Source organism: Yersinia sp. J1, assembly GCF_050586585.1.
GTDB lineage: Bacteria > Pseudomonadota > Gammaproteobacteria > Enterobacterales > Enterobacteriaceae > Yersinia > Yersinia entomophaga.
This window is the reverse complement of record NZ_JBOBDP010000006.1, coordinates 1-57671: the sequence shown is the minus strand read 5'-3', so window position 1 is coordinate 57671 and position 57671 is coordinate 1. Positions and strand designations below refer to the sequence as shown.

The window sequence follows — 57671 nt, the reverse complement described above, 5'->3', positions numbered from 1 at the left end:
CACTGCTTTCTGGCTATGACACGCAGATTCTCGAACTGACCAAGCTGAAAGTCGCCAATAGTCAATTGGTTGATGCCCTGAATGAAATCCGCGAGGCGACCCACCGCTATCTGTTTTGGGTTGCGGACGTTAGCCCAATTTCCTTGTCTTATCCGATCGATGTCGCTCGTGACCTGACGCGCCTGCTTTCGCTGGATACCTTATCCCAGCTCAGCGGTGCCTTTGTGATGATGATGACCAGTCAGGAAACGCTGATTCCGATTATCGCCGCGCTGCTGTTTGTCAGCTTTAGCGTCAGCTCCCGTCGCCATTATCATGCGTTTTTGGAGCGAGCCAGCAGCCGGGTCGGCAAAGTTACGCAAGATCAGTTTTCATTAACGCTGCGCACCGTTTTCTGGTCGATTCTGGTGGCCTTGCCGCTTCCTGTGCTCTGGGCGGCGCTGGGTTACGGGTTGCAAAACGCGTGGTCCTACCCGATGGCGATTGCCATTGGCAACGCAGTGACCGCCACGGTTCCGGTACTGTGGGTGTTTATGATCAGCGCCGCTTTTGCTCATCCTCACGGCCTGTTTATCACCCATTTCCGCTGGGCGCCAGATCAGGTCGCGCGTGCGATGCGCTTTTACCGTATGTCGGTATGGCTGATTATTCCGTTGATGATGGCGTTGATAACCTTCGAGAATTATAACGACCGCGAATTCGCCGGCACATTAGGCCGACTGTGCTTTGTCCTGTTGTGTATCGCACTAAGTCTGGTCACCAACAGTCTGAAACGTGCCGGTATTCCGCTGTATCTGGATAAAAAAGGTTCGGGAGAGAATAAGATCAATCAGGCGCTGTGGGGGCTGCTGCTTTCCGCTCCGCTGATTGCCGCGCTTGCCTCGCTGATGGGGTATCTCACCACGTCTCAGGCGCTGCTGGCTCGTCTGGAAACCTCCGTCGCCATCTGGTTCTTCCTGCTGGTGATTTACCATATTATTCGCCGCTGGATGCTGATTCAGCGCCGCCGTATTGCCTTTGACCGTGCTAAACAGCGTCGGGCCGATATCCTGGCGCAGCGTGCCAGAGGTGAAGAAGATACGCCGCATACGAATAGTTCCGAGGGGTCGGTCGATGTTGATGAGCCGGTTATTGATCTGGACGTGATCAGCGCTCAATCGCTGCGTCTGGTTCGTTCCATACTCACTATGATCGCGCTGGTTTCAGTGATCTTCCTGTGGTCAGAGATCCATTCAGCCTTTGGTTTCCTGGAAAATATTCGCCTATGGGATGTTTCTTCGACTATCAACGGCGTCGAATCCATCCAGCCGATCACTATGGGATCGCTGATCATCGCCATTCTGGTCATAATCGTGACGACTCAGTTAGTGCGGAACCTGCCTGCCCTGCTGGAACTGGCGCTATTACAGCATCTGGACCTGACGCCCGGCACCGGTTATGCCATTTCGACAATAACCAAATATCTGGTGATTTTGTTCGGTGGCCTATTAGGCTTTTCACTACTGGGGATTGAATGGGCGAAATTTCAATGGCTGGTCGCCGCTCTCGGTTTAGGGTTAGGTTTTGGCTTACAGGAAATTTTTGCCAACTTCGTCTCTGGGCTGATCATTCTATTTGAAAAACCGATTCGTATTGGCGATACCGTAACTATTCGCGATTTAACCGGTAGCGTAACCAAAATCAATACCCGCGCCACCACCATTTCCGACTGGGATCGCAAAGAGATTATCGTGCCGAATAAGGCCTTTATCACCGAGCAGTTCATTAACTGGTCACTGTCCGATCCTATTACTCGCGTGGTCTTAACAGTACCGGCTCCGGCCGAAGCCAATAGCGAAGAAGTGACCGAACTGCTGCTTACCGCCGCCAGACGTTGTTCCATGGTCTTGGATAACCCTGGGCCAGAAGCATTCCTGATGGATCTACAGCAAGGCATTCAGATTTTCGAGTTGCGTATCTATGCCGCCGAAATGCTTCATCGCTTGCCAATGCGCCACGAAATACATCAACTGATTCTGGAAGGCTTCCGCGAGCATGGTATTGTTCTGCCGTTCCCACCGTTCCAGGTTCGAATGGAAACGCTGGGGCGCGCTGGCCGCAGCGTGAACACGCCAACTCGCAATAATACCCGCACGCCGGGCAGCCTGTAGTGATTCATTAACCTGATTTTGGGGTAAAAAAATGGCCTGATTCTTTGCGGAATCGGGCCATTTTTACAATCGGACAATCTCAGCGAACTTACACCAATTTATCATTGCGGTGAGTGAACGCAGCCAACACCGCTGCGCGTCAAGAATTCCACGACATTAACCACCGTCATTGCCGTTGCAGCAAGGCAGCCAGCGAACTCATCCCGATGAGCCGACACCCGTCAGTGATTCGGGGGAGTGAACGCAGCCAACACCGCTGCAGCGTCAAGAATTCCACGACATTAACCACAGTCATTGCCGTTGCAGCAAGGCAGCCAGCGAACTCATCCCGATGAGCCGACACCCGCCAGTGATTCGGGGGAGTGAACGCAGCCAACACCGCTGCGCGTCAAGAATTCCACGACATTAACCACAGTCATTGCCGTTGCAGCAAGGCAGCCAGCGAACTCATCCCGATGAGCTGACACCCGTCAGTGATTCGGGGGAGTGAACGCAGCCAACACCGCTGCAGCGTCAAGAATTCCACGACATTACCCACAGTCATTGCCGTTGCAGCAAGGCAGCCAGCGAACTCATCCCGATGAGCTGACACCCGTCAGTGATTCGGGGGAGTGAACGCAGCCAACACAGCTGCAGCGTCAAGGACGAAGGGTAATCAGGCACGATCGACCGGGAACGCCATAACCTCGCTCAATCGCTCCGCTCCCAGCGCCAGCATCACCAAACGATCGACACCCAGCGCAACACCGGAGCAATCGGGCATACCGTGCTGTAACGCTGCGATCAGATTGACATCGATTGGATTTTGCGGCAATCCCAGAACGGCGCGTCGACGATTATCCTGCTCGAAGCGTTTCAACTGCTCGTTGGCTTCGGTCAGCTCGCGGAAACCGTTGGCTAACTCCATACCTTTGAAGTAGACCTCGAAACGCTCGGCTACCCGATGGTCTTCGGTACTGATTTCAGCTAGTGACGCTTGAGAAGCAGGGAAATGATACACAAAGGCCGGTTTTTCACGGCCAATTTGCGGTTCTACGCCAACGGTGAACAGCAGCTGTAATAGCGTGTCGCGGTCATCTTCCGTATCGGCGATATTGCTCAAATCCAGCTTCGCCGCCGCTTCCCGCAGCTGGGTTTTGTCCGCTGACAGTGGATCGACATCCAAATGACGCAGGAAAGCCTGCTGATAAGACAGCGTTTCTGCGCTGTTACAATCCAGAATCTGCTGTAGCAGGTCGTCGACCTCATTCATTAAGCGATACATATCATAATGAGGACGATACCACTCGAGCATGGTGAACTCGGGATTATGGTGACGACCGGCCTCTTCATTGCGGAAACTACGACCCAATTGATAAATGGAGCCGCTGCCAGCCGCCAGTAGGCGCTTCATGTGATATTCCGGACTGGTCATCATGTACAGCGTCATGCCATCGGCAGCACCCGGGCCAACAAACCGGGTTTCAAAAGGAGACAGGTGGATATCTGTCACTGTCGCTTGGCTCATGGCTGGCGTTTCAACTTCCAATACGCCGCGATCGGCAAAGAACCGTCGTATTTCTGCCATTATTGCTGCGCGTTTCAACAAATTGGCGATGGGTGCACTTGGCTGCCAGCTTGCCGTTTCGCTCATGGTGGTTAACTCCGAAATCAAACAGGGGATGCAGTCTACTCGCATCCTATCAGGCAAACAAATTTGCGACAAAGATTGCCTATTTATGCCACGAATTCAGCATAACGCGTCGTCAAAAATCCTTATCAACAGCAGATCCTGTCTGCGATCACGTTTCTGCCAGTTAGCCCGCGCGCAGAGGTTCAAATAAAACAAAACAATCGATCACATCAAATTTCTACTACTTATGATTAGGTATACTCATTCCCATACAAATAGTAAGAAATTGCTATTCTTAATGAGTTCCCCCTTGCATCGGGTAATTGATTAGCAAGGCAATAATATTAAAAACCATATTAAGAATAGACATTCCTTTTATATAGCCGAGGTCATTGAAGTTACAGGTAGGCAACTGGCAAACCGATCCCGATCAACTGATTCAGGTTTTTGATTCGGTTGAGAAAGTACAGTTAACCCACCGCAGCCTCAGGTACCAAGGGTATAAGAATTTCACTTGAACAATGGAGAAGCGCAGTGCAAACCTTTAACGCCGACCTTGCCATTATCGGGGCCGGGGGCGCTGGTTTACGTGCAGCAATAGCCGCAGCGGAAGCCAACCCCCAACTGAAGATTGCTCTTATCTCGAAAGTTTACCCAATGCGTAGCCACACCGTGGCCGCCGAAGGGGGATCAGCCGCAGTCACTCAGGACCACGATTCTTTCGACTACCATTTCAACGATACGGTTGCCGGCGGCGACTGGCTCTGTGAACAGGATGTCGTTGACCACTTTGTTCACAGTTGCCCGGAAGAAATGGCGCAGCTGGAAATCTGGGGATGCCCGTGGAGCCGTAAACCCGACGGTTCTGTAAACGTGCGCCGCTTTGGCGGTATGAAGATTGAACGCACCTGGTTTGCCGCCGATAAAACCGGCTTCCATATGCTGCATACTCTGTTCCAAACTTCCCTGAAATATCCACAAATCCAACGCTTTGATGAACATTTTGTTCTCGATATTTTGGTGGATGATGGACAAGCGCGCGGCGTTGTTGCGCTGAATATGATGGAAGGCACCAAAATCCAGATTCGCGCCAATGCCGTTATCATGGCGACTGGCGGTGCCGGACGTGTCTATCGCTATAACACCAACGGCGGCATCGTCACCGGTGATGGCATGGGCATGGCTTTCCACCACGGTGTTCCGCTGCGGGATATGGAATTTGTACAATATCACCCAACCGGCTTGCCTGGCTCAGGCATCCTGATGACCGAAGGCTGTCGTGGCGAAGGCGGTATCCTGGTGAATAAAGATGGCTACCGCTATCTACAGGACTACGGCATGGGGCCAGAAACTCCGTTGGGTAAACCAGAAAACAAATATATGGAGTTGGGGCCGCGAGATAAAGTTTCTCAGGCTTTCTGGCACGAATGGCGCGCTGGCCGCACCATTGCGACACCGCGTGGCGATGTGGTTTATCTGGATTTACGTCACCTGGGTGAGAAAAAACTGCTGGAACGCCTGCCGTTCATCTGCGAGTTGGCCAAAGCCTATGTGGGTGTCGATCCGGTAAAAGATCCAATCCCAGTACGTCCAACCGCACATTACACCATGGGTGGCATCGAAACCAATCAGCAGTGTGAAACCCGTATTAAAGGGCTATTTGCCGTCGGTGAATGTTCTTCCGTTGGCCTGCATGGTGCAAACCGCCTCGGCTCTAACTCACTGGCCGAACTGGTGGTCTTTGGCCGCGTAGCCGGTGAACAAGCCGCACAGCGCGCCATGGAAAGTGGCCCGGCGAACGGCAACGCGCTGGATGCGCAAACCCGCGACGTAGAGGCTCGCCTGGCCAACCTGATGAAACAGGAAGGAACGGAAAACTGGGCTAAAATCCGCGATGAAATGGGTCTTTCCATGGAAGAAGGCTGTGGTATCTACCGTACGCCAGAACTCATGCAAAAAACCGTCGATAAGCTGGCCGAGCTGAAAGAGCGCTTTAAACGCGTGAAAATCACCGATAACTCCAGCGTATTCAATACCGACCTGCTGTACACCATCGAACTGGGCTACGGTCTGGATGTAGCTGAATGTATGGCGCACTCTGCACTTAACCGTAAAGAGTCTCGCGGTGCCCACCAGCGTCTGGATGAAGGCTGTACCGAACGCGATGACGTCAACTTCCTCAAACATACTCTGGCCTTCCACACACCGGGCGGCACGCCGCGCCTCGAGTATAGCGATGTGAAAATTACCAAACTGGCACCGGCTAAACGTGTCTACGGCGCCGAAGCCACCGCGCAAGATAAGAAGACGGCACAAGATAAAAAGGATAAGGAGCAGGCGAATGGCTGATATGAAAGTCCTGAAAATGGAGATCATGCGCTACAACCCTGAACAGGATAGCGAGCCTCACTTCGACACTTTCGAAGTGCCTTACGATGAGCAAACTTCATTGCTCGATGCCTTGGGTTATATCAAGGACAATCTGGCGCCAGATCTGTCTTACCGCTGGTCTTGCCGTATGGCGATCTGCGGTTCGTGCGGCATGATGGTCAACCGGGTACCTAAATTGGCCTGTAAAACCTTCCTGCGGGAATATACCGAGGGCATGAAAGTCGAAGCCTTAGGCAACTTCCCGATCGAACGCGATCTGGTCGTGGATATGACTCACTTTATCGAGAGTCTGGAAGCCATCAAGCCTTACATTATCGGCAATAAACAAGATCCAAAAGATGGCCCAACCCGCCAGACTCCGGCACAGATGGCGAAATACCATCAGTTCTCCGGCTGTATCAACTGTGGTCTGTGCTACGCCGCTTGCCCGCAATTCGGTCTGAACCCAGAGTTCATCGGTCCGGCAGCGATTACGCTGGCACACCGTTACAATCTGGATACCCGCGATCACGGCAAGAAACAGCGTATGCCTCAGCTCAACGGTAACAACGGCGTGTGGAGCTGTACCTTCGTCGGCTATTGCTCTGAAGTTTGTCCTAAGCACGTTGACCCAGCCGCCGCGATTCAGCAGGGCAAAGTTGAAAGTGCGAAAGACTTCATGATCGCCATGCTGAAGCCACAATAAGGGAGGGGAAACAGCAATGACAACTAAACGTAAACCTTATGTCCGCACCATGGCCCCGAACTGGTGGCAGAAGCTGGGTTTTTACCGCTTCTATATGCTGCGTGAAGGCACCTCCGTTCCGGCGGTCTGGTTCAGTATTATCCTGATTTACGGCGTTTTCGCCCTGAAAGGTGGCCCGGCAGGCTGGGAAGGATTTGTTAGCTTCCTGCAAAACCCGCTGGTGCTATTGATTAATATCATCACGCTATTGGCCGCGCTGCTTCATACCAAAACCTGGTTTGAGCTGGCACCTAAGGCCGCCAATATAGTGGTAAAAGACGACAAAATGGGACCAGAGCTGATCATTAAATCGCTTTGGGTGGTGACTATTGTTGCGACAGCGGTCATTTTGGCCGTCGCCTTAATCTAACCCGGAGGGAAATAAGATGAATCAAGTTCCTAAGCGCTCCGATGAACCGATTTTCTGGGGTCTTTTTGGTGCTGGCGGCATGTGGGGAGCCATTATTGCACCAGCGGTTATTCTGCTGGTTGCTATTTTGCTCCCCCTCGGCGCATATCCAGGCGACGCTTTAAGTTACGAGCGGGTTTTGGCTTTCAGCCAGAGCTTCATCGGCCGCGTATTCTTGCTGCTGATGATTATTCTGCCGCTGTGGTGTGGCCTGCATCGTATTCACCACGCTATGCATGACCTGAAAATTCATGTGCCAGCCGGCAAATGGGTTTTCTACGGTCTGGCAGCCATCCTCAGCGTAGTCGCTGCTATCGGCGTTCTCACTCTGTAATTCTGAACAAAACGGCCTGCCCCGCGCGGGCCGTCTTCCCTTTGCCCCACTTGTCATCCCCCTCAAAATTTGCATCACTGATAGATGAGAGTTATTTTCAATAAGAACTTATTACTAACAGGATGCCTCGCTATGTCTGTCCCACTGTGGTCAAAAATAACGGTACTTATGTCTGCCCTGCTCTCCGTGGCTTGCAGCGTAACGCCGCCAAAAGATGTCAAAATTGTCGATAACTTTCAGTTACCTCGCTATCTGGGCACCTGGTATGAGATTGCCCGTCTGGATCACTCCTTTGAGCGAGGTTTAGAGCAGGTGACGGCGAATTATTCACTACGCGGCGATGGCGGGATAAAAGTAATAAACCGCGGCTATAACCCACAAAAACAGCGTTGGCAGGAAAGTGAAGGCAAAGGTTATTTCATTGGCGAACCCAATCGGGCGGCGCTAAAAGTCTCCTTTTTCGGCCCATTCTATGGCGGTTACAACATTTTTGAGTTAGATGAAAACTATGGTTATGCTCTGGTATGCGGGCCTAACCGTGATTATCTGTGGATTCTATCCCGTACGCCAAACCTCAGCGCCGAAGTACGTGAAAAACTGCTATTAACGGCCAAAGGCTATGGTTTCCCAGTGGAAAAACTGATCTGGGTGAAGCAGGAATAAGCTAGAACTGAGATCGAAAAAGGGCCGAAGATCGGCCCTTTTCTATTCTGATATTTATCAATTCGCTAACGTTTAGCTTAACTAGCTAATTTCAAACCAACAATACCAGCGACAATCATGCCTAAGCTAAGCAAACGTGCCGCGCTGGCGGACTCACCAAGCAGCACAATACCTAAAATGGCCGTACCTACCGCGCCAATTCCCGTCCAAACCGCATAGGCGGTTCCCGCAGGCAGGCTTTTCATTGCATGAGCCAATAGCACCACGCTCACAACCATTGCCGCCAGCGTAATAATACTGGGCGCCAAACGAGTAAAACCCTGAGTATATTTTAAGCCAATAGCCCAAATAATCTCTAATAATCCGGCAATAACCAGAATAACCCAAGCCATAGTAATCATCCTAATGGGAGGGGTCGTCCCCAGATAGCAGCGGTTTTGCCGGGTCGTCCCGGGCTGCAAATAAAACCGCATTTAAATTAGCACGACGCCTAACGGCCATCAATAAGGTGGGAGGAACAATCTGGTGCCCAAGAATGGCTAAGGGATGCTAGGGAAAGATATAACAGGAATGACCTTCCGCCGTTAAGATTTAATAAAAATCATTAGAAGAATAAAAAACAAAAAATTAATGATTTAAAATTATTAATTAGCTATTGAAGTACATACAATCAACACTAGGAATAACCTTAAATTCTCGATTGAGAATAGTCCTAACATTGATATATTTCATTTCCATTATCTTAATCACAATTTATTGATTGATTTTAAAGAAACACGCAAAAGAAAATTTTATTAAATTCATTATTTAACACTAGTTCATGGCTATTTTTTTGCAAAATTCGATCTTATATTTCAATATTTACTTTAGAGACAAATAATTATCCCAAATTAGCTCAATCATCGATCGAATATAATGTAAAAAACAAAATTTGCAGTATATTAAGCCGAGAATTAAGCCGGGCAATTAAATTCATGATTTAACAAATCAGGGCTTCGCCTGCTTATTCCCCCACGCCAGTAATATGTGGAATTTAACAACATCATTTTTATCTCAAGGATTTGATAATGAAAAAGTTATTATTAACTGCTGTTATTGCAGCATCTTTCTCTGCGGCTGTTCATGCGGCGCCACCTGCTGCCGGTTCCCCTGGGACCATCCGTTTTGAAGGCGAAATCGTCACCGGCGCCTGCGGTATTGATTCTAATTCTTTAGATCAAACCGTTAATTTAGGTCAGGTTCCTTCCCATTTATTTACGGCAAAAGGCGACCGTTCGACGGCGGCTAAGTTCGATATCGTATTGACCGACTGCGATACCACTACGTCTAAAAATGCCACCGTAACCTTTACCGGTGCTGGCCACCAAGAAAATAGCGAACTGTTAGGCGTTACTGGTGCAGCAACTCATGTGGGTATCCGCCTACAGGCCGGCAATAATGAATATCTGGCATTAGGCACCGCCACTAAACCTATTATGTTGAGCAATGGGGATAACCGACTGCAATTTTCGGCCATGTATGAAGCCACTGATGCAGGCGTAACCGCAGGTGACGCAGATTCTACAGCGCAATTTACGGTTAATTATCTCTAATAATATTCAACGGCTTTAATATTAAGGGGGAATATATTCCCCCTAAACATACAGGGCAAGAATTGTGAAAACTTATAGCTTTTATAAGTGGGTACTCTGCGTACCTTTTTTTGCCTTCGAGGCTGTTGGCGTAGAGTTTAATACTGAATTTTTAAAAATTGGTGAACAGGGTCAGGCTGACCTTTCACAATTCTCCGCGCCCGATCGATTGGCCCCGGGAAATTATCTCGTCGATATAGTTGTAAATAATAACTACTACAAGCAACAAGAAATTAACTTTGTCGAAAATGCGAAACATCCGCAAACACAACCTTGTTTGCCTCGTAGTCTGATTAGCACTTTTGGTTTAAAACGAGAATATATCTCGTCGCTGCCTGAACACTCATGCTTAATGCCTACTGATTTACCCGGTATTACCGCACGTTATTATAAAAATAACGGACAGTTGAAAATTACCGTGCCGCAATCCCTACTGGAATATTATGACAAAAACTATACTCCACCAGAGCAATGGGATAGCGGTATTGCCGGCCTGATGCTGGATTACCGCATCATCGGAAATACCCGCCAGAATAAACATGAAGATAGAGTTAATTCCCTTTCTGCATTTGGCACGACCGGGGCTAATTTAGGTGCCTGGCGTTTTCGTGGCGACTATCAGTTTGCTAATTACAGTAATAAAGAAGGCAATCAATCTTTAGATTTTAATAACATCCATGCCTTTCGTCCGTTGCCCTCAATAAAATCGCAGCTCACTTTGGGGCAAACCTATTTAACCTCGGATATTTTCGACACGCTCAGTTACAGCGGCATCAAGCTCGCCAGCGACGAGCGTATGCTGCCGCCCAGCCTGCGCGGCTACGCGCCGCGGATCACCGGTATCGCTAAAACGAATGCCAAGGTAACCGTCAGCCAGCAGGGTAGAACCATTTATTTAACCACCGTGCCGCCCGGCCCGTTCAATATTCAGGATTTGAGCAGCGCAGTACAAGGCGAGCTGCAGGTCAGCGTTGAAGAAGAAGACGGTTCCACCAGCCAATTTACCGTAAATACCGCCTCAGTTCCCTTTCTAACGCGAGAGGGACAAATTCGCTATAACACCGCGATGGGTAAACCGACCAACGGCGGTAATCACGTACAAAACCCATTCTTTACCATGGGTGAAATCTCCTATGGCGTCAGCAGCACCTGGTCTGCCTACGGCGGCACTATTCTGGCTAACGATTACCACTCTGCCGCCGTTGGTCTGGGTAAAGATTTATATCAATTCGGCGCAGTTTCGCTCGATGTGACCCAAGCTCGCGCGACTTTGGAACATCAACAATATCTTGGTCATTCCTATCGTTTTAACTATGCCAAGCGTTTCGACAGCCTCGATGCCGATATCCGCTTCTTTGGCTATCGTTTTTCCGATAAGAAATTCATTTCCCTCAGCGAATTTACCAATGCCAGCAACGGGGTATTACAGCGAGATAATAAGCAACGCTACTCGGTAGTTACGGCTAAACAGTTCGATGGCTTTTCTACCTATCTTTCTTATACCCATGATGCGTACTGGAACGCTAAATCCAGCGAACGTTTCGATCTTTCTGCCAGCACGCTATTCGACATTGAGCAGTTTAAAAATGTCTCTCTCAATATTTCCCTGTCTTATAACAAAGATCAGGATCGTAACGATCTGGTGAGTTATTTGGGGATCAGCATACCTCTCGAAGGGCAGACCCGCGTGAGCTATAACCAGCAAACTGGCCGCGGTCGCTTTGACCAAACCGTGTCTCTGCGACAAAACCGAGGTAAGGACGATTATTACCAGCTAACTACCGGCGGCCAGCAAAATAACGCTCTGGTCAGCGGCTTCTATCAGCATAAATCAGATGCCTACCAGCTGGGATTAAGCGGCAGCTATGTGTCTGACAGCTATCATTCTGCTAGCGCTAATCTCAGCGGTTCTATGGTCAGTACTTTGTACGGCTCCGCGCTACATTCTTCCGGCAGTTCCGGCAACACACGCTTATTGGTTGATACCCACGGTGTTTCAGATGTGACCTTTAATAACGGTAAAAACCACACTAATTCATTCGGCTATTCCATTATCGATGGCGCTCCTCCCTATGAGAATTTCGAGGCGCGAGTCGATATGAATAACCTCCCCGCGAATGCCGAAGCCCATGCGCCGATCCGCAGTCTGGTGCTGACTGAAGGTGCCATCGGCTACCTGCCGTTTGAAATGAATCAGGGCAGCAAGCTGTTGGTATTACTGAAGGATTACCAAGGTGTTTCCGTGCCGTTCGGGGCCGAAGTCACCAATACCCAAACCGGTAAAGCTAACGCCATTGTCGGCGAAGACGGCCTGACCTACCTGATCGGCGTGAAACCAGAGAGTCAGCTTAAAGTTCGCTGGTCGGATAAAAGCTGCACCCTCGTCCTGCCACAGGTATTGCCTGATGCCGTTACGACGCCTCAACCCATGAGTTGCCGCTAACCCTTTTGTTAAAAATGACGCTTAGGAATTGAATATGAAGAGAACATTACATCGCTATTTCATCACCATTCTGACGCTGCTGTTATGCGGTGGACTCAGCTCCGCTCAGGCGGCTCTGGTATTGGATCGCACACGGATCATTTATCAGGAAGGCGCGCAGTCTATTAGCATCACGTTGACCAATAAAAGCACCTTGCCTTATGTGGCGCAGTCTTGGATCGAAGATAGCGAAGGGAAAAAGATCGCTTCGCCTTTTCTAGCATTACCTCCGCTACAACGAGTGGAACCCGGCGATCGCAACGTCGTTCGTGTCACTCTCCTACCGGATAACGCGATCCCTAAAGATCGAGAATCAGTTTTTTATTTAAATATTCGCGAAATACCGCCGAAAACTGATAAACCGAACGCATTGCAAATTGCCCTGCATTCTAAAATCAAATTATTTTACCGGCCTACCGCCGTTATTCCTCCGCGTGGGGAAAATAATGCCGCCAAACTGGCCATCACCACCCAAGGTAAGCAGCTAACCATTAAAAATACGACGCCGCTGCATGTCACCTTGGTGGCCATCGCCATAGGAGCCGGAAAGTCCCCGCTGGTATTTGAACCAAAAATGTTATCGCCGGGAGAAAGCATCGTAGTACCCACAAACCATCCTGTTAACGGCCGGATTTATATATCTCATATGAATGATTATGGTGGCCAGCAGGATACCGCCTACGATTGTTCAGCTTCTGAATGCTCCAGTAACGATAAGCAGAGGTCATAATGCGACGTTTAGCCTCTCTTTTATGCCTGGGCATGGCTTTGGCCTTTCTGTCACCCGCAGTTTGGGCCTTGGCCTGCGTTCGCACCGATGGCAGCGGTTTAATCCTGACCGAAAGTATCGGCTCAACGGTCAAAGTGCCCACCACTCTCCCCGATTACAGCGTGATTTGGCGCGGCCCCACCCGGAGTATTTCCGCTCGCTGTTATCGCGATAACAATATTCGCGAAATGGAGAACATTTACTTCTACGTCAATCCGAGAAACACCAATCCATTGAACTGGGGAATTGAATTCGGGATGCGTTTTAACGGCACTGACCAGTGGCCGCAGGGCGGTGGCAACGGTGCTGGAATCAATACCGGTAGCGTGATACCGGCCTGTAAAGCAGGAATTCCGCTGGCACAGTGTCCTGATGTCACCTTTGCCGTCACCTTTCAGCCGATTATCCGCAAACGTGGGCTGGATCCGTTCTCACCAACGCCGGATAGCACCTATGCCCTGTACCAACTGGACGGCAAATACGGCCTAAATAACGCTCGCGCCAACTTTACCTATGTTATTACCGATTTAAGTCTCATAACCGCAACCGATTGTACCGTGGATGTAGCCATCACACCTTCCCCCGGCGTCGTCGATTTCGGCACGGTGCAGAAGACTCCCTCCGGTTTTTCACCGGCGGTACCGAAACAGTTTTTTTCACTGGTTCTGGATAAAAGCGGCTGTAAAACACCGATTAAAATCAACGGCTATATCACGACTCCCAATGCTTATGGCGACTATCTGCTACCCAGCGCAGACAGTGGCTTTGGTATCAAACTAACCGATCTGGCAACCAATAGTCAGATTCCATTGGCCAAACCGTTCTTTTTAGCGGATTTCACCGCGTTAGATACACAGCACGAAGTGTTACTCAGCGCTGAGCTGGTTCCTCTCGGCGAGATTAAAGTCGGGCCATTTTCTGCGACTGCGACGGTGGAAATTCTCTATCTCTAAACTTCGGGACAGATGCGGTTGAACGTCCTTCATATGGATTTGTAGGGGATTGAAATGAAGAAAGTCGTTTTGATTGATCCATGCCGCTTTAGCCGAGTTGGTGTTGAATGGTTAATAAACTCGCGCATGCATTTGGCATCTAAAGTTGCACTGGCGCAAACCAGCAATCTGGTGGTCGCCAATGCACAAATTAAACTGTGGCAACCTCAATTGGTTATCGCCGATCTTTATTCTTACGTCTTTGAAACACATAACCTTAAAATTTTAGAGTCACTTTTGGCTACCTGTATCTCCAGCAAGTTACTGGTTTATCTGCACTCCCCTTTGCCTTGGCTCAGCCAATATCTTCTAGATCGTGGAGCGTGGAAAGTCATCACCAAAAAACATAACATCAGTCAATTGGAACAATTAGTAAGTGCTGCATTATGCAATCCGATGGGAAATTACTCTGAGCAACCATTACAACCCGCTCCGGCATTATTTAGTGATAGAGAGGAGTCGATATTAAATTACTGGCTGGAAGGCTGGGTTGATAAAAGAATAGCAAACACATTAGATATTCATATTAAAACAGTTTATACCCACAAGCGTAATATTCGCCTCAAATTAGGTGCGAGCAATCGGCTTTCTCTTTATCTGGATCTATCAACAAATCAAGGTCAATAACTCAAATTGGCGGCAGCAACCTGATCTGTTGCCGCTGATTTTAGTGGATACGTGATATGGATAGATTTATTCGGTGCTAGCGGTGTTATCAAATCAGGCCAGATCTATCTGAATATAAAGAAAAACCATTATTATTTTCCACATCACTTTAGCTTAACGGATGAGCAGTTCATAAAAATCATGTCATCAATAACCCCCCCATCAAAAAAAAATCACTGGAATTAATATTTATAGATATTTAATTATTTTATGAAATACATCACTCATATTAAGTCGTTGCGAAAACCATAGGTATCAGTGATTGTTACATGAAGAAAATAAAGAGTTAACGTCCTGCCAGCAATAGATGAAGAATATACCATAGAGAAAAATTGGAGTATTACACATAAAAAAGGAATGAATTATGAAAGATAACAAAACTATAGCATTCATATTATTTTCTATTTTCATGATATTCAGTCAATTTTCTTCATTTGCCCAAGCCCATGGATATATTCAATATCCAGCTAGTCGAGCCTATCTATGTCAATTAGGCAATAATACTCAATGTGGTTCTGTACAATATGAACCGCAAAGTGTGGAGGGTATAAAAAACTTCCCAGAACATGGTCCCACTGATGGAGCTATCGCGAGTGCAGGAGTCGGTATGTTTACACCGCTGGATATTCAAACGCCCACCCGTTGGTCTAAGTCAAGCATTTACTCTGGCCCCATTACATTCACTTGGAATATTACGGTAGAACATAGTACAACTCGCTGGCGTTATTTTATGACCAAACCAAATTGGAATAGATCAGCACCACTCTCTCGTGCATCATTTAATTTAATACCATTTTGTCAATATAATGATTATGGAAGTATTCCTGATAAATCCGTTACTCATCAATGTGTATTACCTAACAACCGCACTGGTTACAACATCATCCTTGGTGTATGGGATATTGCAGATACGAATAATGCGTTCTATCAAGTAATAGATGTCGATATAATTGGTTAATGTTATCAACAACCAGAGAAACAAATACACAGTGGAAAATACAGATCGGTTCCCGGATTGGTTTTGAAGTGGGAAAGATAAAGAACCCCAATATTCGAATATAACTCAATTATTGGGGTTCTTTATTTATTAACTGCCAGAGTTATCTGGATCAGTTAATAAATCATAACTATTTCAGGCACTAATTACTTAACACGAGAAACATATTCGCCAGAGCGGGTGTCAACTTTAATAACTTCACCAACCTGTACGAACAATGGCACTTTAACCACTGCGCCGGTGCTCAGGGTTGCCGGCTTGCCGCCGGTACCGGCAGTGTCACCTTTCAGACCTGGATCGGTATCAGTGATTTCCAGCTCTACAAAGTTTGGTGGAGTCACAACGATAGGCTGACCGTTCCACAGGGTAACGATACATTCAGCCTGATCGATCAGCCATTTGGCGTTTTCGCCTACGGCTTTAACATCTGCTGCCAGCTGTTCGAAAGTTTCGTTATTCATGAAATGCCAGAACTCACCGTCGTTGTACAGGTAAGTCAGGTTCATATCCATGACGTCTGCGCCTTCCAGAGAGTCGGTAGATTTAAAGGTTTTTTCCAACTGTTTGCCAGTCAGAAGGCGGCGCATTTTCACACGCGCAAAAGCCTGGCCTTTACCTGGCTTCACGAACTCACTTGATTCAACGGCGTAAGGTTCGCCTTCGAACATGATTTTAAGACCGGGACGGAAATCGTTGCTAGAATAAGTCGCCATAATGGCCCTCTGAATATTGAAACTGGTGTTAAGCCCAAAAAATGGCAAACATTGTAACCCGAAACATGCCAATTAGAGAAGATTGGTTGCAGCAACTCGCCGATGTAATTACCGATCCTGATGAATTACTCCGACTTTTAGCGCTAAATGATCATGCCGAGCTACAGCAAGGTAGGGACGCCCGTCGCCTGTTTCCGCTGCGCGTGCCCCGCGGCTTTGTTGCACGGATGCGCAGCGGCGATGCAAAAGATCCTTTATTGCTACAAGTCCTTACCGCACGCGAAGAGTTCGTCACCGCTCCCGGTTTTACTACCGACCCGCTGGATGAGCAACGCAGCGTTGTTCCAGGCTTGCTACACAAATACCGCAATCGCGCACTGCTGCTGGTAAAAGGCGGCTGCGCCGTTAACTGTCGTTACTGTTTCCGCCGTCATTTCCCTTATCAGGACAATCAAGGCAACAAGGCCAACTGGCAGCAAGCTTTGGACTATATTGCTCTCCACCCTGAACTGGATGAGATTATTTTCTCCGGCGGCGATCCGCTGATGGCCAAAGATCACGAACTGGATTGGCTGATCACCCAGTTAGAGGCCATTCCGCACCTGAAACGCCTGCGCATTCACACTCGTCTGCCGGTTGTTATTCCTGCGCGCATTACCTCTACCCTATGTCAGCGGTTTGCAGATTCTCGCTTACAGGTGCTGATGGTGACGCATATCAATCATCCGAATGAAATCGACCAACCGCTGCGTGACAGCATGACGCGCCTCAAACAGGCCGGCGTAACTCTACTGAATCAAAGTGTATTACTACGGGATGTAAATGACGATGCCGACGTGCTGGCAGCGTTAAGTAATGCGCTGTTTGACGCAGGAATTCTGCCGTATTACATCCATGTGCTGGATAAAGTGCAGGGCGCTGCGCATTTTATGGTGGATGATGATGAAGCAAGATTGCTAATGAAAGGGCTACTTAGTCGGGTTTCTGGTTATTTAGTGCCAAGGCTGGCGCGGGAAATTGGCGGGGAGCCGAGTAAAACACCTTTGGATTTACGCTTGACGCAAAGCTAGCCTGCAAAATAAATCAGGAGATACCTTGGCATCTCCTGATGATTTATTTCTTTTCGCTTAAACTCTGGCAAGCAAAGGTTATGGGCACTTATAAACCTGACCAACCATCTTGCTGTCTAACGGAGCGAAGCTGGACAAGAAGGTCTCGCTCGGGCTGGTTGCACCAAAAATCACGTTGCCGCCCATCGCTGCCGCTTTGTTACGCAGATCGTTGGCTGCACCGCGCATAGAACTGCTTTCACCGCCCTGGCCGGATAACCAGTTGCTTTGGCTGCCGCTGACTTCGCCAACTAACTGGCATTCGCTACCAGGCTTAGTATCAGAGAACTTAACCTGCTCGCCAGCCGCAGTTAACTGGGTGGTAGAGCTACAGCCAGCCAGCAACATTGCCGCTGAAAGACCAAGTAATACTTTAATCCGCATTTTTTTCCCCATCAGATATTGAGAATCACGCCAAAGTTTACCAGAAAGCAAAGTCGCCGCTTAGGCATCCGTTGCCACATTTATCTGGGCAATAATAGCTTACAGTTTACACGCTAACTCTGCGCTGTGGCTAAAAAAATCCCAGTGGGCATCACACGACTGAATTAAACCACATTTTAAATTCATTAAATAAATGTATAAGCCTAAAATCCGGTAACCAGCTTATATCTACGGAGAAATACGAATTTCATCAATTTGGCAACAGGTGAAGGAAAGGTGCGGGATTGTTGATTATGGCAAGGTTGACCGTGATAGCGCCGGAGCAGAGAGGGAGAAAAGAAAAAAGCGAGCAGGTTTCCCCGCTCGCTTTAGGTTTATAGCTTATTCGCAATCAATGAAGCTATAGGGTGTGGGGCATTACATCATGCCGCCCATACCGCCCATGCCACCCATGCCACCAGCGCCCATGTCAGCGCCTTTATCGTCGCGTGGCAGGTCGGTGATCATGCACTCGGTGGTGATCATCAGGCCAGCGATAGAAGCTGCGTATTGCAGAGCTGAACGGGTAACTTTGGTTGGATCCAGGATACCCATTGCGATCATATCGCCGTACTCTTCTGAGTAAGCGTTATAACCGTAGCTGCCTTCGCCTGCTTTCACGTTGTTCGCGATAACAGAAGCTTCTTCACCGGCGTTAACCACGATCTGACGCAGTGGAGATTCCATTGCGCGCAGCGCAACTTTGATACCCACGTTCTGATCTTCGTTGTCGCCTTTCAGGCCAGAGATAGCGTGAGCTGCACGAATCAGTGCAACACCACCACCCGCGACTACGCCTTCTTCTACCGCAGCACGAGTTGCGTGCAGAGCATCTTCAACGCGAGCTTTCTTCTCTTTCATTTCAACTTCGGTTGCTGCGCCAACTTTGATAACCGCAACGCCGCCAGCCAGTTTAGCCACGCGTTCTTGCAGTTTTTCTTTGTCGTATTCAGAAGTTGCTTCTTCGATCTGAGCACGGATCTGAGCAACACGGCCCTGGATCGCAGCTTCGTCACCTACACCGTCGATGATGATGGTGGTGTCTTTGTTGATCACAACGCGTTTTGCCTGACCCAGATCTTCCAGAGTGGTTTTTTCCAGTTCCAGACCGATCTCTTCAGAAATAACGGTACCTGAAGTCAGAGTCGCGATGTCTTGCAGCATAGCTTTACGACGGTCGCCGAAGCCAGGTGCTTTAACCGCAGCCACTTTCACGATGCCACGCATGGTGTTAACTACCAATGTTGCCAGCGCTTCGCCTTCAACATCTTCAGCGATGATCAGCAGTGGTTTACCGGCTTTAGCAACGGCTTCCAGAACTGGCAGCATTTCACGGATGTTAGAGATTTTCTTGTCAGCCAGCAGGATAAATGGGCTTTCAAGTTCAATAGAACCTGTTTCTGGTTTATTGATGAAATAAGGAGACAAATAGCCACGGTCGAACTGCATACCTTCTACAACGTCCAGCTCGTCTTGCAGGCCTGAGCCTTCTTCAACGGTGATAACGCCTTCTTTACCGACTTTTTCCATCGCTTCTGCAATCAGTTTACCCACGGTTTCGTCGGAGTTTGCAGAAATAGTACCTACCTGAGCGATAGCTTTAGAGTCAGAGCAAGGTACAGACAGTTTTTTCAGTTCTTCAACCGCAGCGATAACCGCTTTGTCGATACCGCGCTTCAGATCCATCGGGTTCATGCCAGCAGCAACAGCTTTCAGGCCTTCAGTGATGATGGATTGAGCCAGTACGGTTGCAGTGGTAGTACCGTCACCCGCAGCGTCGTTCGCTTTAGAGGCAACTTCTTTTACCATCTGAGCACCCATGTTCTCGAACTTGTCTTCCAGCTCGATTTCACGCGCTACAGAAACGCCGTCTTTAGTAATAGTTGGTGAACCGAAAGATTTGTCCAGAACGACGTTACGACCTTTAGGGCCCAGGGTGACTTTAACTGCGTCAGCAAGGATGTTTACGCCGCGAAGCATTTTAATGCGTGCGTCGTTACCGAATTTTACGTCTTTAGCTGCCATTGGTATTTTCCTTTAAACTCGTTCAGTTCAGAAGATAGTGAGAGCGCGATTACGCTTCAACAATTGCCAGAATGTCACTTTCGGACATGATCAACACTTCATCGTTGTCGATCTTCTCTGACTTCACGCCGTAGCCATCGTTGAAAATAACCACGTCACCTACTTTCACATCCAGTGGCTTGATTTCGCCGTTATCCAGGATGCGACCATTGCCGACGGCCAGAACTTCACCACGGGTAGATTTACCCGCCGCAGAGCCCGTCAGAACGATGCCGCCAGCAGATTTAGACTCAACTTCTTTGCGCTTGACGATAACGCGATCATGCAATGGACGAATTTTCATTGATAGCTCTCCTTTGAGAAGGTCCGTATCAGATTTAGGATTGATACCGGTCTGCCTTCATAACCAGTACCGTGGGTTTCTAAGTGGGGACGTTTACCCATCCCTTCAAGGGATAAGACAAAAAATTTTTAATTTTTTTGTCTTAAAAGGGCAAACTAAGCTAACTCAGCCCCACTGCGACCACGGTCATATTCACCATGTGATTTTATTTTTAAAAAACATAGCATTATAAAATTTCGTTGCGCTTATTTATCGTCTTTGAAACGGTCATCGCGAGAACGATCGCTTTCTTCGTCACGGTGTTCCACGTGGAAGCGGCCATCATCCTTACGCTGAAATTCGCCGTCAAAGGTATTCCCGTCCGCCGTCGGGCCGGTGCTCCTTGAACGATAAATATTCAAATGCGGCATCAGTTTCAAAGTCAGGGACTTTTGAATTGGCGGCAACAGCAATAATAAACCGAGGAAATCGGTAAAGAAGCCCGGTATCAACAGCAAGAAGCCAGCCAGTACCAGCGATACACTTTTCACCATTTCTGCAGCAGGGCTTTCACCCGCAGCCAGCTTTTGCTGCATTTGCATAAAAGTTTTCACCCCCTGATTGCGCACCAGAGACACGCCCACGCAGGAGGTAAAAATCACCAGCAGTAAAGTAACCAACACGCCTAAAGCGGCTGCCACCTTGATAAATATCGATATTTCTATGTAAGCCAATAAAAATATCAGCATGAACGGTAACCAACGCACCGTATTCTCCTTATTCAGCTCATCTAGCTTCCGTCGAGGGCCGAATCAGGGCACTTCAGACGAAAATCATGAGAATGGGGGCAACGCCGCCGCGGCGCATTATGCCTACTACACTAACGTGGTGGTGCCCATGACATTTTTCAAGCAGTCCACTCTCTTTTATTAAGGTTTTATCTAACTGTGAGAACAATCACAGATATCAAATCCTGTTGATTAATTACCACCATATAGTGATCTGAGTTCAAGGCATTTATCTATAAGCAGCATATGATCGTGGCAGCAATAAGTTGAACGGTTAATCCTTCCGCACTTGTTGCCCACGGCGACATAAATTATTCAACAAGCAAATAATTAGACAGCACAATAGAGAAGGTTCTCATGTCAAATAACATTCGTATCGAAGAAGACCTGTTAGGTACACGAGAAGTCCCCGCAGAGGCTTACTACGGTGTTCATACCCTGCGTGCGATTGAAAACTTCTACATCAGCAATAGCAAAATCAGTGACGTGCCTGAATTTGTCCGCGGTATGGTGATGGTAAAAAAAGCCGCCGCGATGGCTAACAAAGAATTACATACCATCCCGCACAAAATTGCTGACGTCATCATTCGGGCGTGTGACGAAGTTCTGGATAAAGGCAAATGCATGGACCAATTCCCGGTCGATGTATTCCAGGGCGGTGCAGGTACTTCATTAAATATGAATACCAACGAAGTTCTGGCCAACATTGGTCTGGAACTGATGGGGCATCAAAAGGGTGAATATCAGTACCTGAACCCTAACGACCATCTGAATAAGTGCCAGTCTACCAACGATGCCTACCCTACCGGTTTTCGCATCGCGGTTTACGCATCTATCATGAAATTGATCGATGCCATCAATCAGTTGGGTGAAGGCTTCGGTAAAAAATCCAAAGAATTCGAAACCATTCTGAAAATGGGTCGTACCCAATTACAGGATGCTGTACCCATGACTCTGGGTCAGGAATTCCGCGCATTCCAGGTATTACTAAACGAAGAAACCAAAAACCTGCAACGCACCGCCGAACTCCTGCTGGAAGTGAATCTGGGCGCGACCGCTATCGGTACCGCACTGAACACTCCTGAAGGTTATTCCGAACTGGCCGTGAAGAAATTGGCTGAAATCAGTAATCTGCCGGTAGTTCCAGCCGAAGATTTGATTGAAGCGACTTCTGACTGCGGCGCTTACGTAATGGTGCACAGCGCGCTGAAACGCCTGGCTGTTAAGATGTCAAAAATCTGTAACGACCTGCGCTTGTTGTCTTCCGGCCCACGTACCGGTTTGAATGAAATCAACCTGCCAGAATTGCAGGCGGGTTCTTCTATCATGCCAGCCAAAGTGAATCCGGTTATTCCTGAAGTTGTGAATCAGGTTTGCTTTAAGGTGATTGGAAACGACACTTGCGTTACTATGGCGGCCGAAGCGGGTCAGCTCCAGTTGAACGTTATGGAGCCGGTGATTGGTCAAGCGATGTTCGAATCTATCCACATCCTGACTAACGCTTGCTACAATTTGCTGGAGAAATGCATTAATGGCATTACGGCAAATAAAGAAGTTTGCGAAAGCTACGTATTTAATTCCATCGGTATCGTAACTTATCTGAACCCTTTCATTGGCCACCATAATGGTGACATCGTTGGGAAGATCTGTGCGGAAACCGGTAAAAATGTGCGGGAAGTCGTTCTTGAACGCGGCCTGCTAACTGAAGCCGAGCTGGATGATATCTTCTCTGTTGAGAACCTGATGCACCCAGCCTACAAAGCAAAACGCTATACCGATGAAAACGAACAATAAAATAACCATCCGGTAGCCCTTAAAGGCACGCTAGCTCCCCTGGACAGCGTGCCTTTTTACTTTCTGACAAACACAACTTTATAACTTTTTATTTTCATTTCATTCAAGGAGTAAACACTATGATAGCCGTAGAATTAGTCATTGTTCTGCTGGCCATTTTTTTAGGGGCCAGGCTGGGCGGTATCGGGATAGGGTTTGCAGGGGGCATTGGCGTATTGGTTTTAGCCATTATTGGTGTAAAACCCGGCAGTATTCCCTTTGACGTTATTTCAATCATTATGGCTGTAATTGCCGCTATCTCTGCAATGCAGGTCGCAGGCGGCATGGATTATCTGGTACAGCAAACTGAGAAGTTGCTGCGTAAAAACCCAAAACACATCACTATTCTGGCGCCTCTGGTCACCTATTTTTTGACCATTTTTGCCGGTACAGGGAACATCTCTCTTTCCGCATTACCAGTGATTGCTGAAGTGGCGAAGGAGCAAGGCATAAAGCCTTGCCGTCCGCTGTCTACGGCCGTGGTTTCAGCGCAAATCGCCATTACAGCATCTCCGATTTCTGCCGCCGTGGTCTATATGTCCTCGGTAATGGAAGGCCACGGAGTCAGCTATTTACATCTACTGATGATCGTTATTCCCTCCACGCTGTGCGCCGTATTCTTAATGTCGCTGATCGTGTCATGGTGCTTTAACTCCAAACTGTCCGATGACCCTGTTTATCTGAAACGCCTCGAAGAAGGTTTGGTCACGCTGCGCGGCGATCAGGTCAAAGTGATCAAGCCTCGGGCCAAAACCTCGGTATTACTGTTCCTGCTGGGCGTTATGTGCGTGGTGGCTTATGCCATTATCAACAGCCCAAGCGTCGGTCTGGTAGAAACGCCGCTGATGAACACCACCAACGCGATTCTGATTATCATGCTGAGCGTCGCGACGCTGACCACGCTGGTCTGCTCCGTGGATACAGATGCCATTCTCAACTCCAGCACGTTTAAAGCCGGTATGAGCGCCTGTATCTGTATTCTGGGCGTGGCATGGCTGGGCGATACCTTTGTACAGCACAATCTGGTATGGATTAAAGAAACGGCGGGTGGCCTGATTCAGGCTCATTCATGGTTGCTGGCAGTGATTTTCTTCTTCTGCTCTGCGCTGCTGTACTCTCAAGCTGCGACTGCCAAGGCACTGATGCCAATGGCGATGGCGCTGAACGTTTCTCCACTGGCGGCGATTGCTTCTTTCGCAGCGGTTTCCGGCCTGTTCATTTTACCAACCTACCCAACGCTGGTTGCGGCGGTTCAAATGGACGATACCGGCACCACCCGCATCGGTCGCTTCGTCTTTAACCATCCGTTCTTTATTCCCGGCACCATCGGGGTCGCGCTAGCCGTTGTATTCGGCTTCGTGATGGGCGGTCTGGTTCTCTAGTTCTCCCCGAGGGCGCCCCGTGCGCCCTCATCAATCCCCTCTTATCCCGCTGCATTAATCTCCATATTGGATAAATCATCTTCAGACCCGCCCCTCCTTCGGGGTATAGTGCATGACTGTCAGCTTTTCCTAGCGAGGTTAGAATGTCTGATTCTGATGTGATTGTCGTACTGTGCACCGCACCCGATGAAGCCAGTGCTCAAGATCTTGCAGGGCGAGTTCTGGGGGAACAACTGGCGGCCTGCGCTACGCTGCTGCCCGGCGCAACGTCTCTTTATTACTGGGAAGGACGTTTGCAGCAGGAATACGAAGTACAAATGCTATTCAAAAGCAATAGCACCCATCAGCAGGCATTACTGAGTTTTATCAAACAACATCACCCTTACCAGACGCCAGAATTGTTGGTCTTGCCGGTTCGGGATGGAGATAAAGATTACCTGTCATGGCTCAACGCTTCTTTACACTGATACTGCTGCTATGCAGCGCGCTACTGGCACCTCAAAGTGCTCAGGCATCTCTTTTTAGCCAAAACGGTCAGAGCCGCTTTTTGCCGGTCGATCAGGCATTTGCCTTTGATTTTAGACAACAGGGCGAGCAGCTCGATTTAAGCTGGCAAATTCACCCCGGCTATTATTTGTATCGCCAGCAGATCAAGATTGTTCCGCAACAGGCGACTCTTGGCGCGGTGAACATTCCCGCAGGCCTTGCTCATAGAGACGAGTTCTATGGCGAAGTCGCGATTTTCAAACAGCGGCTGGATTTACAGATCCCGATGATTCGGGCAGAGAAAGGAGCCAGCGTCAGCGTGACCTATCAAGGCTGCGCGGATGCGGGATTCTGTTATCCGCCGGAAACCCGAATTGTACCGCTGAGCGCCATTGTCGCCACACCGCACACCGCAGCGGAAACGCCTGTTACGCCGCCGGCACAAACCGAATCTGAACCGGCCTCATTGCCTTTCTCTCCACTCTGGGCACTGTTGATTGGCATCGGCATCGCTTTTACGCCGTGCGTTTTGCCAATGTATCCGTTGATTTCAGCCATTATTCTTGGAAGAGAAAAACCCCATAGCCAAGGACGAATATTTGTTTTAGCTATGGTTTACGTCCAGGGAATGGCGCTGACTTATACCTTATTAGGATTAGTGGTGGCCGCTGCCGGGCTACAGTTTCAGGCGGCGTTACAGCATCCTTACGTGCTGATTGGGCTGTCGGCGCTGTTTGTACTGCTGGCGTTATCGATGTTCGGCCTGTATTCCCTGCAATTACCGGCTTCCCTGCAAACCCGTTTAGTCGAGTGGAGCAACCATCAACGCGGCGGTTCCCTGTTCGGCGTCTTTGCCATGGGAGCGCTAGCCGGATTAATTTGCTCCCCCTGCACCACTGCGCCTCTCAGCGCCATTTTGTTGTATATCGCTCAAAGCGGAAACATGCTGGCTGGCGGCGGTACGCTTTACCTGTACGCGCTGGGGATGGGGATTCCACTGATTGCGGTCACGCTATTTGGCAACCGCCTGCTACCGCGCAGTGGGCCGTGGATGCAATACGTGAAAGAAGCGTTCGGCTTTGTGATTCTGGCACTGCCAGTCTTCCTACTGGAACGCATTATCGGCGATATTTGGGGCATTCGCCTGTGGAGCCTGCTGGCGGTGGCCTTCTTCGGTTGGGCCTTTATTATCAGCTTAAAAACGCATCAAGGCTGGGTTCGGGCGCTGCAACTTCTGCTGCTGGCAGGATTACTGATTGCAGCCCGACCATTGCAGGATTGGGCTTTTGGTCACAGCGCTACGCAGCAAACGACGATTAGCCATCTCAACTTCCAGCAGATTAATAACCTACCGGAATTACAGGAAGCGCTGGCAAAGGCGAAAGGTAAACCGGTGATGTTGGACTTGTACGCCGATTGGTGTGTAGCCTGTAAAGAGTTTGAAAAATACACCTTTAGCGATCCTAAGGTGCAGTCTCAATTAGCCAACACGGTGCTGCTACAGGCCGATGTGACAGCCAATAATGCGGAACACGCCGCAATGCTGAAAGCGCTCAAAGTGCTGGGATTGCCAACTATCCTGTTTTTCGACGAACAGGGAAATGAAATGACGCCGTCGCGGGTCACCGGTTATATGGATGCCGAAGCTTTTTTGCATCATTTGCAGAATAGCCAGCGGTAATCCACACTAGCAAAACACCGATGTGGAAGGAGAAGCAACGTGCAACGAGAAGACGTTTTGAGCAACGCCCTCAGCCTGTTAGAGCAACGAGGCCTCGCAACGACCAGTCTGGAAATGCTGGCAGAAAAATTATCCTTGCCCGTCAGCGACCTTCAACGTTTTTGGCCAGATAGGGAAGCGTTGCTATACGATTGCCTGCGCTACCACGGCCAGCAAATCGACACTTGGCGTCGGCAGCTACAGCTCGACGAAAGCCTGACGCCACAGCAAAAACTGCTGGCTCGCTACCAAACGCTGAATGAACAGGTTCAGCAACAGCGTTATCCCGGCTGCCTGTTTATCGCCGCCTGTAGCTTCTTCCCAGAAACCGACCATCCCATCCATCAATTGGCGGAACAACAGAAACAGGCCTCTCTGCAATATACCGAAGAATTACTGCATGAAATGGATGCCGACGACGTTGAAATGGTGGCACAGCAAATGGAGTTAATTCTGGAAGGCTGCCTGAGCAAGCTATTAATCAAACGTCGACCGCAGGATGTGGAAGTGGCAAAACGTCTGGCGGAAGACGTTCTGGCCGTCGCCCAGTGCCGCAAAAACGGCGCGCTGAGTTAAGTTCAGGGCCAGCGGCTTTGCATCTATCGCGCTCAACCCGCATTATAGTGGCCCTTTATTTTCAGTAAGACTCATAGAGAATTCAGAAATGGCCCAACAAACCTCTGTTGCCGAAGTGATTTATTACCACGGCGCTGTTTATACTGCGGATCGAGATAATACGATCTGTAGCGCTATCGCTATCGGGCAGGGTTATATCCTGGCAACTGGCAGCGATGACGAGGTACTACGCCTCGCTACTCCAGAAACTCAGCTAATTGATCTGCAAGGCAAGCTGATGATGCCAGGACTGATTGACAGCCATATGCACCCGTTTTGGGGCGGCAAGCAGCTACGCGGCTGCCACCTGAACTATGCGGCGCTGACCGTTGAACAGACGCTGGCGTTCATCCAACAACATTTGGATGCCGATCCAAGTCAGGGGGATACCGACTGGCTACCCGTGCGGGCGTGGCAGCGTCAGGCCATGATTCCTGTCGGTGCAGATATGAGCCGTGCTGCGTTGGACACCTTAAAGACTCGCCGTCCGGTGGTGCTGTTTTCCAACGACTGCCACACCTTGGCCGCCAACAGCCGCGCACTGGAACTGTTGGGCATTGATGAAAATACCCCAACGCCGTCCGATGGCAAAATTGCCCGCGATGAGCAGGGAAAACTGACCGGAATTCTGGAAGATGCGCCCGCAATGCGCGCTTTCGACAGCATTCCTTCCGGCTCGCCTGAGCAAAACGTGAATACCGCCGCCTATGTGCAACAGGTTTTAAATGCTCAGGGCGTGACAACGGTGATGGATACCCGCGTATTTGCCGAACAATTATCCGCATTCGGCGCACTGCGCGATCGTGGCGAACTCACGCTGCGACTGCTGGGTGCAAAAGAAGTCACTCCCGACAGCCTGAAAGGGCCGCAGGATGCCGGACGAGCCGTTGATGAAATTGTCGAATTTGGTCGCCAATGGGGTGATAAAAACTGGACGCCAGAACCAGGTTTGGCCGTTGATCACGTTAAATTATTTATCGATGGCGTACTCCAGCCGCCGACAATGACGGCCTCGCTGCTGGAACCCTATCGTGAAAATCGCGGAACAGCCGAGCAACCAGACTGGCAGCCAACCGAACGTTACGGTGACCTGTACTTTACGGCTCCGGTGGTGGACGCCCTGATGGTGGAATGTGCTCGCGCCGGTATGCATCCTCATACCCATACCGTCGGCGACGGTGCCATTGAAATGGTACTCAACGCCGTTGAGAAGATGCGTGAAGCTTATCCTGAGAAGGATATTCGTCCGGGCCTGGCACACAACGAATTGGTTGCAGCCCATCAATACGAACGTTTTGCCAAACTGAAAGCGACGGCGGTGCTGTCATTCCAATGGTGTGGTTTGCCGGGAGTGTTGATCGACGAAGAGCGGGAAATGCTGGGAGAAGCGCGTTTCCAGCATATGGAACCGACCGCCCGTTTCCTCGATGCGGGCGCGCGTCTGGCTTATGGCAGCGACTGGCCGATTGATCGTCTGGATGAGTGGTATAACCTTCAGGTGGGAATGACTCGTCGCGCGTGGGATAGTGAAGGAAACCCGGCTGGCCCGCGTTTAGATAACGACCGCGATTTGACGTTAATCGAAGTGCTGCGAGCGGCAACTATTGACGCTGCCTATATGATTGCCAAAGAACAATACATTGGCTCATTGGAAGTCGGTAAATTTGCCGATGCAATTATTTTGAAAAATAATCTGTTTGAACAACCGGCGGAAACCATTTATCAGACCAAAATCGAAAAAACGCTGATCGGTGGGAAAATCGTTTACCAAAGTTAATCTAACCTTATAAAAAAGGGGCAGTGCTGCGGCGCTGCCTTTTTATTTTAGGCCATTACCACCCTTTATTGAACATTATCACTTTGTATTTCAATAGCAGAATATAAATGCCGGTCAAGTTAACCAAAAACACCACTTTAGGATATCTATTATTAACATTGATTAATTTTATATATTCCCAATAATTAGAAAGAAATAATCGCGTTATCGCCCTCCTGCGCTAATTAAAATTCATCGTATTTACCCGAAAAAAACCGCGGCCTTGGCTATTATTACTCTCCGTACTCACGCTGAGCTTTCCAACCCGTACCCCCTGTGTCAAAATCCGCTCCCTTTTTATATTTGAACACCAGAACGACGGTATCCGTTGATACCAGGAGATGATAGGGTAATGCCACAAAATATTCAGTTACGCAGAGTTCTTAAAACGCCAGCCTTGGTCGCCTTCGGCCTTGCTTATATGGTTCCGCTGGGCGTATTCACCACTTACGGTCAGGTGACGGTTCTCAGTCATGGCCACTTACCTATCGCTTATCTCATCACGATCATCACCATTTTATTTACTGCTCTCAGCTATTGTCGTATGACCAGCGCGCTCCCGCTGGCTGGCTCTGCCTATTCTTACGTACAGCGCTGTTTTGGCGGTAAAACCGGTTTTCTGGTGGGTTGGGCGCAAATATTGGATTATCTGTTCCTGCCGATCCTTAACTATTTAGTTTTAGGTATATTTTTACACGAAGCATTCCCGGCTATTCCTGCGGCAGTCTTTGTCCTGGGTTCGATCGTCAGCGTCAGCTTGCTGAATATCCTCGGCGTTCGCTTGCTAACGTCGGTTAATTTCTCGCTGATTTCGGCGCAAATGGTCTTTATCGTTCTGTTTTTGGCACTATCGTTCAGCCAGGCCGATCTCAGCCCGGAAGCACTTTTAAAGCCGCTGTTGGTGGGCTCATCTGACTTTTCCGGTCTGTTATCCGGCGCGGCGGTGCTTTGTCTAGCCTTCCTCGGTTTTGATGCCATAGCGACCATGGCGGAGGAAGCGCATGACGCCAAACGCACGCTGCCACGCGCTATTCTGATTACCGTTATCGCAGCCGGTACTATATTTATGGCCGTTTCTTATGCCGCTCACCTTATCTACCCAGACTGGAAAGCGCTGATTCCGGTACAAGATACCGCCAGTTTGGTGATATCGGAAAAAGTAGGCGGCAAGTGGATGTACACCTTCTTTATGGCGACCTATCTGACCGGCGTATATGCCTCTGCCATGACGGCTCAGACCGGGGTTTCACGCATCTTTTACGCCATGGGTCGTGAAGGCGTGCTGCCACGCAAAATCTTTTTCCATCTTCACACACGTTTCCACACGCCTTATCGAGCCATCATTTTTGTCGCGATTATCTCGCTCTCCGCACTGTTCCTCGATTTGAGCATGGTGGTATCAATGATTAGCTTCGGCGCACTCGGCGCATTTACCTTCGTGAATCTCAGCGTGGTCAAACACTTCCTGATCAATGAGAAACGCCGCGGCACCAGCGCCATGATTAAGTATGGCCTGCTCCCGATGATGGGGTTTGTGATGTCGGTGTGGCTTTGGGTCAATCTGGAGCCAGACGCACTGAAGGTAGGATTGATATGGTTGGTCATTGGGTTTATCTATCTGGTTTATCTGACCAAAGGCCTGCGCCAGGCGCCGCCTTCTGTCGATCATGATGACATTGCTCACCTGATAGATTAAGTTTTCCCATTGAACCAAACAGATAGGCCCCGCATTGACCGTGTTCAAGCGGGGCTTATTTCGTTTATATGACTCATTCTCGCTGTGGAAAAAACCGGAATGTTAACCAGCCGTCGAATTACACATACTGATGCACCTTACTTTGTCGAAGTAGACAAACTGTATGAAAGCGCCTTCCCCCGCCATGAAAAACGCACTCCTAAAGCTAAAACCAGCGCGTTAAACAACGATAATTATTCGTTACTTGCCTGGTTCGACGGCGAACTATTTGTAGGAATGATTGGTTCATGGGCGTTTAACGGTTATACCTATATTGAACATCTGGCTGTCAGTAGCCAGCAACGCTCGCAGGGATACGGCAAACGCATACTTGAGCAATTTATACGACAGCATCCGGTGATTATTCTGGAGATCGACCCACTGACGACTGAAATCGCCCGTAAGCGCCTGCGCTTCTATCAAGGACTCGGCTTCGTAGAAAACAGCTTCGAGCACCGCCACCCCCGCTATCATCCGGATCTTGACGATCACGAACTGGTGGTATTGAGCTACCCAGAACCAATCAGCCAAGCTCTTTATAATCAATTTAATAATGAGCTTATCAACATCGTAATGGGCAACGTGTCGTCCCTGAGATTTTGAGAAACTCGCGGCACTATGTCGCTCAGCGCCCAACAATGAGCGATAATGCATCAAAACCAGCTAAAACGCTGAAACATTAGGCAGGCAATCAAGAAGTGGAAGGATTTACATTGACGAGCCAACGGTAATCGAGTTTAATACGCCCCGTTGCCCGGATAGCTCAGTCGGTAGAGCAGGGGATTGAAAATCCCCGTGTCCTTGGTTCGATTCCGAGTCCGGGCACCATATTTAGAGAAACCAGCCTACGGCTGGTTTTTTGCTTTCTGGCATCTGGACTCTTCATCGAACACGTTCGATTATTCGAGCCAAAGGCTCTCACCCCTGCGGGGCCGTCGCAAGCGACGTTCAAAGCCGCCTAGCGGCGTTGTCCGAGTCCGCCAATTACTCTATCGACACTGAACCTACTTCAGAGTGACCCAATAGATATTGGTTTTTAATTCAGCAGAATTAAGAACTCTACTATCTGGAAATACAGATACTGTAACAGCAATATGTAGTCTATATATTTGCATCTATGAAACCATTAATGCCATTGATAAAGCCCATTCTTTTCTGAACGGTATTGAGTTGGCGACATATTGAAATAACTTTTAAAATCCTGGCAGAAAGTACTCTGACTAGGGAACGCCATATCCTGGCTGATTTCACTCACTCTCAGATTTGTCTCTACCCGTTTATCCGCGGATAAAATAAGTCTTTTCCACCGTCTATATTTGGATAAGCTCATGCCTATTTCGCTTTGGCCTTCAAGTCAAAATAAGATTTAGAGTATCCAGCCACAGCAATAACGTCCGAGACTTTGATTCCCAGATGAATATTGACTTATACCCAATAAAAAATGTCAGGAAAACTTTTAATAAAAAAATTTTTTGGCATAGGTCATATCAAGACATGAGATTCCCTGTTGATTAAAAGAAAAACCAATATATTGTCATGAAGCGAAAACTCTCTACTTCGTATTATAAATCGAATAAATAATTATGTTAGCGGTTTATCAGGCAGCCTTAAATACCGCATTTACTCTTTCTTCCCACAGCATTACTACCGGTAATACACTCAATATTTTCAATAAATAAAAAATGTTATTAGCTGCTATATTTAAAAAATAAAAGTGGTTATCAATAAGTGACAATAAAGTTCGGTAGCCTGAATAGCAAGCCTGTCTATCAATCCAAATGAGCTACTGTTTTTAACTGACTCTCGTTATAAATACAAACTTCATCGACCAGAAAACAGTGATAAGCACATCGCTGGTAAACTCTGCAATACGGCTGTTGACGCCTCAGAGCTATAAAACAAAAAAACCCTCCAGAAATAAGGAGGGTCAGTGGAAATGACGGAACGTTGGAGGAAAAGCCCAAGCGCGGTATCTCCGCCGTGTTTTACCTGTCTGAACGCTAAATCGCCCCTAAATTCAGATATAAACCAGCAGAAAATTGTCTCTCACGCGTTTAACAAGCTGCCTCTACGGTTTCTACCTCTCTTTGTACATAACCAAGACGGATAGCATCAAGCGCAATCATTTTCTCTTCATTAGTCGGAATCACAGCGGCGATGACTTTCGACGCCTTAGTGGTAATAACCTGAGTAGCACCGCACTGTAATTGAGCATTCTTCGCTGAATCGGTCTCAAAACCAAAAACGGCCAGATGCTCCAATGTTAGCTGACGGATCAACGCCGAATTTTCACCCATGCCGCCAGTCAGGATTAAAGCATCAAACCGCCGCAGCGAACTGGCGTGTCCGCCGATATGTTTGGCAAGCCGATGTACAAAAACGTTTATCGCTAAATGTGCCCCCGCATGCCCTTCACGATAGGCTTTCTCTAAAACCCGCATGTCGCCGGATAAGCCAGAAATGCCCAAAAGCCCGGATTCCTTGTTTAATACATGATCCAAATCCGCCATATTTTGTCCGGTTCGATGCGCCAGATAAGCTAGTGCCCCGAAGTCCACATCACCGCTACGGGTTCCCATAACTAAACCTTCCAACGGCGTCATTCCCATTGATGTATCTACGCTTTTACCATCTTGAATGGCGCAAATAGATGCACCATTGCCGAGGTGCGCAATAATCAGACCATAGTCCTGCTTATCAAATCCGAGAATATCAACGGCTTTACTCGCCACATAGCGATAAGACGTGCCGTGAAAACCGTAGCGTCGGACACCTTGCTCGCGAAAATAACGGTAAGGCAGCGCGTAAATATATGCCTCCGGTTTCAACGTTTGGTGAAAACCTGTATCAAAAACGGCCACCTGCCTGATGCCTGGAAATAGCTGACGTGCAGCCTCAATACCATGCAAATTTGCGTAGTTATGTAGAGGAGCCAGTGGTGAAACTTTTTTTATCTCATCAACGACGCGATCGTTAATTAACACTGATTCACTGAATATTTCACCGCCATGGGCAACACGATGGCCGATTAAGACAATAGATTTATCCAGTCCGCACTTTGCTAACTCATCGGAAATAGCTGTCAACGCATCAGCATAATTGCCTTTACCCAGTTGAATCTTGGCGTTTTTATCAATTCTTAAAAAAGAGGCTTCGGAACCAATACCGTCTGCAATTCCTGACGTGATGGCTTCACAATTACTCAGGTTCAGGACTGAAAATTTAATCGATGATGAACCGCTGTTAATAACCAGAACCGTAGGGTTTAAAGTCATGTCATTACTCCGCCCATGTATTATTGAGGGCAAGTTGAGGGCTTTTAGCGCCATACTTAAACTAATTTGTAGACGATATTAAGAATGGTCAGTAGACCGACGAGAGTGACAAAGTAGTTTTCTGGGCGACCTCTGAATCGAGCCAGCGCTGGCAGTTTATGGATGGCATACATCGGCAGCAGACACAGCAATGAGGCGATAATTGGTGCCCCCATGGCTTCAATCAAATCGAGGATATTGGGATTGATATATGCCACTATCCAGGTCGATCCCATAATGAAAACCATGCTGATCAGATTTAACCTACCGCTGGAAACTTTGGTTTTATCACCCTGATAACCAAATTTAACAATCAAACCATTTAGGCCTTCTAGCGTGCCGAGATAATGCCCAAAGAAAGATTTAAAAATGGCAACCAGCGCAATCAACGAAGCGGCATACTCCAGCGTAACGGAGAAAGCTGACTGGCCTCCTGCCATGGCGGAAAAATGGTTAGCGAGATAGGACAGTACGGGAATATTCTGTACCTTGGCCTCTGCCATATTCTGAGGCGATAGCGCAAATAAGCAGCTAAAAGCAAAGAACATAACAACCGCGACCATTAACATGCTGGCTCTGCTAATAATCTGAGAACATTTTTTCTCAGTAAAACTACGACCGAATTCCGGCTCATATTCTTCACGTTTTGATACAACAAAAGAAGAAACGATCGGTGAGAAGTTAAAGGAAAACACCATGATGGAAATACCCAGCCACACCGTTACCAGTATTCCGTCATGTCCGAACAGAGAAATATCATTGACACCCACCTGCTCAATAACCGAGGTATTCCAGTAAGGAATCAACGAAACTGAAATAAGTACCAGGCAGGCAATAAATGGAAATACCAGGAAACTCATAACCTTAACCATGAGATCTTTGCCAAAGTAAATCACTGCGGACATTAATAGCAGTAATCCTAACGCCACCAAACCTCGGTTTAGCGGAACCAACTGAAGCTGATTTTCCCAAAAGGTCATAAAGGTGTTGGTAATAGTAACGCCGTAAATCCACAGAAGTGGGCAGATAGCAAAAAAGTAAAGGAAGGTAATAACGACGCCGCCGGTTTTACCGAAGTGCTCTTCAACCGTTTCAGTAATATCCCCTGAACAATTTTTTCCTGACAAACACAAGCGAGCCAATGAGCGGTGGCAAAGAAAAGCGATTGGATAAGCCAAAAGCAACATGATTAATATTGGAATAAGCCCGCCAATACCTGCACGAATAGGGAAAAATAGAACGCCTGCGCCTATCGCGGTGCCAAATAATCCTAAAGTCCAGGTTGTATCTGACTTACGCCACGTTTTTGTTTTGACTGGTGTTGATATAGCATTATCGATATCCATTAATAAATTCCTTATTAAGATATTTTACGAAATACTGCTTAACCCCGTAATTTGTGATACTCGTGATAAATCAATGTTGCCGCCTGATATAATGCTGACGGTCTTTTTGCCGGTGATATAGTCTTTTAACTTTCCGCTCAGTAATGCCGCTGATGCTAATGCCCCTGCACCTTCGGTTATGATTTTGTTACGTTGAATAAGGTCGATCATACTTCTTCTTATTTCATCTTCGCTGACCAAGACAATGTCATTAACCAGCGCTTTGACTATTTCAAAGGTTGCATTACCTGGGCGCGCGACATCGCAGCCATCGGCCAATGTTGAGGTTTTACGATGATTGGTAATACTACCGTTATAATAAGAGGCCGCCATGCCATGAACGTTTTCCGATTGTACGCCGATAATATTAATAGTCGGGTTGACTGATTTGATCGCCAAAGCAATACCGGCAATCAAACCACCACCGCCAATAGGAACAATCACATTATCGACATCGTAAAGATCTTCGAGTATTTCCAAACCAATGGTCCCTTGGCCGGCAATCACCTTTTCATCATCAAAGGGATGAATGAAAATTCTATTCTCCAATTCAATAATTTCACTGGCTTTGGCGATGGTGTCATTGAAGTTCTCTCCGTGCAGTATCACCTGAGCAGAATATTCACTGGTCGCCGCAATTTTTGATTTCGGCGCACAATTTGGCATAACAACTTTGCTGTTAATGCCTAACATGGCGCAAGATAAAGAAACGCCTTGTGCATGGTTCCCTGCGGAACAGGCAACGACACCCTGTTTTTTTTCTTCTTCAGTAAGTGAACTGAGTTTATTAAATGCCCCGCGAATCTTAAATGAACCGGTACGCTGCATGTTTTCAAATTTGAGGTAAATCTCACCATGGCAACGCTCGCTAAGGTAATTTGATCTCGCCAGACCGGTTTTATAGATATGCCCCTTTAATCTTTTTTGCGCGCTAATCACGTCGTTAATCGTCATTTTTAAGTCATTGTAAATTTTCATGTTTATAGCCCTGATCAATAATAATTCAAAGAATAATATATATAATAGGGCTGGATGCTACGGCACGAAAAACTGGATTAATGTGACGGAAATAGCAAAAAGAAGCGGTTGATATCTAATGAACAGTGGTTTATTTCAAGAAATGCAACGGAGTCGACATTAAGAGAGAAATTAGTTTTATTTATCTGAAAAGGTGAGGGGAATTAAATTTCACTTAAAAAACGTTTATAACCAAATAAAATAGACAGGAAAGCAGCGGAAGAGAGCCATGAGGTAAGGAATAAGAATAAATTTAATGAAAATCAAAGCCGTCAGGCCAAAGTTTTTTACTATCATAATATTTTATCGCTATGCCTCACTCAATGTTAATAAATGGTTGTGTTTATGTTTAAATATAACAAACCTACAGTTTTAACCATAAAGTCGGATAGATAATAAAATGTGATAACGATCACTTCATTATTCATAAAATTTTTCAGTAAAACACATATCGTCACATGTAAAAACAACGGAAATAGCACGGTATAAATCAAGAGCAATACTAAAAACATGCCTATTCGCTTTTATTCATTCACTTACCAAATTACACAACGCTTAACTTAAGATAATAAATATATCAAAATAAAATTAATCACCAACAACAGATAACCACCGCAAAAGTAATGTAAATTACATTTTTCACAATTAATTTAAAAACGCTGTAAGAATAATAAAATTAAACACATTATTATCATAAGCATAAATGAGCGAAAAACATAAAAATAAAATACAAATAAAAGAGAGAATAGGCACTATTAATAACGATAGAAACCGATGGGAAAACTAATGCTTGTAAACAATACTTATAAAGCACCCCAAAACTGGTCGTTGCCTAAGTCAGAAGCTCTTATTTCAGGAGGAAATGCATCTGCATCTTCAATATCTAAATTTGATATACCCAGACTAGAAGAAATAAAAACGCTTTGTGATCAAGGCTGCATAGGTATAGTGCCTGAGCATCTAATTAAATTACAGGTATTTGCTCAAGAAAATAATTGTCTGATAGGTATCAGGCCCGTGGATGTTATGGCAACAGACCTGATCAAAAATGGATACCCAACCAAGGGTTTTCATATTAAGGGAAAAAGTGCTAACTGGGGCCCTCAGGCTGCATTTATCTGCGTTAAGCAGGAGCTGAGCAAACTGGTAGATAAGCCAGATAAAATTGCGTTATTTAATCAACAAATTCAAGCCTGCATTGACGAAGGCCACGCGCAAAAAGTACCGCTGGAAATAACTGCAGCAAGGTTAGATATCTTGATGAAGAGAAATATGGTTGATATTCAGATAGATGCTAATGGTTTCCCCATTGCGCTGGATGCCCGAACCCCCAGTGGAAAACTGTATAAATTTGAGCTGATACCAGTAAAAGAACATGCGGATTTATATTTAGTTCAACATCATGGAGAGACCATTGAGGTGCTGGCACCGCCCGGTGAAAATAAAAAACCGCTGACCGCTGATTACGATTTATTGATGATTGCACCACACTTACAAGAGTACGGGGCTAAAGATAATCTCCTAATCAAAGAGGTTTCCCACGATGTATTCAAACGAAACATGGATGTTTATAAGCGTCGTCGTCATAGCGAGGTAGTTAATAAATATTTTCAGGCGGAATATCTTGATCCCGCTAAATTTTATGAGCGGGAAGACAGCAATATTGGCAATGTCTCACCGCGAATCCGCGCAATGATACCACTTATAAATAAAGCTATGGTGGGCGAGGGTGAACCGGTTGTCCATCACAGCACTGACGCAGGCAGCCCGGCAAGCGACATAGCGGCAAATTTCCCCGCGACCTTCGTGCTACCAAAGCCACTAGGAAAATTGAATGATATTTGCGTGATAAAAAATATAGATGAATTTAAGGAGTTGATCATCGCCGCTAAAAACGAAAACTATTACATTCCGGTCAATCCACTATGGCCAAATGAAGTGACAAAAATACGTAGCGAGAGTTTTTCCTCCGTTATTCGACGTTTTAGTCGTTAAAGTAATAAATACGGATGATTTCTAACCTTTTATATATGACGTCTATTTTCCAAGGCGAATTTTTTTATTTATTCGCAGGTTTTTCGCACATTAAAAGCCACCTTCAAAGAAGGTGGCTAACCGACGATGAAATTACTTCGCTGGGCTTAGGGTAAATATTTTTGGGTTTCTTCCTAACCATTGAGCGGCTAGTGCATTGACCTGTTCTGGCGTCACCGCTTCCAACTGCTCTGCCTCTTGAGCCAGCAGGGCGAAATTGCCGTCATCACTACCAACCTGAGCCAAGGCATCAGTCCAATAACTGGCACTGTTTCGCCCTTCTTCCTGCTCAATTCGCCAAGCTTTTTTGGCTTTACTCAGCTCTAGCGGACTGATTCCTTCTTCTGCAACCTGCTTCAGCACTTTCTGCGCCAACTGCGCCATTTCTTCTGCCCTTTCTGGCGCAGAGGTAAAGTTCAATCGAGCCAAATAATAAGGCGTTGGCAACTTGGCTACCATTTGGCTAAAGCCCAGAGTATAAACGCCGCTGGCCTGTTCCCGCAGCGCATAGCGCAAGCGTAGAGAAACCACTTTATCCATCAGTTGTAAGGCTAGCTGATTCGGCTGTGACCAGACCGCATACGATGAGAATTGCATACTAACCATAGTCTTAGGACTACTGGCTAATGGGTAGTCCTTCGACATTGCACGATTCAGCGGCTTAATGCCCAAATCACGCCAATGTAGTCGCTGCTCGGTAGCAGGAATACTTCCCATCCAACGTTCCACCAGCGTTTGCAACTTCCCTTCATCCAAAGAACCGCTAATAGTTAGTGTCATATCCTGCGTGGCGGAAAATAGCTGACGATGGCGTTGCTCTAGCCCTTTTATATTAAAGTCGCGCCACGGCCCGTTAGCTGTCACCAATAAGCGATCCCCATGTTGATAGCCTTCCTGAGTCATGCTATCGAGAAAACGGCGCTCTACCGGTTGCTTATCAATGCCCAAAGCATAGGACTGCTTCTGCCGCTCCAGCTTTTCGCCGGAAAACTGAGGCGCAGTCATTTTCAAGTGCAGCAATTGCAATAGGGATTCCAAATGTGCCGCTGGCGCAGAGCCGCGTAAACCGTGGAATAACATCTCGTCGTAAGGCGTCAGCGCCAAATCCTGCTGTTTACTCAGTTGAGCCAACTGGCGCGAGCTGTATTTTCCGTAACCGCTGGCTTCCGGTAAGCGCATCGCCCAGCTAACCTCACTGACCTCATTCTCATCTTCCAACGAACGCCCACCGGGAATACGTAATGAAATCTGCACATTATCTTTCATTCCCGCGTCCGATTTAACGATCACCCGCATTCCGTTGCTCAGCGTCCACAGTTGTGTATTGGCGATAGGCAAAATCTGGCGCTGTACAACCCTCCCGGCCACCGGCGTATCTAGCGTTAAAGTCACCGCTTTGGGTTTTAGGGTGAAAGCGCCCAGCTGGGTTTGACGAGTTGCGTTCCACAACGCCGCGATAGCTTTACTATCCACCTGTTTTTTATCCGTATCTGGGCCAATTAAAGCTAATCGTACTGAAGCGGTATCCAGCAATTCCGCCACCTGCGCCTGAACGTGCTGCGGGCCAATCGCGGCCAGCCAGGTTTCCGTCATTGCTAGCTGCTGCTGTTTATCCAGCATCGGTAAATTGAGTTCAACCGCCGTAGTAAGATTATCTGCAAGATAACCAGGCTGATAACGGCTTTCACCGGCAGCCTGCTGACGCAGTTTGGTTAATATTTGCTGACGCGCTGCATTCAGTTCTTCTGCACTCACCGGCGTGCTGGCCATGCGCTGTAGCTCGGTAAATAGCTGTTTCAGCGTTCCGTTGTAATCACTCCCCTGCGGGCGAGCGATTAATAAATGCTGAATACGCTGATTATCCAGCAAAGCGGGCTGCTGATTAATGCTGGCAACCGAGAGCATCTCGTTATCCACCAGCAATGATAAGCGCTGGTTAAAGATGGTCAGCCACAAAGTATCCAGCAAATCTCGCCACTGACCGTTAGCGCTATTTAAGGAAACCGGCAAATCACGCTGTAACCCCAACTGAATAATGCGCGAGCCTTGTTCTGCATCGAATAATTCACTGATTAACATGCCAGGCTGAGCCGCAAATTTCTTCCAATCTGGATTATCCTGAGCCAACGGCTGGGTAGCTGGAACGGAGAATAACCCAGTAATTTGTTTACGCACTTCCGTAGATTTGAAGTTTCCGACAATCACCAGAGCCATTCGCTGCGGCTGATACCATTGTTGATAATAAGCCACGGCTTCAGATACCGGAGCATGCTGTACCACATCCAGCAAACCAATAGGATCGCGTTGTGCATAGCGGCTACCGTAATACCGTAGTTGCTCCAGTGACTGGTTAATACGGAAACCCACGCCCTGACGCAAACGCCACTCCTCCACAATCACTGGCCGCTCTTTATCAAAAGCTTCGGGTTCAAAACTGATACCTGTCGCCCAATCGGACAAAATCCGCAGCCCGAGCTGAATTTGCTTTTCCTCTGCGTTAGGCAGAGAAAGCTTGTAAGTCGTGGCATTCAGACTAGTCACTGCATTAACGTGACTTCCCAAGGTAATACCTTGTTTTTCTAGTGATTTAAAACTGGAGGTGCCGGGGAAATTACGCGTACCTTTGAACGCCATATGCTCGACAAAATGCGCTAAACCACGCTGTTTTTCACTCTCTTGCAATGAACCACTGTTCACCAGCAGCCGCATTTCCACGCCCGGCTGCGATCGCGCTAGCAAATAAACCTGTAGGCCGTTATCCAGCGTGAAGTGCTGCACATCACTGCGAATCGGCAAAGACTGCCCGTCAGATAGCTCGGTTTCACGGGTTGTCGGCGCGCAGCCCAACAATACGCAGACAAGCGACACAAGCACTAGTCGGTTAAACATGGTGTAGCAACTCCTTGAGAAAAAACAGATTTTACATCCAGATACAAGCGATGGTCGGCGAGATCGGCCAGGAATGTCTGGTGACTTACCAGTAAAATGGCGCTGTGCGGCAACGCCGAACGCAGCAACCGCAGCAGATGGCGCGCGCTGGATGCATCCAGCGCCGAGGTGGTTTCATCCAACAAAATCAACCTTGGCTTATTCAATAACAAACGGGCAAACATCAGCCGCTGCTGTTCGCCGCCGGAAAGGCGCTGTTGCCACGCCGTCGATAAGGCCAATTGATAAATGAACTGCGGCAAACCAACCTGTGTCAGGACGTCCCGATACTGTTCATCGCTAAAAGCACTGCGATCCGCTGGATATGCCAGTAAATCGTCCAATCGCTCATGCGCCAGATATAACCGCTGCGGCAGCCAGCTCACGCTGGCGCTGCGGGTAATCTGCCCGCGGTAATGTGGCCAATGGCCGCTGAATGCACGTAATAACGTGGATTTACCAATGCCGGATCGTCCCTGAATCAGCGTCAGGCTACCTGGCGCAGCCTCTACGAGGATGCCTCGCAGCAGTGAATTTCCATCGGCAGTTTGTAAATTCAAGCTGGCCCGTAGCGGCATCGCGTCGTCCGAAGCCGTTTCTACCGGGCTGGACGGCTCCGCTTCCAGCAGCACCACAAAGTTATACAATCGGGTTACGGTGGCCTGCCAGGCGGCAATGTCCCGATAGGAGAAAATGAACCAGCCTAGAGCACCCGCCACCTGAGCGAATGACTGACGGATTTGCATCAATCCGCCCAATAACAGTTCACCGGCGAGGAATTTTGGTAACGCGAAAAAAATCGGCGCCAATGCGCTAAGCTGCTGATAACCGACGGTGAAGAACGATAGGTTTTTCTCATAGCGAATCAGCTGATACCAGTTATCGGCAATGGCGTGAAAACGCTGTAGCAAAGCCGCTCGCTCGTGCAATTCGCCGCGTTGGCCAGCAATAGCGTCGCTGGCTTCCCGTCGGGCAATCAGCCCACTGCGGTAATCGGCCTCACGACGCTGTTTTTCCATATTGAGCTGACGCAGCGGATAGCCGATCCAGTGGGTCAGGCCAATGCCAATCAAGGTGTAGAAAATACACACCCAGAACATGTAACCAGGAAGGGTGAAACTGTGGGACGACAGGGAAAAATTCAGGCTGCCAGAGAGTTGCCATAAAATGGCGGCGAACGACACCAGCGTCAGCATGGAATGCAGGAAGGTAATCAACAGACGCAGGCTAGATTCAATCAGCAAACGCACATCCTCGGCAATTCGCTGGTCTGGGTTATCTGGCTCCAATGCGTTGATTTTCAGTGCATAGTGTTGCCCGTTGCGAGAAAGCCAGCGTGCCAGAATATATTCGGTCATACCGATACGCCAACGCATGATTAGCCGTTGCTTCAAATAATCCGCAAACACCACCACCAGAATCAAAGCGCTAACCAGCACGATAAAATGCTGGAGTAACTGATAGAGAGCCTGGCTGTTTAGCTGCTGTAGCGCATTGTAAAAATCGCCGTTCCACTGGTTAAGACGCACATTAAACCAAACCGATGATAGGCTGAGCACCAGCACTATCGCCAATAGCAACCAGGCAAACCATGCGGTGCCAACGCCCCAAAAAGGCCTAGCGAGATAACAGAACTGTTTTAACGTTTTCATCAATCAACCGATCTTGTACTGACCTAAAAACCAAAACGTCTGGCTGCCTAAGCCGCCCGACTGCGTTCAGTGACTTCTCAACATAATTACAGGTCGTAACTCAGTTGCAGCCAGAACTGGCGCCCCGGTTCATAGGAGTGCAACACCTTGTCTTCATACACAAAAGTGTCCGCCACGTTGCGTTTGTTCAGTACGTTATTCACCTCGACCGAGATCCCCGCACCATAGGCAAAATCAGGTTTCCAGGTCACTTTGGTGTCCCAGCGGTAGGTGCTGGCAAAGTGGGTCTTCTCGTACTTCAACATCTGCGAACCGGTGGTCGGATCGGTGTAATAATCTTGCTGGTAGCGTACCGCCTGATCCCGCGGGCCACGCCATTGCAGCAGGTTATAGAAGGTCAGGTTGTGTTCCTGCCAATCACTGGTCAGCTCCAGATTGAAGCGCCACGGCGAGTTAAAGTTGGTGGAGGGTAAATCGGAAGCGTTAATCACCTTGCCGTCGTACCAGACTTTATCCGAATCCAGCTTGGTGCTTGGGTCGAAGAAAGCGTAACCCTGATCTTTCGGCGTATTGCTCTTACTTTGCTGCCAGCTCAGGGAACCGGTCATAGCATGAGACAACGCACCAGTTTCCCACGGCTGATTGTTGCTCACGGAAAGTGAAACCGTATCGTTGCTGCTGCGGCCGCCGTTATCAAAGGTACGAATGCGCGACTGCAAACTATTACCGCTGTTCGGATACTTAGTACGGCTGCGTACCTCGTCATAACCTTCGCGGTGAACATATTGCAAACGCCACTGGGTTTTCATGATTTGCTGTTGCAGAGCGAGGCTTAACTCATCGTTATAAGGCGTTGAAAGTTTATCGATACCTTCGAAATCTTTCACGTCGCCCCACTCAACCTGATTGGGATCGAGGTGACAGTCGTAGTAGCAATTCTGCATACCGGCGTTTTGCGCTTCATACAGCGCATAGGTCAGCATTGAACGACCATAGTAACGGTTAGCCCCAGCGATCAGCACCGTATTACCAGTTCCGAAAATATCCAAACTGCTGCTCAAACGCGGAGCAATATTGGTCTGGCCGACAAAATCATCCCGATCCACACGTACGCCCGGACGCACGGTCAAACGGCCATACTGCATGCTGTCGTCAAGGAACAGGGCGTAGCTGGTGTAATCCGCTTTATAGGTTCCCGCGCGAAAGCGGGTGATATTGCTGGGCTGAGCATCTGAAGTAAGCCAGTCTGGCGATCCGTAGAACCGATAGCGGTAGTAATCCCGATCCCGTTGATAGCGCGCCTCGGTTTTATTAACTTCAAAACCAACGTTTGGCGAGTGGAACATCCCCAGCGCCTCAAATTGATTAAAGCGCAGCACCCCTTTCGCCGTGGCACTGTTTTGTCGGGTGATCAAGTCCCCCTGCCCGCCATTGTTGTAATAACCCGTATTCGGCCAGTTTGAATAATCTTCCAGGGCGAAGAAATCTTTCACATCATTGGTGCGCTCATCCACCAGCTTTTGGTAACCGGCGGTTAAATCCAGGTTGGCAAAATCAAAGCGGTGCTCTAACTGCAACGTCGTGTTCAAGCCATTATGATCGTTATCGTAGCCTGAATTGATTACGCTGCTGGAAAAGAGCGAGCTGGTATAGGCCGAGTAATTGCCGGATAAATGCAGGCTGGTACGCTCATTGGCATCCCATGAGAACTTGGCGAAATAGTTATCAGACACCCGTTTCTGGCTGCGGTAGCCGCCGTCCATTGAGACGCCTTCCAGCTCATTATTCGGCCCTATCTGTAAACCGCTGCCGCCGCTGGTATAAGTCGGAATATCCGAAATACGATGCGAGGCAGAAAAGACTACGCCCAGATTATCGGTTATGCCCGCTTCAAACCAACCCCCGAAGTTCTGTTTACTGTATTTCGGCTGAAAGCGATCTGGCCGACTGGTGTCATTCTTTGAGCTGTCAAAAGCGGTGCCGGGATCGGTAAACACCTTGTTCCACGCCGAACGGGTTTCGCGGAAATATAAATGTGCGCTGTTATCACCACGCCAGCGACGGCTGGTGACATCCAGCGTACCGCCGGTAAAACCACCATATTCCACCGGAATGTTGTTATCGAACACAGTCACGCTGTCGATTAAACGGCTATCGAGATAAATCCCCTGATCGCTGCTGTCAACGCGGGTCGTGGTTTCACCATTGCCACTGCTGGCCGGATCGACGTCGTTGTTAAAGCTCACGCCATCCAGTTTGTAGTTGTTTTGGTAGCTGGAAGAACCGTGGATAGAAATCGCACTCGGCTTGATTTCCCCTTGATTGAGACTGGTGTTACCGCTGTTAGAAAACTGTACCGCCGGATTGGTACGCAATAATTCGGTAATGTTACCGTTGCCGGTAGTGCGCTGGCGAATCTCTTCCGAAGTAATCACCTGCGGGGCTGACATCAGATTATCCGCTGCCCGACCGCTGGTTTCCCCCATCACAGAGGTAGTCGGAAGAATAATAGCGCCGGTGTTAGCACCTTTCATCGTCGGTGGACGAATAACAAAACCGCTACCGCTGCTAACCAACTCCAGGCCGCTGCCCGCCAGTAATTGCTGCAACGCAGACTGCGGGCTGTAATTACCATGCAGAGCGGGCGCTCGCAGGTTACGCAGCTCGGATTCATCGAATAACACATGCAGTTGGCCTTGCTGCGCCACATTGGCAATAGCGTTGGCTAACGGTTGCTCCGCCATATTGAGCTGTAAATCGGCGGCGCCTGCCCCTTGACTCATCAGCAGCGTTGCCAGCGCCAGGGCAGAAAGAACAGGCATCCCAGAAGGTTTCTTTTTGTTGTAAGTCATCTCGCAATTTCTTCCCTAGAAAATAAAAATGCCTTGCCAATGGGCAGAGGCATCAGGGAAGACGAGAGAATGAGAATTATCCTCACCTATGAAATGAATTATTTTTTACTTTTGCTGCGGGCGCGGCAAAATCAACGCGTTACCCTGAGCGTCCTGTACAACATTCACCGCCAAAAGCAGCGGTAAAGCGTTTAAGAACTCATCCGGATTAGCTAAATCCAGCGAACCTGAAACCGGCAGCGATGCCAAGCGCCCGTCGGTCAACTCGATTTTTCCTGACCGATAGCGCGCCAACTCTTTCAGTAGCTCGCCCAATGGCCGATTGCGGAATGAAATTTGCCCACTACGCCATTCGCCGACTTCATTCACCTGCCGCTGACCTCGCTGTAGATCGTTTTCCCCTTTCAGCAAGCGCGCTGAATCTCCGGCATGCAACATCACGGTTTCCATAGATGGCCGCCCGGTGACCGCTACAGTACCTTGGCGTACCGCCACCCCCATTTCATCAGCGTCATAGCGGACGTCAAATTCGGTTCCCACGACCCGCACCTGACTTTCTCCGGCATAGACCAAAAAAGGTCGCTGCTTATTTGCCGCCACCTGCAAATACACCTCGCCATGATCCAGCCAGAGTTGGCGTTTTTTCCTAGCGTAGTGAACACGCATTTTAGTATATCGATTCAAATGCACGCGGCTGCCGTCGGACAGCACCACTTCACGAGCATAATTATCGGTTTGCAGATGAATATCGTGCATCAGCACTAGCGGCAACTGACTGGCAGGCAACCACAGAGCAAGCAAAAAGAAAGCCCCAGCGGCACAGGCGCGCAGCGGACGCCACCAGCTCGGTTTTGCCTTAGGCTGCGCAGCACTCGCCGGGCGCGTAATCAGGGCACAGTCCCCCCAGATTTGCTGCATCTGTCGAAAAGCCTCAGCGTGAGCCGCAGAGCGCTGTAACCATTCCTGAAATTGCCGTTGTTCCGCATCGTTAAGGCGACGCCCCTGGCTGCGGCTAAACCACAGCGCAGCCTGTTCGTCGATTTCTGTTTCCAGAAGGCGGCTAGCGTCCGTCATTGTGCTCACTCTCCTGTTCCGCTACGTAGCGTTTACAATGCACCAAGGCACCGGCAATGTGCTTTTCTACCATACTGACAGAAATTCCCATTCTCTCGGCCACTTCAATTTGCGATAAACCGTCAAAGCGGTGCATTAAAAAAGCCTCCCGACGACGAGGAGAAAGGCTTTGCAACGCTTCCTCCAGCCGATTTAAACGCTGTTGGTGTTCGAATAAACGCTGCGGTTCGGTTTCTGTCGGCGCAACTTCCTCTCTACCTAGGCTATCTTCATGATTTTCAGACAATAATAGCCGCTGCTTTCCGGTAGCACGCCAATGATCGATAAGCACCCGATGAGCAATTTTGAACAAAAAGGCGCGCGAATGCTCCACCGGTGTTTGCCTGGCACGTTTCAACCACAGTGTGAATACGTCCTGTGACAAGTCCTTGGCATCGCTGGCGTTATCCACTCTTTTACGAAAGAAGCTAACCAACTGACCGTAAGTGGCCTGATAGGCCAAACTCACCCTGTTTGATGGGGGTTTATCCATGAATGCATCCGTTAAAGTCGCGCGGTCCTTTTGACCTGTGCCGTTCAGGCCAGCATAGGTATTGAAGCCGTCAGGTACATCAATCCGGTTGCCCACACCTGGCTGTAAAATAGCGTTCCACAATTTTCTCTGCTGATTCGGCGGATACTCGTAGGCCCCGCTCTTCTGAAGCTGGCGGTTATAAGCAAAACTCGGAATAAATGCAAATGATAATGCCTATAACTATCAATATGCTTATTGTTACGTATAATCCACAGCTTGGCTGTCGGTGTTATTGAGTGCAGGGAAAGTGATAAATATCATCGGCACGGCATGGGCAGCCAGTTATAAAAATGGTTTATAATCAATAAAATAACGCCGAGAATACGGCGTTCGCGGAGTCGGTAATGAAATCATTCTACCCACAGCCAGCCCATAGCCACGGCCCAACCACTGCAGCGGCTCACTTTACACCACACACTTTTGGACCGCCGGAAGGCAACCCGCGCACCCGCTGGACCGCCAGTTTACTGCTGGGCTTAGCGCTACATTTACTGGCCGCAGTGTTAATGCTGGGCTGGTGGAATCGGCTTTCACCTCAGGGCGCGTTGCCACCGGCGGTAATGGTAGAAATGGCGATTTTTCAGCAAGCTAAAACCGCGCCAACTGACTTACCACAAGGTGTTTTGCAGCAAATGGCGGCACCTGATGACGTTCAGCCGGTCAAAAAGGAGTTGCTGGAGCAGCCGAAGCTGGCGCTTTCTCCCCGCGGTACTCACGCGATTCGGCCGGAGAAAGTCGATAGCAAGAAAAAACCGGTAGTAAAACCGAAACCAACCGAAACCCCGTTGCCGGTCATAGCCGAAAATACCGCATCAACCACCAGCGCCCCATTGCCCGGTTCGGCCAAGAAAAACGCCGCCAACTTTTCCAGCGCTTCTTCCGCGGCAATCAACGGTAAAGCCGCATGGCAAGGGGAAGTATTAGCCCATATCGATCGCTATAAACGTTATCCCCGAGAAGGGTTACGCTATCGTTTGGAAGGGGTGAGCCATGTGCGTTTTGTGGTTGATCTGAAAGGAAAAGTGTTATTAGCAGAGCTGATCACCAGTTCCGGCGCCAGAATTCTTGACCGCGAAGCTATGACGTTGATTTCCCGCGCTCAGCCAATGCCCGCGCCACCGGCAGACATTCTAAACAACGGAACTATCGAAGTCATCGCCCCTATCGCCTACAACGTTAAAGGCGCTTATTAGTGAGCACTGCGCAAGGCCAGAATGGTCACGCGCAGTAGCCAGTCACCTAACAAAGCCAAGGGCGTAGCTACCTTTGAATAAGATAACGAATGGTCGGCCCATCCTGCTGAATATCCAACACTTTATAGCCATAATTACGTGCATCCAGCGGGATATTATTGATCGATTGTGGGCAATCGCTGATCACCTCCAGTATTTCCCCTGGTTTGAGCTGCGGCATGGCTTCCAGCGTAGCGACTGCTGGATATGGACAGGGCTCTCCGACCATGTCTAGTCGGTAATCTGGAACTATCGGTTGGGTGCTCATAGTGATTCCTTAGATAAAATTGGCGCGGCAGCTTTACGACTGCGGAAGAAGCGTTTTTCCCACCACAACATGGCGGCAAAAGCGATGCCTAATAACAGATAGGTTATCAGCAGCCCTCCGATTGGGCCGAAGGTGTCCAGCAGATTGACTTTGTCATGGTTTGTCACGAGCACTGGGGCAAAATCATCCCAGTAATATGCCAATAGAGTGGCACCGATAACGTTGCCTAAACCGACCCACCAGTAGTGAATTTGCCCTTCTACAGCACGATACATCCAGCCGGTTTCACAGCCACCAGCTAGCACAATGCCGAAACCGAATAACAGGCCACCAATGACCGCATTTGGCCCTGCCCACAGGATTTTCGGCGCAACACCCAGTTGAACATAGCTAAAGATACCAATAGCGCTCACCGCCATGCCGAGAATAATGGCTTTTGCCATATGGGTACGGCCAGTAATCCACAGATCGCGAAAAGCCGATGTGAAGCAAATCTGCGCCCGTTCGATCAATAAGCCAAACCCAATGCCAAATAGCATAGCAATGCCGAGTTTAGGCGCCTGGAATAATTCGGTTAACGCCCAGCATAATGCCAGCGCGAATACCACCATACCCAGACGGAAACGGCGCTTTGCGCGCTGAGGATTTTGCGTTAACGGTGCTGCTGCGCTGACTTTCTGCAATTTCACCGGAATACGGAATATTGGTAACAGCGTAAATTTTGCCCCGAAATAGGAGCCAGCCGCCGTTGCGAGGGCAAAAAACCAAGCGTGTAATGAAAATTGAGGAATACCAGTAAAAAATGCAGCTAAATTGCACCCCATAGCCAGACGAGCGCCAAAACCGGCAATAATCCCACCTACCAGCGCCTGAGCAATTCGAATACCGTGTTGGGGCTTACGTAGCTTAATATTGTTAGCCCACAGCGCCGCAGCGATACAACCGGCAAACATGCCGATAATCATCATTCCGTCGATACGGTCCAGCGGCGTACCTTCGAAACCTATAACTTTAAAGTAGCCCCACTCCTGCGGGTTAGCGCCGAACCACTGCATTACATGCCCGCCCCAGCGTGTGAACTCTCCGGTCACGGCCCAAAAAGTACCGGTCAGGCCAAAATAGTAGGTCGATAAGATCCCTGCGGCGATCACCGCCGGAAGCGGTGCCCAAAATCGCACCAAATATTCGGATTTAAACGACTGCCAGGTCATGCTTCCTCCACGCAATATTCATCCCCCACGCAGCGAGGTTTGTTATCGCCGATGGAATAAAAAGTTAAAAAGACTCGCAATGATAAGGCAATTTAAACCCACAGAGTATTTAATCCTGCATAGTTTGTAAGGTTTTTGTCTTTCCCGCCACGCAGTGGAGCAGGGATCTATTATTGAGAAAGGAAAGTTACATTGGTGCAGAACAGAAACGTGAACGCTAAATAATCGGGTTTATCGAAGAGAAATAGGGTAGCCGGTATAAAAAACCCGCGGCGCACATTCGGCAAACCGCGGGCTTCGATCCAGACAGGAGTTAACTAACCTTGGCTAGCTGGAGTTTGTTGTTCCGCGAAAAAAGATTTCTCATATTCTCGGGCTTTCTTCCGATCAAACTGGTGTTCCCACTTGGCAATCACCAATACTGCCAGTGCGTTACCCACAACGTTCAACGCAGTTCGCGCCATATCCAGAATTCGGTCAACACCAGCAATAAATGCCAGACCTTCTAATGGAATGCCCACGCTGCCTAAGGTTGCCAGCAACACCACAAATGACACGCCCGGTACCCCCGCGATGCCTTTGGAAGTCACCATTAAGGTCAGCACCAGAACGATTTCCTGACCAATAGAAAGCTCAATACCATATAGCTGCGCGATGAAGATCGCCGCAATACTTTGGTACAACGTAGAACCATCCAGATTAAAGGAATAGCCGGTTGGCACCACAAAGCTGGTAATCGACTTTGGCGCGCCGTAGGCTTCCATTTTCTCGATGATACGCGGCAAAACGGTTTCTGAGCTGGCAGTAGAATAAGCCAGAATCAGCTCATCTTTCAGAATGCGAATTAACGTCCAGATCCGCAGATTACAGGCTCTGGCAACTGCGCCCATCACAACCAAGGCAAAGAAAAGAATTGCGGCGTAAACCAATATCACCAGCTTGGCGAGCGGAAGCAAGGCGGCAAAACCAAAATTCGCTACGGTCACGGAAATCAGGCCGAATACACCTATTGGGGCGTAACGCATGATCATATGTGTGACTTTAAACATGCTCTCAGAAACGGCTTTGAACACGTTAAGCAGCGGCTCTTTGGTTTCTTTTGGTAAAGAGGACAGCCCTAAACCAAACAGTACCGAGAAAAAAATAATCGGCAACATATCGCCATTGGCCATCGAGGAGAAAACATTCGATGGGATCAGCGATAGAATGGTACTCACCAGACTATGGCTACCGCTTTGTACCTGCGCCGTGGTTTTTTCATACTGAGAAATATCCACTGCGGTTAGCGTCGACATATCGATGCCATGACCCGGTTGGAAAAAATTGGCCAAAGTGATACCGACAATAATCGCGATAGTGGTGATCACTTCAAAATAAATAATGGTCTTCAGGCCAATTCGCCCTAATTTCTTTGCATCTCCAACGCCAGCAATACCCACAATCAGCGTTGAAATAACAATAGGAACCACAATCATTTTAATTAAGCGAATAAAAATATCGCCAGCAGGGCTGAGAATATTACTGACTAACCAATCACGAGACTCGGCCTGATTATGGAGAACAGCACCAACCAGAATACCTAATACAAGCGCAATTAGGATTTGCCAAGCAAGACTTATTTTTACACTTTTCATACCCAAAAAAATCCCTCAAAGCATTCCCCAAAGCGCATGATGGACATGCACTTCAGATGGAATACTTAATCATTAAATACGGGGCTATAGTTAATAAAATCCGCGGATCGGCCTCCCGCCAGCCGTCCACCTTTTCAATCAGTATCATTTCAACCCGTTGTTCTGCAAGCCTTGTTTACTCTGGCTTAACCCACTACGCCGAGTATCTTTTGGTAGGAACAAAGAGTGATAAGCCATAACCAACTGTTATTAAAATAATAAATTTAAACCATAGCAAATAAGCACTTCACCCTTAGGTATAAAAAATAGGCGAAATTAATTAGCCGATAAAATCAGCGGCTTGTTGTATTTAATGCCTTATTTTGTTCGCATTTTGTTAAATGGGCAGTATTTCGATTTTCTACCTATTTTAGGTATTCTGCAACCAAAGCCCCCAATAAATTCATTCAAAAATGAGAAAAATCATGATTAATCGAACAAATCTTTGCTGCATAACTATGCTGTTATTCTTAAACTCGTTTTTTATTTCCATTAAGAATATCTACTGACTTTAAATACTATTAAGTAATAATAAAAATCTAATAATCGACTTGCTCTAATCATTATCAGAATTATTTTTAGATAAACTTCCTGCCATTATTGCGAATGGATTTTGTCTTAATCGTTATTCAAACAAAGAAGTCACCTATATACACAATCACGGTGTAATACTTCTTTCGCTGAAATAAATGGCACACAGGAGTATTTCATCTGATCAAACTTCAATTCTCGATTAAATCCCTTCCCTATTGAGATATTGATACACCACACAGCACATCAAGTAAGTCCCTAAAACAACATCTTTTCTGCGTGATCTGTCGCCCAAAAAAGAAACAAAACGACGCCCAACACTATAATTAACCTTTAGTTGACATATTATTAACAATCTAAAGGAGAATAAATATGAGCCAACTACCTAAACACCCAATTCCCGCTGCAATTGCAGAAAATGCCCTGATCAACCCAGCCCAATATCATGATTATTATCAACAATCTGTACAAAACCCCGATGCATTCTGGGGCGAACAGGGCAAGATTATCGACTGGATAAAACCCTATAGTATTGTTAAGAACACTTCATTTGATCCTGGCCACGTCAGTATTCGTTGGTTTGAGGATGGTACGCTAAATTTATCCGCTAACTGTCTGGATCGCCATTTGGCCGAGCGCGGTGAGCAAACCGCAATTATTTGGGAAGGTGATGATCCAACCCAATCCAAGAACGTCAGTTATAAACAGCTACACCAAGATGTTTGCCAGTTTGCCAATGTATTGAAAAAACTTGGCGTAAAAAAAGGCGACGTAGTGGCTATTTATATGCCAATGGTGCCGGAAGCCGCGGTAGCTATGCTGGCCTGTGCGCGTATCGGTGCCGTTCACTCGGTAATTTTCGGCGGGTTCTCACCGGATGCGGTTGCTGGTCGTATTATTGATTCCAACTCCAAACTGGTTATCACCGCTGACGAAGGTATCCGCGCTGGCCGCGCTATTCCATTGAAAAAGAACGTTGATGAAGCGCTAAAAAATCCGGCTATCACCAGTATCAATAATGTCGTGGTCTTCCAACGTACCGGCAAACCGGGCTACTGGCAGGAAGGTCGAGATTTATGGTGGCATGACCTGATTGAAGGCGTTTCAGCGGATTGTCCCGCTGAAGAGATGAATGCAGAGGATCCATTATTCATCCTTTATACCTCTGGTTCTACTGGTAAGCCTAAAGGCGTACTGCACACCACCGGTGGCTATCTGGTTTATGCCGCCATGACCTTCAAATACGTGTTTGACTATCACCCGGGCGATATCTATTGGTGTACCGCCGATGTGGGCTGGGTCACCGGTCACAGCTATCTGCTTTACGGCCCGCTGGCCTGCGGCGCTATCACTTTGATGTTTGAAGGCGTTCCTAATTATCCAGGCGTTAACCGCTTAGGTCAGGTTATCGATAAGCATCAGGTCAATATTTTGTACACCGCTCCAACGGCGATTCGCGCATTGATGGCCGAAGGCGATAAAGCGATTGAAGGCACCAAGCGCACATCGCTGCGTCTGATGGGTTCAGTTGGTGAGCCAATTAACCCCGAAGCCTGGGAATGGTATTACAACAAAATTGGTAACGGTAAATGCCCAATTGTGGATACCTGGTGGCAGACCGAAACCGGCGGTTTCATGATTACGCCACTGCCAGGTGCAACCGAGCTGAAAGCCGGTTCAGCTACCCGTCCATTCTTCGGCGTACAGCCAGCGTTGGTGGATAATCTGGGGAATCCGCAGGAAGGTCCAGCCGAAGGTAATTTGGTGATTATCGATTCATGGCCGGGTCAGGCCCGTACTCTGTTTGGCGATCACGATCGTTTCGAGCAAACCTACTTCTCAACCTTTAAAGGTATGTATTTCAGCGGAGATGGCGCCCGTCGCGATGAAGACGGCTACTACTGGATTACTGGCCGCGTGGATGACGTTCTCAACGTTTCCGGTCACCGCTTAGGTACCGCTGAAATAGAATCGGCGCTGGTTTCTCATCCGAAAATCGCCGAAGCAGCGGTGGTTGGCGTTCCCCACAATATTAAAGGTCAGGCAATTTATGCCTATATCACTTTGAATCACGGAGAGGAGCCAACACCGGAACTTTATAGCGAAGTGCGTAATTGGGTACGCAAAGAGATTGGTCCAATCGCGACGCCAGATATTCTGCACTGGACAGATTCATTGCCAAAAACCCGCTCTGGGAAAATTATGCGTCGCATATTACGCAAAATTGCCGCGGGCGATACCAGCAATCTAGGGGATACCTCAACGCTGGCCGATCCGAGCGTAGTAGAAAAATTACTGGAAGAAAAACAATCAATGCAAGCAACGTCATAAATTACACCGCCAGAGAGCGGCAACTTAATTAATGCCTCACAGGAGAACCCTGATGAATGACAGCATTTATCAAGAGATTGAAAATAATCCTAAATTCAAAGAGTTGGTACAAAAGCGAGGCCGGTTTGCCTGGCTGCTATCATCAATTACCTTAGCACTCTACGTTGGCTTTATTTTTCTCATTGCCTTTGAACCTCAATGGCTGGGGACTCCGCTATATGCAGGAGCCAGCATCACGCGCGGTATTCCGGTCGGCATAGGTTTAATCGTAATTTCTTTTGTTCTTACCGGTATTTATGTTGTCCGCGCTAACGGTGAGTTCGACCGCATGACGGCAGAAATTCTTCGCGAGGTGAAGCAATGAAGATCCGCCATTGGTCTGCACTTTCCTTACTGGCTCTGCCTGCGCTGTCACAGGCAGAGGCAATCAGCGGTGAAGTTCAGCGTCAACCGTTGAATATTCAAGCTATTGTGATGTTCTTACTTTTTGTTGGCGCTACGTTGTATATCACTTATTGGGCTTCGAAACGCACTCGTTCCCGGCAAGATTATTACACCGCTGGCGGTCGCATCACCGGTTTCCAAAATGGGTTGGCTATTGCCGGTGACTTTATGTCAGCCGCATCATTCCTCGGTATTTCCGCACTGGTTTATACCTCAGGCTACGATGGGCTGATCTATTCCATTGGTTTTCTGATCGGCTGGCCAATTATTCTGTTCCTGATTGCCGAACGTCTACGTAATCTTGGTCGCTATACCTTCGCCGACGTTGCGTCATACCGTTTGCAACAGCGCCCAATTCGTACCCTATCAGCCTGCGGATCGCTGGTTGTGGTTGCCTTATACCTGATTGCTCAGATGGTTGGTGCAGGTAAACTTATTGAGCTGCTCTTTGGCCTGAACTACCATGTGGCCGTAGTATTAGTCGGTATTCTGATGGTTTTATACGTGTTATTTGGCGGAATGCTGGCAACCACTTGGGTACAAATTATCAAGGCTGTCTTGCTGCTGGCGGGAGCAACATTCATGGCGCTGATGGTCATGAAATCCGTCGGCTTCAACTTCAATACTTTGTTTAGCGAAGCCATCAAAGTTCACCCTAACGGTCTCAAAATCATGAGCCCCGGAGGATTGGTTTCAGATCCTATATCTGCGCTATCGCTGGGTCTGGCTCTGATGTTTGGGACAGCCGGACTGCCACATATTTTGATGCGCTTCTTTACCGTAAGTGATGCAAAAGAAGCTCGTAAAAGCGTGTTCTACGCTACTGGCTTTATCGGTTACTTCTATATTCTGACCTTTATTATCGGTTTCGGCGCTATTTTACTGGTTGGCCCAAACCCTTCCTTTAAAGATGCGGCTGGCGCACTGTTAGGCGGCAGCAATATGGCGGCGGTTCATCTTGCTAACGCCGTTGGAGGCAATTTCTTCCTTGGTTTTATCTCCGCCGTCGCTTTCGCCACCATCCTAGCGGTAGTTGCCGGCCTAACATTAGCCGGCGCCTCTGCGGTTTCCCATGACTTATACGCCAGCGTAATTAAGAACGGTAAAGCGCGAGAACGTGATGAATTACGCGTCTCTAAAATTACCGTGGTGGTATTAGGGATTGTAGCAATCGGCTTAGGGATTCTGTTTGAGAATCAGAATATTGCCTTCATGGTAGGTCTGGCCTTCTCAATCGCCGCCAGCTGTAACTTCCCAATAATCATCATTTCGATGTATTGGGACAAGCTGACGACACGAGGCGCACTAGTCGGCGGCTGGTTAGGATTGATTACTGCCGTCGTGCTGATGATCTTGGGACCAACCATTTGGGTCAAGATTCTTGGTCACGCCGAACCAATCTATCCATATGAATACCCAGCTTTATTCTCAATGATTGTAGCCTTTGTCGGCACATGGCTGTTCTCTATCACGGATAATTCAGAAACCGGCAAGAAAGAGCGCCTGCTGTTCAGAGCGCAGTTCGTTCGATCGCAAACCGGCCTGGGCGCCTCTCAAAGCGGCGGCCACTAAGCATTAGTTTTTTCAAATATCTCAATGTACTAGAATAAAAACCAAGGCCCTTCGGGGCCTTTTTCCATCTCATTCAGTGCGAAAATAGCGAAATAAAAATCGGTCGTGCAGAGGGTTAGACTGATACAGATAAAATGTAGAGAGAATTTATAAACGGGCTGATTCTACCCGACAGTAATAATAAAGATAAAAGCCTAAATAGCCTTCAGCGCAGCTGACTTTTTCACTGTTAAGAACGAGGTACTTTTGGGGAGAATTACGCCACATTACCTAAAATGTCCGCAGGATAACTAACTCTTCATCACCGCTTTATAATGTTAAATAACCGAGTAATCAGCACGATATACGAAGGCTATTGAGAATAATTTATGGCTCGTGAGTGGCCAATCCTGACCGATAAGTGATGAGTGATAAGTGATAAGTGATAAGTGATAAGTGATAAGTGATAAGTGATAAGTGATAAGTGATAAGTGATAAGTGATAAGTGATAAGTGATAAGTGATTATCGCCGGATTATTGGTTTTCATGATAATTACTTTCGACCAGCAGTTAAAAATCTTCTGTCTGTTACTCTTCGCAGTGAGACCGGTAGTGTATCAGAGGCCTCAGCATCCCGACTGGCGACACGTTTTATCCCCTTACGCCCCACCGGATGCAAGCCTGGCTCTTGAGCTACCGCCGAGTGTGAATACCCATTAATGAGGATGAGTTTCCGATAAAACCGACCTGGTTCGTTGGTTGCATGGCTTTTTAATAAAATATAAGCCCGGTGAGTGACTGTATCTGCCTGAA

At 48.1% G+C, this 57671-nt stretch carries 46 protein-coding genes and 1 tRNA gene (1 of these 47 running past the window's edge); 27 read left to right on the top strand and 20 right to left on the bottom strand.

Going from position 1 to position 57671, the window contains the following annotated elements; translation table 11 throughout:
• Positions 1–2150: the 3' portion of a miniconductance mechanosensitive channel MscM gene (gene mscM / locus ACQ4OC_RS11130; protein ID WP_064516021.1), read on the top strand. It extends 1183 nt beyond the left edge of the window; the window shows 2150 of its 3333 coding nt (coding positions 1184–3333); its start codon lies beyond the left edge, outside the window; the stop codon is at positions 2148–2150.
• Positions 2151–2805: 655 nt separating this feature from the next.
• Here mscM and epmA read toward each other — a convergent pair.
• Positions 2806–3783, bottom strand: coding sequence for an elongation factor P--(R)-beta-lysine ligase (epmA, locus tag ACQ4OC_RS11125; RefSeq protein ID WP_064514671.1), 978 nt, complete (start codon positions 3781–3783; stop codon positions 2806–2808).
• 513 nt (positions 3784–4296) lie between these two features.
• Here epmA and frdA point away from each other — a divergent pair.
• The 5 genes from frdA to blc all read left to right on the top strand — a co-directional run bounded on the left by frdA (position 4297) and on the right by blc (position 8283).
• On the top strand, positions 4297–6111 hold the full coding sequence (frdA, locus tag ACQ4OC_RS11120) for a fumarate reductase (quinol) flavoprotein subunit (protein ID WP_064514673.1): 1815 nt from the start codon (positions 4297–4299) through the stop codon (positions 6109–6111).
• Positions 6104–6838, top strand: coding sequence for a succinate dehydrogenase/fumarate reductase iron-sulfur subunit (locus ACQ4OC_RS11115; RefSeq protein ID WP_064514675.1), 735 nt, complete (start codon positions 6104–6106; stop codon positions 6836–6838). Before frdA ends, ACQ4OC_RS11115 begins: the two co-directional genes overlap by 8 nt.
• Positions 6839–6854: 16 nt before the next feature.
• On the top strand, positions 6855–7247 hold the full coding sequence (gene frdC, locus ACQ4OC_RS11110; RefSeq protein WP_120806866.1) for a fumarate reductase subunit FrdC: 393 nt from the start codon (positions 6855–6857) through the stop codon (positions 7245–7247).
• Positions 7248–7263: 16 nt separating this feature from the next.
• Positions 7264–7620 carry a fumarate reductase subunit FrdD gene (gene frdD, locus ACQ4OC_RS11105; RefSeq protein ID WP_064514679.1) on the top strand — a complete coding sequence of 119 codons (357 nt, stop codon included), beginning with the start codon at positions 7264–7266 and terminating at the stop codon, positions 7618–7620.
• Between the two features lie 132 nt (positions 7621–7752).
• Complete coding sequence (gene blc, locus ACQ4OC_RS11100) at positions 7753–8283, top strand: outer membrane lipoprotein Blc (RefSeq protein WP_064514681.1); 531 nt, start codon at positions 7753–7755, stop codon at positions 8281–8283.
• Positions 8284–8360: 77 nt separating this feature from the next.
• On the opposite strand, the gene sugE is transcribed toward blc, so the two are convergent.
• On the bottom strand, positions 8361–8675 hold the full coding sequence (gene sugE, locus ACQ4OC_RS11095) for a quaternary ammonium compound efflux SMR transporter SugE (protein ID WP_064514683.1): 315 nt from the start codon (positions 8673–8675) through the stop codon (positions 8361–8363).
• Positions 8676–9350: 675 nt separating this feature from the next.
• Between sugE and ACQ4OC_RS11090 the strand changes: the two genes are divergently transcribed.
• The 6 genes from ACQ4OC_RS11090 to ACQ4OC_RS11065 all read left to right on the top strand — a co-directional run bounded on the left by ACQ4OC_RS11090 (position 9351) and on the right by ACQ4OC_RS11065 (position 15781).
• A complete protein-coding gene (locus tag ACQ4OC_RS11090) occupies positions 9351–9875 on the top strand; it encodes a fimbrial protein (protein ID WP_064514685.1) in 525 nt (174 codons plus the stop codon).
• 64 nt (positions 9876–9939) lie between these two features.
• Positions 9940–12357: a fimbria/pilus outer membrane usher protein gene (locus ACQ4OC_RS11085; RefSeq protein ID WP_430971174.1), complete on the top strand. Its 2418-nt coding sequence runs from the start codon at positions 9940–9942 to the stop codon at positions 12355–12357.
• A gap of 34 nt (positions 12358–12391) precedes the next feature.
• The gene (locus ACQ4OC_RS11080; RefSeq protein ID WP_064514687.1) at positions 12392–13126 is read left to right on the top strand and encodes a fimbrial biogenesis chaperone; all 735 of its coding nucleotides are present in this window, start codon (positions 12392–12394) and stop codon (positions 13124–13126) included.
• Positions 13126–14118 carry a fimbrial protein gene (locus tag ACQ4OC_RS11075; protein WP_430971173.1) on the top strand — a complete coding sequence of 331 codons (993 nt, stop codon included), beginning with the start codon at positions 13126–13128 and terminating at the stop codon, positions 14116–14118. Before ACQ4OC_RS11080 ends, ACQ4OC_RS11075 begins: the two co-directional genes overlap by 1 nt.
• 54 nt (positions 14119–14172) lie before the next feature.
• The gene (locus tag ACQ4OC_RS11070) at positions 14173–14784 is read left to right on the top strand and encodes a LuxR C-terminal-related transcriptional regulator (RefSeq protein WP_064514690.1); all 612 of its coding nucleotides are present in this window, start codon (positions 14173–14175) and stop codon (positions 14782–14784) included.
• 403 nt (positions 14785–15187) lie between these two features.
• The gene (locus ACQ4OC_RS11065; protein ID WP_064514692.1) at positions 15188–15781 is read left to right on the top strand and encodes a lytic polysaccharide monooxygenase; all 594 of its coding nucleotides are present in this window, start codon (positions 15188–15190) and stop codon (positions 15779–15781) included.
• 185 nt (positions 15782–15966) lie between these two features.
• Here ACQ4OC_RS11065 and efp read toward each other — a convergent pair whose 3' ends face one another.
• Positions 15967–16533 carry an elongation factor P gene (gene efp / locus ACQ4OC_RS11060; protein WP_064514694.1) on the bottom strand — a complete coding sequence of 189 codons (567 nt, stop codon included), beginning with the start codon at positions 16531–16533 and terminating at the stop codon, positions 15967–15969.
• A gap of 41 nt (positions 16534–16574) precedes the next feature.
• Between efp and epmB the strand changes: the two genes are divergently transcribed.
• On the top strand, positions 16575–17603 hold the full coding sequence (gene epmB, locus ACQ4OC_RS11055; RefSeq protein ID WP_064514696.1) for an EF-P beta-lysylation protein EpmB: 1029 nt from the start codon (positions 16575–16577) through the stop codon (positions 17601–17603).
• A gap of 78 nt (positions 17604–17681) precedes the next feature.
• Here epmB and ACQ4OC_RS11050 read toward each other — a convergent pair whose 3' ends face one another.
• The 4 genes from ACQ4OC_RS11050 to ACQ4OC_RS11035 all read right to left on the bottom strand — a co-directional run bounded on the left by ACQ4OC_RS11050 (position 17682) and on the right by ACQ4OC_RS11035 (position 21179).
• Positions 17682–18026: a DUF4156 domain-containing protein gene (locus ACQ4OC_RS11050; RefSeq protein WP_049599206.1), complete on the bottom strand. Its 345-nt coding sequence runs from the start codon at positions 18024–18026 to the stop codon at positions 17682–17684.
• Positions 18027–18443: 417 nt separating this feature from the next.
• A complete protein-coding gene (gene groL, locus ACQ4OC_RS11045; RefSeq protein ID WP_120806868.1) occupies positions 18444–20090 on the bottom strand; it encodes a chaperonin GroEL in 1647 nt (548 codons plus the stop codon).
• Positions 20091–20139: 49 nt separating this feature from the next.
• Positions 20140–20433 (bottom strand): co-chaperone GroES, encoded by a 294-nt coding sequence (locus tag ACQ4OC_RS11040; RefSeq protein ID WP_004722430.1) that lies wholly within the window; start codon positions 20431–20433, stop codon positions 20140–20142.
• Between the two features lie 245 nt (positions 20434–20678).
• Positions 20679–21179: an FxsA family protein gene (locus ACQ4OC_RS11035; protein ID WP_064514701.1), complete on the bottom strand. Its 501-nt coding sequence runs from the start codon at positions 21177–21179 to the stop codon at positions 20679–20681.
• Between the two features lie 378 nt (positions 21180–21557).
• On the opposite strand from ACQ4OC_RS11035, the gene aspA reads away from it, so the two are divergent.
• The 9 genes from aspA to ACQ4OC_RS10990 all read left to right on the top strand — a co-directional run bounded on the left by aspA (position 21558) and on the right by ACQ4OC_RS10990 (position 31615).
• Positions 21558–22994 (top strand): aspartate ammonia-lyase, encoded by a 1437-nt coding sequence (gene aspA, locus ACQ4OC_RS11030; RefSeq protein WP_064514703.1) that lies wholly within the window; start codon positions 21558–21560, stop codon positions 22992–22994.
• Between the two features lie 119 nt (positions 22995–23113).
• The gene (locus ACQ4OC_RS11025; protein ID WP_064514705.1) at positions 23114–24415 is read left to right on the top strand and encodes an anaerobic C4-dicarboxylate transporter; all 1302 of its coding nucleotides are present in this window, start codon (positions 23114–23116) and stop codon (positions 24413–24415) included.
• A gap of 143 nt (positions 24416–24558) precedes the next feature.
• Entirely contained in the window at positions 24559–24882 is a 324-nt protein-coding gene (cutA, locus tag ACQ4OC_RS11020; protein ID WP_064514707.1) for a divalent cation tolerance protein CutA, read from the top strand.
• Positions 24858–26582: a protein-disulfide reductase DsbD gene (locus ACQ4OC_RS11015; protein WP_064514708.1), complete on the top strand. Its 1725-nt coding sequence runs from the start codon at positions 24858–24860 to the stop codon at positions 26580–26582. Before cutA ends, ACQ4OC_RS11015 begins: the two co-directional genes overlap by 25 nt.
• 39 nt (positions 26583–26621) lie before the next feature.
• Positions 26622–27197 carry a transcriptional regulator gene (locus ACQ4OC_RS11010; RefSeq protein WP_064514710.1) on the top strand — a complete coding sequence of 192 codons (576 nt, stop codon included), beginning with the start codon at positions 26622–26624 and terminating at the stop codon, positions 27195–27197.
• An 88-nt stretch (positions 27198–27285) separates the two neighbouring features.
• On the top strand, positions 27286–29013 hold the full coding sequence (locus ACQ4OC_RS11005) for an amidohydrolase (RefSeq protein ID WP_120806870.1): 1728 nt from the start codon (positions 27286–27288) through the stop codon (positions 29011–29013).
• Between the two features lie 391 nt (positions 29014–29404).
• Complete coding sequence (locus ACQ4OC_RS11000; RefSeq protein ID WP_430971172.1) at positions 29405–30748, top strand: APC family permease; 1344 nt, start codon at positions 29405–29407, stop codon at positions 30746–30748.
• A gap of 99 nt (positions 30749–30847) precedes the next feature.
• Positions 30848–31390: a GNAT family N-acetyltransferase gene (locus ACQ4OC_RS10995; protein ID WP_430971171.1), complete on the top strand. Its 543-nt coding sequence runs from the start codon at positions 30848–30850 to the stop codon at positions 31388–31390.
• Positions 31391–31539: 149 nt separating this feature from the next.
• Positions 31540–31615: transfer RNA gene (locus ACQ4OC_RS10990), tRNA-Phe, on the top strand.
• A 298-nt stretch (positions 31616–31913) separates the two neighbouring features.
• Here ACQ4OC_RS10990 and ACQ4OC_RS10985 read toward each other — a convergent pair.
• The 4 genes from ACQ4OC_RS10985 to tdcB form a co-directional block, all read right to left on the bottom strand.
• On the bottom strand, positions 31914–32117 hold the full coding sequence (locus tag ACQ4OC_RS10985; RefSeq protein ID WP_071889804.1) for a helix-turn-helix domain-containing protein: 204 nt from the start codon (positions 32115–32117) through the stop codon (positions 31914–31916).
• 724 nt (positions 32118–32841) lie between these two features.
• On the bottom strand, positions 32842–34062 hold the full coding sequence (gene tdcD, locus ACQ4OC_RS10980; RefSeq protein WP_430971186.1) for a propionate kinase: 1221 nt from the start codon (positions 34060–34062) through the stop codon (positions 32842–32844).
• A 56-nt stretch (positions 34063–34118) separates the two neighbouring features.
• Positions 34119–35447: a threonine/serine transporter TdcC gene (tdcC, locus tag ACQ4OC_RS10975; RefSeq protein ID WP_064514720.1), complete on the bottom strand. Its 1329-nt coding sequence runs from the start codon at positions 35445–35447 to the stop codon at positions 34119–34121.
• A 24-nt stretch (positions 35448–35471) separates the two neighbouring features.
• Entirely contained in the window at positions 35472–36464 is a 993-nt protein-coding gene (gene tdcB, locus ACQ4OC_RS10970; RefSeq protein ID WP_064514723.1) for a bifunctional threonine ammonia-lyase/L-serine ammonia-lyase TdcB, read from the bottom strand.
• An 825-nt stretch (positions 36465–37289) separates the two neighbouring features.
• On the opposite strand from tdcB, the gene ACQ4OC_RS10965 reads away from it, so the two are divergent.
• Positions 37290–38498 carry an anthrax toxin-like adenylyl cyclase domain-containing protein gene (locus ACQ4OC_RS10965; RefSeq protein ID WP_084414380.1) on the top strand — a complete coding sequence of 403 codons (1209 nt, stop codon included), beginning with the start codon at positions 37290–37292 and terminating at the stop codon, positions 38496–38498.
• A 132-nt stretch (positions 38499–38630) separates the two neighbouring features.
• Here ACQ4OC_RS10965 and ACQ4OC_RS10960 read toward each other — a convergent pair whose 3' ends face one another.
• The 5 genes from ACQ4OC_RS10960 to ACQ4OC_RS10940 form a co-directional block, all read right to left on the bottom strand.
• Positions 38631–41426, bottom strand: coding sequence for a M16 family metallopeptidase (locus ACQ4OC_RS10960; protein WP_430971170.1), 2796 nt, complete (start codon positions 41424–41426; stop codon positions 38631–38633).
• Positions 41411–43117 carry an ABC transporter ATP-binding protein/permease gene (locus tag ACQ4OC_RS10955; RefSeq protein ID WP_120806874.1) on the bottom strand — a complete coding sequence of 569 codons (1707 nt, stop codon included), beginning with the start codon at positions 43115–43117 and terminating at the stop codon, positions 41411–41413. The genes ACQ4OC_RS10960 and ACQ4OC_RS10955 overlap by 16 nt, the downstream gene beginning before the upstream one ends.
• A gap of 86 nt (positions 43118–43203) precedes the next feature.
• Positions 43204–45969 carry a secretin and TonB N-terminal domain-containing protein gene (locus ACQ4OC_RS10950; protein ID WP_430971169.1) on the bottom strand — a complete coding sequence of 922 codons (2766 nt, stop codon included), beginning with the start codon at positions 45967–45969 and terminating at the stop codon, positions 43204–43206.
• Positions 45970–46074: 105 nt separating this feature from the next.
• A complete protein-coding gene (locus tag ACQ4OC_RS10945) occupies positions 46075–47043 on the bottom strand; it encodes a FecR family protein (protein WP_064514732.1) in 969 nt (322 codons plus the stop codon).
• Positions 47030–47575: an RNA polymerase sigma factor gene (locus tag ACQ4OC_RS10940; RefSeq protein WP_064518330.1), complete on the bottom strand. Its 546-nt coding sequence runs from the start codon at positions 47573–47575 to the stop codon at positions 47030–47032. Before ACQ4OC_RS10940 ends, ACQ4OC_RS10945 begins: the two co-directional genes overlap by 14 nt.
• Positions 47576–47961: 386 nt before the next feature.
• Between ACQ4OC_RS10940 and ACQ4OC_RS10935 the strand changes: the two genes are divergently transcribed.
• Entirely contained in the window at positions 47962–48810 is an 849-nt protein-coding gene (locus ACQ4OC_RS10935) for an energy transducer TonB (protein ID WP_430971168.1), read from the top strand.
• 67 nt (positions 48811–48877) lie between these two features.
• Here ACQ4OC_RS10935 and yedF read toward each other — a convergent pair whose 3' ends face one another.
• The 3 genes from yedF to gltP all read right to left on the bottom strand — a co-directional run bounded on the left by yedF (position 48878) and on the right by gltP (position 51962).
• Positions 48878–49117 carry a sulfurtransferase-like selenium metabolism protein YedF gene (yedF, locus tag ACQ4OC_RS10930; protein ID WP_049599155.1) on the bottom strand — a complete coding sequence of 80 codons (240 nt, stop codon included), beginning with the start codon at positions 49115–49117 and terminating at the stop codon, positions 48878–48880.
• Positions 49114–50328 (bottom strand): selenium metabolism membrane protein YedE/FdhT, encoded by a 1215-nt coding sequence (gene yedE / locus ACQ4OC_RS10925; protein ID WP_064514734.1) that lies wholly within the window; start codon positions 50326–50328, stop codon positions 49114–49116. The genes yedF and yedE overlap by 4 nt, the downstream gene beginning before the upstream one ends.
• 317 nt (positions 50329–50645) lie before the next feature.
• Positions 50646–51962 (bottom strand): glutamate/aspartate:proton symporter GltP, encoded by a 1317-nt coding sequence (gene gltP, locus ACQ4OC_RS10920; protein ID WP_064514735.1) that lies wholly within the window; start codon positions 51960–51962, stop codon positions 50646–50648.
• Positions 51963–52904: 942 nt separating this feature from the next.
• Here gltP and acs point away from each other — a divergent pair.
• From acs to actP, 3 genes are read left to right on the top strand one after another with little or no spacing between them, the layout of a single operon-like run.
• Positions 52905–54863: an acetate--CoA ligase gene (acs, locus tag ACQ4OC_RS10915; RefSeq protein ID WP_120806877.1), complete on the top strand. Its 1959-nt coding sequence runs from the start codon at positions 52905–52907 to the stop codon at positions 54861–54863.
• 52 nt (positions 54864–54915) lie between these two features.
• On the top strand, positions 54916–55227 hold the full coding sequence (locus ACQ4OC_RS10910; RefSeq protein WP_049599145.1) for a DUF485 domain-containing protein: 312 nt from the start codon (positions 54916–54918) through the stop codon (positions 55225–55227).
• Positions 55224–56879, top strand: coding sequence for a cation/acetate symporter ActP (gene actP, locus ACQ4OC_RS10905; RefSeq protein ID WP_064514739.1), 1656 nt, complete (start codon positions 55224–55226; stop codon positions 56877–56879). Before ACQ4OC_RS10910 ends, actP begins: the two co-directional genes overlap by 4 nt.
• Positions 56880–57411: 532 nt before the next feature.
• On the opposite strand, the gene ACQ4OC_RS10900 is transcribed toward actP, so the two are convergent.
• A partial coding sequence (locus ACQ4OC_RS10900) for a hypothetical protein (protein ID WP_430971167.1) occupies positions 57412–57671 on the bottom strand: 260 nt, incomplete at its 5' end.

What these genes read in the sequence shown, in the direction of transcription:
- ACQ4OC_RS10960 (WP_430971170.1), bottom strand. Translation starts at nt 41,426, where the DNA reads ATGTTTAACCGACTAGTGCTTGTGTCGCTTGTCTGCGTATTGTTGGGC.
- acs (WP_120806877.1), top strand. Translation starts at nt 52,905, where the DNA reads ATGAGCCAACTACCTAAACACCCAATTCCCGCTGCAATTGCAGAAAAT.
- ACQ4OC_RS11090 (WP_064514685.1), top strand. Translation starts at nt 9,351, where the DNA reads ATGAAAAAGTTATTATTAACTGCTGTTATTGCAGCATCTTTCTCTGCG.
- ACQ4OC_RS10955 (WP_120806874.1), bottom strand. Translation starts at nt 43,117, where the DNA reads ATGAAAACGTTAAAACAGTTCTGTTATCTCGCTAGGCCTTTTTGGGGC.
- groL (WP_120806868.1), bottom strand. Translation starts at nt 20,090, where the DNA reads ATGGCAGCTAAAGACGTAAAATTCGGTAACGACGCACGCATTAAAATG.
- ACQ4OC_RS11075 (WP_430971173.1), top strand. Translation starts at nt 13,126, where the DNA reads ATGCGACGTTTAGCCTCTCTTTTATGCCTGGGCATGGCTTTGGCCTTT.
- efp (WP_064514694.1), bottom strand. Translation starts at nt 16,533, where the DNA reads ATGGCGACTTATTCTAGCAACGATTTCCGTCCCGGTCTTAAAATCATG.
- sugE (WP_064514683.1), bottom strand. Translation starts at nt 8,675, where the DNA reads ATGGCTTGGGTTATTCTGGTTATTGCCGGATTATTAGAGATTATTTGG.
- ACQ4OC_RS11015 (WP_064514708.1), top strand. Translation starts at nt 24,858, where the DNA reads ATGGCTCAACGCTTCTTTACACTGATACTGCTGCTATGCAGCGCGCTA.
- ACQ4OC_RS10935 (WP_430971168.1), top strand. Translation starts at nt 47,962, where the DNA reads ATGAAATCATTCTACCCACAGCCAGCCCATAGCCACGGCCCAACCACT.
- tdcD (WP_430971186.1), bottom strand. Translation starts at nt 34,062, where the DNA reads ATGACTTTAAACCCTACGGTTCTGGTTATTAACAGCGGTTCATCATCG.
- tdcB (WP_064514723.1), bottom strand. Translation starts at nt 36,464, where the DNA reads ATGAAAATTTACAATGACTTAAAAATGACGATTAACGACGTGATTAGC.
- epmA (WP_064514671.1), bottom strand. Translation starts at nt 3,783, where the DNA reads ATGAGCGAAACGGCAAGCTGGCAGCCAAGTGCACCCATCGCCAATTTG.
- frdC (WP_120806866.1), top strand. Translation starts at nt 6,855, where the DNA reads ATGACAACTAAACGTAAACCTTATGTCCGCACCATGGCCCCGAACTGG.
- ACQ4OC_RS11040 (WP_004722430.1), bottom strand. Translation starts at nt 20,433, where the DNA reads ATGAAAATTCGTCCATTGCATGATCGCGTTATCGTCAAGCGCAAAGAA.
- ACQ4OC_RS11050 (WP_049599206.1), bottom strand. Translation starts at nt 18,026, where the DNA reads ATGCGGATTAAAGTATTACTTGGTCTTTCAGCGGCAATGTTGCTGGCT.
- ACQ4OC_RS10950 (WP_430971169.1), bottom strand. Translation starts at nt 45,969, where the DNA reads ATGACTTACAACAAAAAGAAACCTTCTGGGATGCCTGTTCTTTCTGCC.
- ACQ4OC_RS11070 (WP_064514690.1), top strand. Translation starts at nt 14,173, where the DNA reads ATGAAGAAAGTCGTTTTGATTGATCCATGCCGCTTTAGCCGAGTTGGT.
- gltP (WP_064514735.1), bottom strand. Translation starts at nt 51,962, where the DNA reads ATGAAAAGTGTAAAAATAAGTCTTGCTTGGCAAATCCTAATTGCGCTT.
- ACQ4OC_RS11080 (WP_064514687.1), top strand. Translation starts at nt 12,392, where the DNA reads ATGAAGAGAACATTACATCGCTATTTCATCACCATTCTGACGCTGCTG.
- ACQ4OC_RS11005 (WP_120806870.1), top strand. Translation starts at nt 27,286, where the DNA reads ATGGCCCAACAAACCTCTGTTGCCGAAGTGATTTATTACCACGGCGCT.
- actP (WP_064514739.1), top strand. Translation starts at nt 55,224, where the DNA reads ATGAAGATCCGCCATTGGTCTGCACTTTCCTTACTGGCTCTGCCTGCG.
- epmB (WP_064514696.1), top strand. Translation starts at nt 16,575, where the DNA reads ATGGCAAACATTGTAACCCGAAACATGCCAATTAGAGAAGATTGGTTG.
- ACQ4OC_RS11000 (WP_430971172.1), top strand. Translation starts at nt 29,405, where the DNA reads ATGCCACAAAATATTCAGTTACGCAGAGTTCTTAAAACGCCAGCCTTG.
- aspA (WP_064514703.1), top strand. Translation starts at nt 21,558, where the DNA reads ATGTCAAATAACATTCGTATCGAAGAAGACCTGTTAGGTACACGAGAA.
- ACQ4OC_RS10940 (WP_064518330.1), bottom strand. Translation starts at nt 47,575, where the DNA reads ATGGATAAACCCCCATCAAACAGGGTGAGTTTGGCCTATCAGGCCACT.
- frdD (WP_064514679.1), top strand. Translation starts at nt 7,264, where the DNA reads ATGAATCAAGTTCCTAAGCGCTCCGATGAACCGATTTTCTGGGGTCTT.
- yedF (WP_049599155.1), bottom strand. Translation starts at nt 49,117, where the DNA reads ATGAGCACCCAACCGATAGTTCCAGATTACCGACTAGACATGGTCGGA.
- ACQ4OC_RS10995 (WP_430971171.1), top strand. Translation starts at nt 30,848, where the DNA reads ATGTTAACCAGCCGTCGAATTACACATACTGATGCACCTTACTTTGTC.
- ACQ4OC_RS10910 (WP_049599145.1), top strand. Translation starts at nt 54,916, where the DNA reads ATGAATGACAGCATTTATCAAGAGATTGAAAATAATCCTAAATTCAAA.
- blc (WP_064514681.1), top strand. Translation starts at nt 7,753, where the DNA reads ATGTCTGTCCCACTGTGGTCAAAAATAACGGTACTTATGTCTGCCCTG.
- ACQ4OC_RS11065 (WP_064514692.1), top strand. Translation starts at nt 15,188, where the DNA reads ATGAAAGATAACAAAACTATAGCATTCATATTATTTTCTATTTTCATG.
- ACQ4OC_RS11025 (WP_064514705.1), top strand. Translation starts at nt 23,114, where the DNA reads ATGATAGCCGTAGAATTAGTCATTGTTCTGCTGGCCATTTTTTTAGGG.
- ACQ4OC_RS11115 (WP_064514675.1), top strand. Translation starts at nt 6,104, where the DNA reads ATGGCTGATATGAAAGTCCTGAAAATGGAGATCATGCGCTACAACCCT.
- ACQ4OC_RS10985 (WP_071889804.1), bottom strand. Translation starts at nt 32,117, where the DNA reads ATGAGCTTATCCAAATATAGACGGTGGAAAAGACTTATTTTATCCGCG.
- yedE (WP_064514734.1), bottom strand. Translation starts at nt 50,328, where the DNA reads ATGACCTGGCAGTCGTTTAAATCCGAATATTTGGTGCGATTTTGGGCA.
- cutA (WP_064514707.1), top strand. Translation starts at nt 24,559, where the DNA reads ATGTCTGATTCTGATGTGATTGTCGTACTGTGCACCGCACCCGATGAA.
- ACQ4OC_RS10945 (WP_064514732.1), bottom strand. Translation starts at nt 47,043, where the DNA reads ATGACGGACGCTAGCCGCCTTCTGGAAACAGAAATCGACGAACAGGCT.
- ACQ4OC_RS10965 (WP_084414380.1), top strand. Translation starts at nt 37,290, where the DNA reads ATGCTTGTAAACAATACTTATAAAGCACCCCAAAACTGGTCGTTGCCT.
- tdcC (WP_064514720.1), bottom strand. Translation starts at nt 35,447, where the DNA reads ATGGATATCGATAATGCTATATCAACACCAGTCAAAACAAAAACGTGG.